Raw genomic sequence first — 57671 nt, forward strand, 5'->3', positions numbered from 1 at the left:
TCGCCGCGCGCCACCATGGCGTGAAGTTCATGGTCGTCGCACCGTCGTCCACGGTGGACATGGCTACGGCGTCGGGCGAAGACATCGAGATCGAATTGCGCGACCCGGCCGAACTGCTGGCCGTGGCCGGCCGCCGTACCGTCGTGGACGGCGCGCAGGCCTGGAACCCGGTGTTCGACGTCACGCCGGCGTCGCTCATCGATGCCATCGTCACCGAGCGTGGCGTGATCGAACACCCGACCACCCTGGCCATGCAGGCGCTGTTCGGCTGATGGGGGTGCGCCGACAGTTCCTGCTGTTCGGCGTCGGCGGCGCCATTGGCCTGGTGGTCGACGCCGGTGTGGTGCAGGCGCTGGTGAGCTGGGGGCACTGGAACCCCTACCTGGCGCGTGTGGTGTCCTTCCTTTCGGCGGCGACGGCCACCTGGCTGTGGAACCGTCGCTATACCTTCGCGCACCGCCATAGCGGGCGCTCGCTGCGTGCCGAATGGCTGCAGTGGATTGCACTGATGAGCGTAGGGGCAGTGGTCAATTACGCCGCCTACGCCGTGATTCTGATGTTCTATCCATGGCTGCATCGCTGGCCTGCCGTGGCTGTCGCGGCAAGCTCCGCGGCCGCGGCGCTGGTTAATTTTTCGACAGCCCGCGGCGTGCTTTTCAAGCGAGCCAAAACTTCCGTTTAAGCCATTGATTCACAAAGAAAAAATACTGTGAATTTGGCGTCAAACGTGTTACACTCCATAGGTTGTTTCCAGGTCGCTCGCCCACGCACGGAGGGTGCGTGCGCCGCGACCCTTTTCATCCTCAGGGAAGCCGATTGATGGCAGAACTCGCCAAAGAAGTCATCCGCGTCAACATCGAAGACGAGATGCGCCAGAGCTACCTCGATTACGCCATGAGCGTGATCGTGGGACGCGCCCTCCCGGATGTCCGCGACGGCCTCAAGCCTGTGCACCGCCGCGTCCTGTTCGCCATGAACGAACTGGGCAACGCCTGGAACAAGCCCTACAAGAAATCGGCCCGCGTGGTCGGTGACGTCATCGGTAAATACCACCCGCACGGCGACGCATCGGTCTACGACGCGATCGTGCGCATGGCCCAGCCGTTCTCGCTGCGTTACATGCTGGTCGATGGCCAGGGTAACTTCGGTTCGGTCGACGGCGACAACGCCGCAGCCATGCGATACACCGAGGTGCGCATGTCGCGCCTCACGCAGGAGCTGCTGGCCGACATCGACAAGGACACCGTCGACTTCGGTCCCAACTACGACGAAAGCGAGCAGGAACCGCTGGTCCTGCCGACGCGCGTGCCCAACCTGCTGGTGAACGGTTCGGCCGGTATCGCGGTGGGTATGGCCACCAACGTGCCGCCGCACAACCTCACTGAAGTCGTCTCCGCGACGATCGGCCTGATCGACGATCCGTCGCTGTCGATCGATGACCTGATGCAGTTCATCCCCGGCCCGGACTTCCCGACCGCCGGCATCATCAACGGCTCCTCGGGCATCATCGAGGCTTATCGCACCGGTCGCGGTCGCATCCTGGTGCGTGCTCGCACCGAGATCGAAACCGAGTCGAACGGTCGCGAGACGATCCTTGTCCACGAGCTGCCGTACCAGGTGAACAAGGCCCGCCTGATCGAGAAGATCGCCGAGCTGGTCAAGGAAAAGAAGATCGAGGGCATCAGCGAGCTGCGCGACGAGTCCGACAAGGACGGCATGCGCGTGGTGATCGAGATCCGTCGCGATGCGATGGCCGACGTGGTGCTCAACAACCTGTTCCAGCAGACGCAGCTGCAGGTGACGTTCGGCATCAACATGGTCGCCCTGCTGGACGGCCAGCCGCGCCTGCTGAACCTCAAGGACATCCTCGAGGCGTTCATCCGTCACCGTCGTGAAGTGGTGACGCGCCGTACCATCTTCGAACTGCGCAAGGCCCGTGCCCGCGCGCATATCCTGGAAGGTCTCACGGTCGCGCTCGCCAACATCGACGAGATGATCGAGCTGATCCGCACCTCGGCGTCGCCGCAGGAAGCGCGCGAGCGCATGCTGGCGCGCAAGTGGCAGCCGGGCATGGTGGCCACGTTGCTCGAGGCCGCCGGCGCCGAAGCGTCGCGTCCCGAAGACATGGACCCGCGCGATGGCCTCAAGGCCGAGGGCTACCAGCTTTCCGAAGTGCAGGCCCAGGAAATCCTGGCCATGCGCCTGCATCGCCTCACCGGCCTGGAGCAGGAAAAGCTTTCCGACGAATACCGCCAGGTGCTCGAGACGATTCGTGGCCTGATCGAGATCCTCGAAGATCCGGCCCGCCTGCTCGCGGTGATCCGCGGCGAACTCGAAGCCATCAAGGAAGAGTTCGGCGACAAGCGCCGCACCGAGATCCAGCATTCGCAGGAAGACCTCAACGTCCTCGACCTGATCGCCCCGGAAGACGTGGTCGTCACGCTGTCGCACACCGGTTACGTGAAGCGCCAGCCGGCAAGCACGTATCGCGCACAGCGTCGCGGCGGCAAGGGCCGGTCGGCCTCGGCGCTGAAGGACGAGGATTTCGTCGAGCAGCTGTGGGTGGTGAACACCCACGACACGCTGCTCACCTTCACCAGCACCGGCCGCGTGTACTGGCTCAACGTGTACCAGATGCCGGAGTCGGGCCCGAACGCGCGTGGCAAGCCGATGGTGAACCTGTTGCCGCTGGGCGAGGGCGAGAAGGTGCAGGCCGTGCTGCCGGTGCGCGAGTACGCGGAAGACCGCTTCGTGTTCTTCGCCACCAAGCAGGGCACGGTGAAGAAGACGCCGCTGACCGAGTTCGCGTTCCAGCTGCAGAAGGGCAAGATCGCCATCAACCTCGACGAGGGCGATGCGCTGGTCAACGTGGCGCTGACCGACGGCAACAGCGACGTGCTGCTGTTCGCCTCCAACGGCAAGACGGTGCGCTTCGACGAGTCGGAAGTGCGTTCGATGGGTCGTACCGCGACCGGCGTGCGTGGCATGAAGCTGGCCGACGATGCCGAAGTGGTGTCGCTGATCGTGGCGGCCGAGGGCGACATCCTCACCGCTACCGAACGTGGCTACGGCAAGCGCACCATGCTCGACGAGTTCCCGAAGAAGGGACGCGGCACGCAGGGCGTGATCGGCATCCAGTGCTCCGAGCGCAATGGCGCGCTGGTGGCCGCAACGCAGGCCACCGAGGCGCACGAGATGATGCTGATCTCCGATCAGGGCACGCTGGTGCGTACCCGCGTGGCGGAAGTCTCGCAGCTCAGCCGCAATACCCAGGGCGTGACGCTCATTCGCCTGCCGGCGGACGAGAAGCTGGTCAGCGTGGTTCGTCTCGATGCGGAAGTCGAGAGCGGTGAAGGCGAAGAGGGTGCAGCCCCCGACGTGACCGAAGGTGATCTGCCTGCTGCCGGTGATGACGTTCCCACCGACGCCGAGTGATCCCAGCGCGATGTAAAAAAGAAAACCCCGGCCATGCCGGGGTTTTCTTTTTCTATCCCATCAAGGCTTGAAGCCGACCGATTGCCATAGTGGCGCTGGATCATAGACAGCACCTGCTTCGATGGTCTTGGCGACACGGCGCGTGTTGTGGATGTCGGCCAGCGGATCGCCGTCGAGCAGCACCATGTCGGCGCGCTTGCCGACGGTCAGCGTGCCGACTTCGCCGTCGAGCCCCATCACGCGCGCGGGTACGCTGGTCGCCGCCATCAGCGCTTCCATCGGCGTGAATCCCGCCTGGACGTAGATCTCCAATTCCCGGTGCAGCGAATAGCCGGGAATGGACTGGTCTGTGCCGGCAACGATGGTCAGGCCCTGGCGGTGCAATTCGCGCAACGTGGCGAGCAGATAGTCGTAGCGCTTGGCGCGGTCCGGCTTGACGCCCGGGCTGTCGAGCGCGGCGGCAAGCTCGGGCGCCACGTGCGTGATGCCCGGCTCGATGGCGCTCAATGGCGTGGATTCCGGATGCATCTCTGCTTCGAACAGCGCGATGGTGTCGTCGAAGACGGTGTGATGTTCGCGGAACAGCGCCAGCTGGCGTGTCGCATCCGGCGTGGTGAAGTCCAGCGGCGGAAGCGGCTTGTTGCGTTCCATATGCAGCAGGTCGCGCGCCACGTAATGAATGTGGTTGATGCCGTCGTAACCGTCTTTGACGGCCTGCTCGGTGGTCATGCCTTCGGGGACATGGCCGGTCACGGTCATGCCCACGCGGTGTGCTTCCGCGGTGATTACCGGTACCAGTTCGGGCTTCATGCTGCCGTAGATCTTGATCTGTCGTGCGCCGACGTCCTTGTAGCGCTTGACCCAGGCCTTGGCCTGCTCAGGCGTGTCGGCGACGACCGCACCCAACGTGATCGGGCCGGTGCCATCGATGACGCCTGCGATCAGGATGCGGGGGCCGATGCCGCGCCCCTGGTCGATCGCGTCGCGCACCGCAGTGATGAAATCGAAAATGTTGCCGCAATCGCGCACGGTGGTGATGCCCGAGGCGAGATACACGGGTCCCCATTCGACCTGCTCGTAGTGGGCATGCATGTCCCACAGGCCGGGGATGAGGAACTTGCCGCTGCCATTGATCACTTCGTAGCCTTGAGTCGCCACCTGCTCCTTCGCTGAGGCGATGCGGCTGATGTGTCCATCGTCCATGAACACCGTTACGTCGCCCTGTGCCGGCGCGCCGGTGCCATCGATCAGCGTGGCATGTGTAACGGCCAAGCGTTTGACGACGGGCTGGCGGCCTTTCGCTGCGAGCTGGGCCAGAGAGGTCAGCCCGTCGATCGCGGCGTGCTGCATGAAGGTCGCCAGTTCCGGTTCGTAGTCTTCGCGCACGGCCTCGAAGTGATCGAACTCGGCGTCGCGCGTGACCAGGGCCACCAACTGGTTGTTGTCGTCCATCCAAAGCGCTTCGCTTCCCCAGGCGAGCCCCGACACCTGATAACCGTGCAGGGTGACGTCGTGGCCTGCCGCTTTCACGTGAAGCTCGGCGGTGGGCTGGATGCGAATGTCGTTGCCCGGCGGTGCCGCAATACGCTCCGGTCGTCCTTGCGACAGCCAATACCGCATCAACATCTGCTGCATGGCGACGGGCGAATAGCCGTCCATCAGGAAGGTGTGCCCGGTGGCGGGATACTGTGTCTTCTTGCCATCGCGCAGCAGCGATACCTGCGTGCGCGACGCGTCGATCGAGAAGTCATCGTTCAGATCGCTGGAGCGCGAGGACTGGCCGCGGGTGCTCAGCGACAGCGGATGTGCGTCATCCGTTGCGCGGTAGGTGGTCTTGAGAGGTACCGGCGTGCCGCGATCGGTGAAAAGAAAATCCGACTCGAGCAGTAACTGCCCGTCCTTGCGCTGGAGCGTATAGGTTTCCTTGCCGATCGCACGCGCGAACTTGTGCAGCACGAAGCTGCCTTGTTCGTTCGGCTGGGATGCCTGTGCATGGAGGCTTGATGAAGCGAAGGCGAGGGCTGCTGCGACGACGAACGCACTTGCACACTCCAGCTTCATGGACGGCTCCTTGCGCGGGGTATCAGTGGCGTCTCGACAGCGGCCGGGACGCCGCGACGTTACCCGGCCGGATTCGGGAGCGCCAGTGCGCGTGCCGTGTGCTTCGTCAGCCGGGAGAGACGCTGAACTCGTCCACGCGGGTGGGATAGAACGCCAGGTAGTCCTTGATCGGTGACACCGCGTCGTAGGGGTGCTCGTACGTCCACACGGCGTTTGCCGAACGCTGCCCACCCAGCGGAATGCTGTAGTACGAACAGTCGCCCTTGTACGGGCAGTAGGTCTGGTGGTCGGTGCGTTCGAGCAGCGACATGTCGACGTCCTTGCGCGGGATGTAGTGCACCGGCGGGTAGGACGCTTCGCTCAGCGAGAGCGCGGATCGTGTATCGGCCACGACACGCCCGCCGACGCGAACGACGATGTGGGAGGAATCAGGCCTGACCTCGATCGGATGATCGGGGCCCGGTATCCGCTGCACTCGGCTGTTCATGGCATCAGTCCGGAAGAGGGAGATGCGAGGCTACTCCCCTCCGTGATCAGTCCGCGTGCAGGCGGTGGATCTCAGGCCGTGGCTTCCAGCATCGCTTCGGCCGCGGAGACGCGGAACTCGCCCGGCGCTTCGACCTGCAGCACCTTCACCACGCCATCTTCCGCATACAGCGCGAAACGGCGGGAACGAAGACCCATGCCATAGCCGCTGCCGTCCAGCTCCAGGCCCAGTGCGCGGGTGAAGCTGCCATTGCCGTCGGCCAGCATCAGCAGTCCGTGCGGCACGTTCTGGGAGGCCGCCCAGGCCTGCATCACGTAGGCGTCGTTGACCGCGAGGCACATCACTTCGATGCCACGCGCCTGAAATTCGGCGTAGTGCTGGACATAGCCCGGCAGGTGGCGGTTGGAACAGGTAGGCGTGAAGGCGCCGGGCACGGCGAACATCACCACCTTGCGGCCGGCGAAGAGGGAGCCGGTGTGGGTCTGCTCGATGCTCTCGCCGATGGCGCGGATCTCGACATCGGGCACGGTCTGGCCGATCTGGATGCTCATGAGGGGGCTGCCTTGGCTAGGGAAGAGGAGGCGGATGCTAGCGCCAGGAAGGGTGGGTTGTCGCCTTGAATCACGCCGTTTTAGCACCCATCTCAACCACCATAGAGAGGGTGGCGTTCGACGCCATGCATCACCCAGACGAGTCAGGCGAGTTCGGCCTTGCCGGTCGGTCGGCGGGGAAGCGATATTTCCCGCATGCTGGTTAGGGCGGAACGATCGCCGGGGAGCGGTAGTGGAATTCAAAGATTATTACGACATCCTGGGCGTCAAGCCCGAGGCCAGCGAGGCCGACATCAAGGCGGCTTATCGCAAGCTGGCCAAGAAATACCATCCGGACCGGAACAAGGACGCCGGCGCGGAAGAGAAATTCAAGTCGATCAACGAAGCGAACGAAGTGCTTCGCGACACCGAGAAGCGCCGCGCCTACGACGAGTTGCGCGCCGGTGGCTATCGCGGCGGTGAGCAGTTCCGTCCGCCGCCGGGCTGGGGGCAGAGCCACGGTTTCGATTTCGGTGGCGAAGGCGGCGGTGATTTCAGCGACTTCTTCGAAAGCCTGTTCGGGCGTGGCGGTGGTGCCGGCCCTCGTGCTGCGCCTCGCGCACGACGCGGCGGTGACGTGCATGCACACGTGCAGATCGACCTGCAGACGGCCTTCGATGGTGGTCGCACGCGGCTGGCCCTGCAGGATGGCCATGGCGGCGAGCGAGTGCTGGAAGTGAAGATTCCCGCGGGCATCCAGCCGGGGCAGGTGATTCGCCTGGCCGGGCAGGGGCATGCGGGAAGCGGTGGTGCCGGCAACGGCGACCTGCTGCTCGAGGTCGGCATTCGCGACGATGCCCGTTTCAAGCTGGACGGTCGCAACGTGCTGCATGTGCTGCCGATCACGCCATGGGAAGCCGCGCTGGGCGCTACGGTGCCGGTGCCGACGCTGGCGGGCACGGTGGATCTGCGCATTCCCGCGGGCTCGCAGTCCGGACGCAAGCTCCGGCTCAAGGGGCGTGGCCTGCCGGGAGCGCATCCGGGCGACCAGCTGGTGGAACTGTCGATCCGCGTTCCCGCGGCGGAGAGTGACGAGCAACGCAAGGCCTATGAGGCGTTGCGCGAGCAGTTCGAGGGATACGATCCTCGCCACTGATGGCCGTACGGAAGGCCAAATGAAAAAACGGCGCCACGAGGCGCCGTTTTCTTGTGGAGCATGCCGCAGCCGTCAGGCCGGCAGCAGTTCCTTGAGCGTGGTCACCAGTTCCTCTTCCTTGATCGGCTTGGTGACGTAAGCCTTGGCACCCTGGCGCAGGCCCCACACCTTGTCGGTTTCCTGATCCTTGGTGGTGACCAGCACGACCGGGATGTGCGAGGTGTCCGGGTCCTTGCTGATGGTGCGGGTAGCCTGGAAACCGTTGAGGTTCGGCATCACCACGTCCATCAGAATCAGGTCGGGACGTTCACGCCTGGCCGCTTCCACGCCCGCCGCGCCATCTTCCGCGGTGAGGGCCTCATGCCCGAGCTTTTCGACGATACGCTTGATGCCCAACAGCTGCGACGGCGAGTCGTCGACGATCAGGATGCGTGCCATAAGGTGGGGTTCCCCTTGTTGTTTCGTTTGATTCTAAGGCGCTGTCGCCGCGCTTCCAAGCGGGGCGGTCAGGCGGCGGCGCCCACGCGTACCAGAGTACGCCCGAATGACTCGCCTGCGAGCATGTGGTCGAAAATACCCGGCAACTGCTCCAGCGTCACTTCGCGGGTGGCAATGCGCTCCAGGTGCTGCGGCTTCCAGTCGGTGGCGAGACGCTGCCACACGCGGTCGCGGATGTCCCGGGCCGTACCCGCCGACGCGATGCCCAGCAGGCTGGCGCCACGGATGATGAACGGCATCACGGTACTTTCGAAGCCGATGCCACCGGCATTGCCGCAGATGGCGACGTTGCCGTAGGGCGCGATCAGCGGCAGCAGGCCGGCCAGCATGCTGCCGCCGACGTTGTCCAGCGCGCCGCCGAAGCGTGCCGAGTCCATCGGCTTGCCGCTGAAAGCCAGCTGGTGACGATCGATGCATTCGGCAGCACCGAGATCGCGCAGGAAATCGAAGTGCGTGCTTTTCCCGCTGATGGCGTGCACGGCGTAGCCGGCGCGGGTGAAGATGTCGATGGCCAGCATGCCCACGCCACCGGTGGCACCGGTAACGGCGAGCGGGCCGAGCGCCGGCACCTGCCGGTTGTCTTCCATCCGCAGCAGTGCCAGTGCGGCGGTAAAGCCGGCCGTACCGATGATCATGCTCTCGCGCAGGCTCAGGCCCTTGGGCAGCGGAATAGCCCACGCGGACGGAAGACGGATGTACTCACCGTAGCCACCGTCGCGCACTTCGGAAAGCCCGCTGCCCGTGCACAGCACGGCATCGCCCTCCTTGAATGCGGGATCGGTCGAGGCGACCACGGTGCCGGCCGCGTCGATGCCGCCATTGAGCGGGTACTGGCGAAGAATCTTGCCCTTGCCGGTGCCGGCAAGCGCGTCCTTGTAGTTGACCGAGGAGTAGGCGACCTGCACCAGCACTTCGCCGGGGCTCAAGGCATCGGCGTTGATCGTCTCGATGCCGCCGCGGTAGCCGGTGTCGTCGTTGTGGATGCGGAAGGCGCGAAAGGCGGAGGGGGAACTCATGGGGGATTCCTTTTGCAGCGTGCCGTGCAGCGTGTTGGTCAGGCGTCGACGATGCGCTTGTCGATCAGGCGCGAGGCGCGCTCGCCGCGATAGGTGGGCATCCAGTCGAACAGCGTGGTCATGTCGTCACCAAACCATACACTTTCGTGTTGTCCCGGCGTAATGAAACCTTCGTCGACCATATGGTCGACCATTCCGCGCAGCGCGTTGTAGTAACCGCGCACATTGAGGAAGGCGCAGGGATAACGGTGCAGGCCCAGCTGGGCCCAGGTGAGCATCTCGAACATCTCATCCATGGTGCCGAAGCCGCCGGGCAGGGCGACGAAGGCATCGGACAGCTCGAACATGCGCGTCTTGCGCTGGTGCATGGTGTCGACCACCACCAGTTCGGTGAGGCCGGTGTGCGCCACTTCGCGCTCGACCAGCTGGCGCGGGATCACGCCGATGACCTTGCCGCCGCCGGCCAGCACGGCGTCGGCCACCGTGCCCATCAGGCCCACCTTGCCGCCGCCGTAGACCAGGGCGATGCCACGCCGGGCCATTTCGGCGCCGAAGGCGCGGGCCTGTTCGAGATATTCGGGGTGCTTGCCGCTGCTGGAGCCGCAGTAGACGCAAAGGGCGGTGGGTTGGGACATGTGTGTCAGTACGCAGAAGGAAGTGGTCGTCATTCCGGCGAAAGCCGGAATCCAGCGCCTTCGGCTTCGAAATGCGTGAGTCACTGGATTCCGGCTTTCGCCGGAATGACGGTGAGGTAAAAGCTATACCTCGATCTATGCCATGAAAAGCAAACGGCCCGCTCATGTTGCCACGAGCGGGCCGAAGTGGCCTTGCAGCAGGGCTTAGTTGCCCTTGTGGATCGCGCGCTTGTCGACCGACAGCGCCGCCTCATGCACGGCTTCCGACAGCGTCGGGTGCGCGTGGACGATGCGGGCGAGGTCTTCGGAGGAGCCCTTGAACTCCATCGCGACGACGCACTCGGCGATCAGCTCGGACACGCCCGGGCCGACCATGTGCACGCCCAGGATGCGATCCGTCTCGGCGTGGGCGAGCATCTTCACCTGGCCGATGGCCTCGTTCATGGCCACGGCGCGGCCGATGGCGGCGAACGGGAAGGTGCCGACCTTGTAGGGGACGCCTTCTTCCTTCAGCTGCTTCTCGGTCTTGCCTGCCCAGGCGATTTCCGGCTCGGTGTAGATCACCCACGGCACGGTGTCGAGGTTGATGTGGCCCGCCTTGCCGGCGATCCACTCGGCCACGGCCACGCCTTCCTCGGAACCCTTGTGCGCCAGCATCGGGCCGCGCACGGCGTCGCCGATGGCCCACACGCCGTTCACGCCGGTGTGGTTGTGCTCGTCGACCACGATGCGGCCGCGCTCGTCCAGCTTCACGCCGGTGTCGTCGGCCAGCAGGCCGTCGGAGTAGGCGCGACGGCCCACGGCGACCAGCAGCTTGTCGACCACCAGGTCGTGTGCGCCGTCCTTGTCTTCATAGGTGAGGGCGACTTCGTTGCCCTTCACTTCGGCCTTGGTCAGCTTGGCGCCGAGCTTGATGTTCAAGCCCATCTTGGCGAATTCCTTGGCGGCGATCTTGGCGATGTCCGCGTCGGCGACGCTGAGGAAGTCCGGCAGCGCTTCGAGCACGGTCACGTCCGAACCCAGGCGCTTCCACACGCTGCCCAGCTCCAGGCCGATCACACCAGCGCCGATCACGCCCAGGCGCTTCGGCACTTCGGTGAAGTCCAGGGCGCCGGCGTTGTCGACGATGAACTTGTTGTCGAACTTGGCGAACGGCAGCTCGATCGGCACCGAACCGGAAGCGAGGATCACGTTGGTGGCGCTGATGGTCTGCTTGGCGCCGTCGTTGCCGGTGATTTCGACTTCATTGCCTTTCAGCAGCTTGCCCTTGCCGAAGAACGCAGTGACCTTGTTGGCCTTGAACAGCTGGCCGATGCCGCCGGTGAACTGCTTGACGATCTTGTCCTTGCGGCCGATGAAGGTGCCCAGGTCGACCTTGGCGCCTTCCACCGTGATGCCGTGGACCGGCAGGTTGTGGGCGATGTTGTAGTACTGCTTGGACGAATCCAGCAGTGCCTTGGACGGGATGCAGCCCACGTTGAGGCAGGTGCCGCCGAGGGCCTGCTTGCCGTCCTTGCCGACGAAGGCGTCCACGCAGGCGGTCTTCAGGCCCAGCTGCGCGGCGCGGATCGCGGCCACATAGCCGGCAGGGCCTGCACCGATGACGATGACGTCGAATTTTTCGCTCATGGTTTTTCCTTGCTGAGTGACATGCCTGGGGAGGGCGCGTCACAGGTAAAGCGGGATATGTGTGCGGCGAGCGTGGATGCAATATCTACGCTCACCGCCAGAGCTTCGTGCCTGATTTTGCTTCTTGGTCAGAGACCAAGAAGCATGCGCTGCGGGTTTTCCAGCTGGTTCTTGATGTCGACCAGGAACAGCACCGCGTCCTTGCCGTCGATGATGCGATGGTCGTAGGACAGCGCCAGGTACATCATCGGGGCGGCGATCACCTGGCCGTTCTCGACGATGGGACGCTCCTTGATGGTGTGCATGCCCAGGATGGCGCTCTGCGGCGGGTTCACGATCGGGGTCGACAGCAGCGAACCGAAGGTGCCGCCGTTGGTGATGGTGAAGGTGCCGCCCTGCAGGTCGTCCAGGCCCAGCTTGCCGTCACGCGCCTTCTTGGCGTAGTTGAGGATGCCCTTCTCGACATCGGCGAAGCCCATGTCCTGCACGTCGCGCAGCACCGGCGTCACCAGGCCCTTGTCGGTGGACACGGCGATGGAGATGTCCTGGTAGCCGTGATAGATGACGTCGTTGCCATCGACCGAAGCGTTGACGATCGGGTGACGCTTCAGCGCTTCGGCGGCGGCCTTGACGAAGAAGCTCATGAAGCCAAGCTTCACGCCGTTGGTCTTCTCGAACGACTCGCCCAGCGCCTTGCGCATCTTCACCACTTCGGCCAGGTTCACTTCGTTGAACGAGGTGAGCATGGCGATAGAGTTCTTCGACTGCATCAGGCGCTCGGCGATGCGGGCGCGCATGCGGGTCATCGGCACGCGCTCTTCCGGACGGGCGCCCGGGGTCGGCTTGGCAGCCGGTGCAGCGGCAGCGGCGGGAGCGCCACCCTTGCCGTAATTGACCAGGTCTTCCTTGGTCACGCGGCCGTCGCGGCCGGTGCCGGCAACCTGCGATGCGTCGATGTTCTGCTCGGTGGCCACGCGCAGGCCGGCCGGCGACAGGTCGGCGTTGCCAGCCTTGGCGGCAGCCGGAGCGGCCGGGGCAGCAGCGGCCGGAGCCGGAGCCGCGGCGGGGGCAGCAGCCGGGGCCGGGGCAGCGGCGGCAGCGCCTTCCTCGATCACCGCGATGACCTGCTGGCTGGTCACGGTGTCACCGGACTGGAACTTGATTTCCTTCAGCACGCCGTCCACCGGGGAGGGCACTTCCAGCACGACCTTGTCGGTTTCGAGGTCGACCAGGTTCTCGTCGCGCTTGACCGCTTCGCCGGCCTTCTTGTGCCAGGTGGCGATGGTGGCGTCGGAGACGGATTCGGGCAGGACGGGGACTTTGACTTCGATGGACATAAATGTTCCTTGAGTTAGTGCATCCATCCCTGGACGCTAAAGTCAAAAAGCGGCCATCCGTGGCCGCACTTTTCAGGATGTCTTTATTCGGCCGAGTGGTCGGTGCCGATCGGCGCGACCAGTGCCTGCTCGACGAGTGCCGCCTGCTCAGCGACGTGGGTATTGAGGTGACCCGCCGCCGGGGCCGGCGAACGTGCGCGGCCAGCGTAGGACAGGCTCTGCTTGCTGCTGATGCAGGCCTGCAGGTGATGGCGGATCTGGAACCAGGCGCCCTGGTTCATCGGTTCTTCCTGACACCAGATGACTTCCTTCGCGCCGCTGTACTTCTCGAGCTCCGCGGTGACCTGCGGACGCGGGAACGGATACAGCTGCTCGACGCGCACGATGGCCACGTCGTTGGCGCCACGCTTCTCCGCATCTTCCAGCAGGTCGTAGTAGACCTTGCCCGAGCACAGCACCACGCGCTTGACCTTCTTGGCGGCCAGGTCGCGATGCTCCGGGATTACCAGCTGGAAGCTGCCGGTGGCCAGCTCGTCCAGCGTCGACACGGCCAGCTTGTGGCGCAGCAGCGACTTGGGCGTCATCACGATCAGCGGCTTGCGGGTCGGACGGACCATCTGGCGGCGGATCATGTGGAACGCCTGGGCCGGCGTGGTCGGCACGCAGACCTGCATGTTGTCCAGCGCGCACAGCTGCAGGAAGCGCTCGAGGCGGGCGGAGGAGTGCTCCGGGCCCTGGCCTTCGTAGCCGTGGGGCAGGAACAGCGCCAGGCCGCACAGGCGGTTCCACTTGGATTCGCCCGAGCTGATGAACTGGTCGATCACCACCTGGGCGCCATTGGCGAAGTCGCCGAACTGGCCTTCCCAGATATGCAGGGTGAACGGGTCGGTGGTGGCGCTGCCGTATTCGAACGCCATGACCGCTTCTTCGCTGAGCAGCGAGTCGATGACTTCGACGTCGGCGCCGGAGCGCACGTCGGCCAGCGGCATATAGGTATAGCCGGTCTTCTGGTCATGCAGCACGGCATGACGATGGAAGAACGTACCGCGGCCCACGTCCTGGCCGACCAGGCGCAGGTTGTAGTTTTCGTCGATGAGCGTGGCGTAGGCCAGGTTCTCGGCGAAGCCCCAGTCGCCCGCCTGCTCGCCGGCGGCCATCTTGGCGCGGTCTTCGTAGATCTTGGCCACGCGCGACTGCAGCGTCATGTCCTTGGGCACGACCAGGATCTGGTTGGCCAGTTCGACCAGGCGCTGCTTCGAATAACCGGTATTGGTCTCGGTGGACAGCTTGCCGCCGATGAACTTGTCCCAGTCGACCTCGATGTCCTTGATAAGGGCCGTGGTCAGTTCGGTCATCGGCTCGCCCGCCTCGAGGCGGCTGCGGTAGTCCTCGAACATCTTCTGGCCGTCGCCGTCGGCGATCACGCCCTGCTTGACCAGCTCCTGCGCATACAGGTCGCGGGTGGTCGGGCGCTTGCGGATGATCTGGTACATCACCGGCTGCGTGGCGGACGGCTCGTCGGCCTCGTTGTGGCCGTGGCGGCGGTAGCACACCAAGTCGATCACCACGTCCTTGCGGAACTCCTTGCGGAAGTCATAGGCAAGGCGGGTGGCCTGGATCACCGCTTCCGGGTCGTCGCCGTTCACGTGGAACACCGGCGCATTCACCATCTTGGCGATGTCGGTGCAGTACAGCGTGGAGCGGGTGTCCTGCGGGTTGGAGGTGGTGAAGCCCACCTGGTTGTTCACCACGATGTGCAGGCTGCCGCCGATCTTGAACCCGCGGGCCTGGGACATGTTGAACAATTCCATGTTCACGCCCTGGCCGGCCAGCGCCGAGTCGCCGTGCACGATGACGGCCATCGACTGCTTGCGCTCGGTGTCGCGGCGACGGATCTGGCGCGAATGCACCGAACCGGCCACCACCGGGTTGACGATTTCCAGGTGCGACGGGTTGAACGCCAGCGCGACGTGGGTGCCTCCATTCGGCGTCTTGACGTCGGCGGAGAAGCCCATGTGGTACTTCACGTCGCCGGAGTGGGCCGGGTCATCCGGGTGGTCCCACTTGCCTTCGAACTCGTTGAACAGGGTGCGCGGCGGCTTGCCCAGGATGTTGACCAGCATGTTGAGGCGGCCACGGTGGGCCATGCCGATCACGACTTCCTTGATGCCGTTGTCGCCCGCGGCGCGGACCACGTCGTCCACCATCGGGATCAGGCTGTCGCCGCCTTCCAGCGAGAAGCGCTTCTGGCCCACGTACTTGGTGTGCAGGTAGCGCTCGAGGCCTTCGGCCGCGGTCAGCTCGGCGAGGATGCGCTTCTTGCCCACAGCGTCGAGGCCGGCGCTGCCGTTGGCCTGCTCCATGCGCGTGTAGAGCCAGTTGCGCTGCTCATGGTTGCTGATGTGCATGAACTCGACGCCGAGGGTGTTGGTGTACACCTTCTTCAGTCGAGCCAGCAGGTCGCGCAGCTTCATGCGCTGGCCGCCACCGGCGAAGTTGCCGCAGTCGAACTCGGTATCCAGGTCGGCGTCGGAGAGGCCGTGGAAAGCGGGCTCCAGATCCGGCGCCGGCAGCTTTTCGGCCAGGCCCAGCGGATCCAGGTTGGCGGCCAGGTGGCCGCGCGAACGGTAGGCGGTAAGGATGCGCAGTACGCCGGCTTGCTTGCGGGCGTGGGCGTCGTCCACCGGGCCTGCGGCCACGGCGACGCCGTTGCGACGCTGCTTTTGTGCAGCCTCTATACGCGCAATGGCCGCAGAGTGGGGCACGTCCCCCGACTCGCGGCCTTTGAAAGTCTCGAAGTATTTGCTCCAGGTGGCGTCGACCGACGAAGGGTCCGCCAACCAGGATTCATAGAGCTGTTCAACGTAATCGGCGTTGCCGCCGGCGAGTTGGGAGGATTCGAAAAACTCGCGGATCAGATTAGTGCTCACGTCACCACCGGTGAGGAAGGGAGGCTTGCAGCGGTTCCGGCCGGGGAGGGCCAGTTGGCTGGGAAAAATCCCGTTAATTATAGCCTTGGGGTGCTGCGACGCGGCAACCCAAGAAGCTCACCTGAAATGGGGTTGGTGATCGATATTTCGACCCCGAGGGTACCGACCATCGTCGTAGACCGCGGTTTTCACGGTGAATAACGCGCGTTGGCTCGTCGGGCGATGGGCGCCGCGCCGTTCAGCGAACGGCTAGAGATCGAGCGGCTGCAGGGCCCGTGCGGGCGCCGAACGCTCCCAGACTTCATTGAAGTGTTGCGCCAGAGGCGCCTGGGCGGCCCGGTCGCTACGTGCGGCGCGGGCGTCCGCTCGCCTCGCATCGGGCTGGAACAGGTAGCCGCCCTGGTCGGTCAGCAGGTAAGCGGAGGCGTAGGTCAGGTCGACCTCTTCCAGCGGCGTTCGGATGTGCAGCACGCTCGGCAGGCGCTGGGCCAGGGCGACCAGGCGGTGGCTGTCGCGCAGTGCCGCCTCCGGATCGTGCAGCAGGATGCGGATCTCCGCACCGCGCCCCGAGGTGGCGATGCGCCGGAGTTCGGCCATTTCTCCGAGGCTGGCATAGAGGTCGGTGTCGAGTGCGGGCTGGTAGATGGAGAGCCGGTACCTCGCCTCGGTGAGGAGCTGCAGCCGGCTGGCCGCGATCTCGCTACGGCTTCCGGCGGGAAGCCGGCCGGCATCACGATCCGCAGTGGCCGGGGCGTCATCGTCATCCAGTGCCAGTCGCATGGCCCGATGGAGGATGCCGGCATCCTCGAAGGTGTCGCCGTGCGCGACGAAACCCTCGCGCTCATAGAAGGTCACTGCCGCGACCTGGGCATCCAGCGCGACGTCCGCCCGGCCCTGGGCGCGCGCCCGGGCCACCATCGAGCGCAGCAGACCCAGTCCCACGCCCTGGCCTCGCCAGGGCTGGCGCACGGCCACCCGACCGATCTTCCCGTGGGGCGTCAGGCGGGCGCAGCCGATCGGCTCGCCCCCTTCGCTGCGGGCCAGCAGGTGGAAGGACAGCGGGTCGAGGTCGTCCCATTCGAGCGACTCGGGGACCGACTGCTCCCCCACGAAGACTTCCAGCCGGATCGCCCGCAGCGCGTCGCGGTCACCCGCGCGCGCCCAGTCGGCGTGCTCGACATGGAAGTCCTGCAATTTCACTTCCGGCGGCCCTTGCGCACGACCAGGTGGCCATCATTGACCAGGGCCAGCAACAGGCCGGCTTCGGCCGCCGACAAGTTCTTGCCGGGGGTGAGTTCCCGCTCGCTGCAAAGCTGCAGGGCCGACTCCACCGAGGCGGGGTAGGCGTGGCCGTTGACGAACAGCGTGGCGCCGCGCTTGCCGCGTGCCCACGCCATGCGTGCCCAGGGATGGCGTAGCAGCGAGGCACCGGCGTCCAGTTGCTTGCGCAGGGCGGCCTCGGTCAGCTCCTTCTCCGGCGGCACCGGCATCTGGGCATTGCGATAGCGGGTGATGAAACGCCCGAACCAGTCGGTGAGGGGGGCGTCGTCCAGTCCGGCCGCGAAGGGCAGGGCCAGACGGAGGCGGGCCAGCGCCGCGCGATCGATCTCGCCGACGGCCTTGACCGGGGCCAGGTCGGGGTCGGCGTAGCGCAGTTCGTCGGGCAGGCGTTCGGCGAGGTAGTCCGCCAGGTCGCCGGTCAGCTCGGCCCGGGACGGGGCGCGCATGCCCACCGAGATGGTCATGCAGGGACCGCCGAAGGCCACGCCGTCGTGCGGTACGTCCGGCGGCAGGTAGAGCATGTCGCCCGGCTCGAGCAACCACTCGTGGGTGGGTTCGAAGTGGGCGAGCTGCTTCAGTTCCACGTCCGGGCGGAAATCCTTGGGCGCGGCGGGGTCGGTGCTGATGGCCCAGTGGCGCTGGCCGATGCCCTGCAACAGGAACACGTCGTACTGGTCCACGTGCGCGCCCACGCCGCCACCCGGCTCCGCGTAGGAAATCATGATGTCGTCCAGGCGCCAGCTTGGCAGGAAGCTGAACTGCTCGAGCAGGGCGGCCACGTCGGCGTCCCACTTGTCGACGTCCTGCACCAGCAGGGTCCAGTTGCGGTCGGGCGTGCTGGCGAAGTCCTTCTCGGTCAGCGGGCCGGACTTGATCTTCCAGCGGTCGCGGGCCTCGTCATGGATGATCAGGCGCGACAGGGCGGTTTCTTCCAGCGCCAGGCCGGCCAGGTCGTCCGGCTGGATCGGCGGCTCGAAACCGGGGAAGGCTTGGCGGATCAGCAGGGGGTGCTTCTGCCAGTAGTCGCGCAGGAACTGCGCCGGGCTCATGCCCAGGGGCTGCTTGGCGGAGCCGCGGACTTCGATGGGGAGGGGGAGTGGTGTAGTCATCGGGCCATTCTAAGCCAACCCGGCTCGATGTCCGGTTGATCGTGGTCAGTGCGTGAAGGAAGGCGGCCCGGGCGGCAGGCCGGCGCCTGGCGTGGCTGATCTCCCGGGAAATAAGCCCGAGGACATGTGCATATGCCAACACGTCCTTTCACATGACAAAACGCGATGACTACTTTGGGTGGCCAGATGTATGGACGTCCAAAGGAAGTCGATGTGAATGCGGTCGTTGCGATGGAAAATCGCCTGCCATCGATAGATGCCTCAAGGCTGGCAGCCCTTGAGCGGGTCGCCGATGGACTGGGCTCCGCCGAGCTTTACTGGATCGCCGCGTGGAGCGCCGCCAGGGCGGAGCGCCTGCAACGGGGCGAAGCCAGCGTGTCGGTCGCGAAGGCCCCGGCCGAGCAGCTCACCATTCTCTACGGCAGCCAGACCGGCCAGGCCAGGCGCGTGGCCTCCCAGCTGCATGCGCGTGCCGAAGCCGCGGGCCTTGCCGCGCGGCTGGTCCGCGCTGATGCGTATCCGCAGCGCGATCTGGCCAAGGAAACCCACCTCGTCGTGGTGATCAGCACCCAGGGCGATGCCGAGCCGCCGGATGACGCCCGCGGGCTGGTCGAATTCGTGCTGGGCAAGCGTGCACCGAAGCTGCCCGGCCTGCATTTCGCCGTGCTGGGCCTGGGCGATTCCAGCTACCCGGAGTTCTGCGCCATCGGCCGGCAGCTCGACGAACGGCTGGCGGGACTGGGCGCAACGCGCTTCGCTGCATTCGGCGAGGCCGACGTGGATGTTGATGCCGTGGCCTCGCCCTGGTCGGACAGCACGCTGGAGCAGGCGAAGCAGGCGCTGGGTACAACACAGCCGGCGCGGGTCACCACGTTGCAATCCGTGCCCCATCGCGCGACGCCTACCCGCGAGCGTCCCTTTCTCGCGCCGGTACTGGACAACCAGTCGATCGTGGCGCGCGACGCGGGGCGCGACGTACGCCATGTGGAGCTGTCGCTTGAGGCTTCGGGCCTGAGCTATGAGCCCGGTGATTCGCTGGGCGTGTGGCCGCGTAATCCGTCGGTGCTGGTGGACCAGTGGCTCGCTTCATTGAAGCTGGATGGCGAGCAGGCGGTGGCCCATGACGGTCGCAACCTGCCGCTGCGGCAATGGCTGTCCACCGAGCGCGAACTGACGCGCCTGAGTCGCCCGCTGGTCGCCGTGCTGGCAGATGCCAGTGGCGACGAGGATCTGGCCCGACTGCTGCGTCCGGACCAGTCCGCCACGCTGGCGAAGCTGATGGCGGATCACCAGCCCATCGATCTGTGGCGCCGCTATCACAGCGCATGGTCGGCGGAAGAACTGGTAGCGGCGCTGCGTCCGCTGACGTCGCGCCTGTACTCCATCGCTTCCAGCCAGAAGGCGGTAGGCGAAGAAGTGCATCTCACCGTGGGCGTGGTGGATTACCTCGCGCACGGCGAACGCCATTGGGGCGCGGCTTCGTCATTCCTTGCACAGGCAGGTGACGAGCAGCCGCTGCCGATCTATATCGAACCCAACGAGCGCTTCCGCCTTCCGCAGGACGATGCGCGCGACATCATCATGATCGGCCCTGGCACGGGTGTCGCACCGTTCCGTGCCTTCGTGCAGGAGCGCCGCGAAACCGCAGCGCGAGGACGCAATTGGCTGTTCTTCGGCAATCGCCACTTCACCAGCGAGTTTCTCTACCAGGTGGAATGGCAGGCGGCGCTGCGCGATGGCTCATTGCACCGGCTTGACCTGGCTTTCTCGCGCGACGACGCGGCCAAGGTCTACGTGCAGCAGCGCCTGCGCGAGCAGGGCCGCGAGCTCTATGCGTGGCTGCAGGACGGCGCCCATCTGTATGTCTGCGGCGACGCCAACCACATGGCGAAGGACGTGCACGCGGCACTGATCGACGTGGCCGTCGCGCATGGCGGACATACACCGGAACAGGCGAAGGAATGGCTGTCCGGCCTCCTGCAACAAGGGCGCTATGCCCGCGACGTGTACTGACATGAGCACCGAGCTTTCCGATCTCGAACGCATCAAGGCCGAGAGCCGCCACCTGCGCGGCACCCTGGCCGAAGGTCTGCGCGACCCGGTCACCAACGCCATCAGCGAAGACGACAACAAGTTGCTGAAGTTCCACGGCAGCTACCTGCAGGACGACCGCGACCTGCGCGACGAGCGGCGCCGGCAAAAGCTGGAACCGGCGTATGCGTTCATGCTGCGTGCGCGCCTTCCCTCGGGCGTGCTAACCCCGGCGCAATGGCTTGTTTTCGATCGTCTCGCCCGCGAGTACGCCAATGGCACGCTGCGTATCACCACGCGGCAGACCTTCCAGTGGCACGGCATCATCAAGCGCCACCTCAAGCCCACCATCGCCGCGATCCACGAGGCGCTGGCCACCACGATCGCGGCTTGCGGCGACGTGGTGCGCAACGTGGTGAGCACGCCGAACCCGGTGGAGTCCGAAGCGCACGCGCAGGCCTATCAGTGGGCCACGTATCTGTCCGAAGAGCTGTCGCCGAAGACGCGCGCGTATCACGAGATATGGCTCGACGGCGAGCCGCTGGTGGACGAGCCCAAGCAAGAGGAGCCGCTGTACGGAACCACGTATCTGCCGCGCAAGTTCAAGATCGGCCTGGCGATACCGCCGCTCAACGATATCGACGTGTTTGCGCAGGATCTCGGCCTGATCGCCATTATCGAGGCCGGTGAGTTGAAGGGCTTCAACGTCGCGGTCGGCGGTGGCATGGGTGCCACGCATGGCGACGGCTCGACCTATCCGCGCCTTGCCAGCGTGATGGGATTCGTTACGCCGGATCGCGTGCTGGCCGTGGCCGAAGCCGCGGTGGCCGTCCAGCGCGACTGGGGCAATCGCAGCGAGCGCAAGCATGCGCGCCTGAAGTACACCATCGACAAGCACGGGTTGGCCGCATTCAAGGCGGAAGTGGAAAAGCGCCTCGGCTTTGCACTGTCGCCCGAGCGCGCCTTCCACTTCGATCACAACGGTGACCGTTACGGCTGGGTCGAAGGCAGCGACGGTCGCTGGCACCTCACCTTGCAGATCGAATCCGGCCGCCTGGCCGACGTGGGTGAACGACGCTGGCTGACCGGCCTGCGTGAACTCGCCAACGTGCACCAGGGCGATTTCCGGCTCACCTGCAACCAGAACGTGATCATCGCCAACGTTGCCGTCGACCAGCGCGCGCACATCGATGCCATCGTGGCGGCACACGGCCTGGATGGCTATCGTACGGATAGCGGCATTCGGCGCCACGCTGTGGCCTGCGTGGCCTTGCCGACCTGCGGGCTGGCGATGGCTGAAAGCGAGCGCTATCTCCCGGCGATCCTGCCCAAGCTGGAGGCCTTGCTCGAAAGCCATGGCCTGAGAGACGCGCCGATCCTGTTGCGCCTGTCCGGTTGCCCCAACGGTTGCTCGCGGCCATACCTGGGCGAGATCGCGCTGGTCGGACGCGGACCGGGTCGCTACGACCTGCGACTGGGTGCGGACTTCCGTGGGCAGCGGCTCAACCGGTCCTATCGCGAGAACGTCGACGAAGCAGCGATTCTCGAAGCCCTTGCGCCGCTGTTCGCCGGTTACGCGGCCGAACGTCTGCAGGGCGAGTACTTCGGCGATTTCCTGGTCCGCTCCGGTGTGATTGCCGACCAGGCGAAGCCGGTGGTGGACGAGGTGGCGGCATGAAGCAGGTGCTGCTTGAGGATGCGCAGCACGATCCCAAGGCATCAAGTGAGCTGAACGAGTGGCTGGGTACGCTGAGCGGCGAGCGGCGCGTGGTGTGGGCATTGGCTTATGCGCCGGGTACCCACGTGCTGTCCTCTAGCTTCGGCGCGCAGGCCGCGGTGTCCCTGCACCTGTTGACGCGGCTGCGGCCCGACCTGCCCGTGGTGTTGATCGATACCGGCTACCTGTTTCCCGAGACCTACCAGTTCATTGACGAACTGCGTGGCCGGCTGAGCCTGAATCTGCAGGTCTATAGCGCCACCGAAAGCCCGGCCTGGATGGAGGCGCGCGAAGGGCGGTTGTGGGAGCAGGGCGTGCCGGGCATCGATCGCTACAACCAGTTGCGCAAGGTGGAGCCGATGCAGCGTGCGCTGGCAGAGCTGCAGGCGGGTACCTGGTTTGCTGGCCTCAGGCGCAGCCAGGCACGCACGCGTGCCGCCATCCCCTATGCCGAACACCGCGACGGACGCTGGAAATTCCATCCCATCGCGGACTGGACCGATCGCGACGTAGGCATGTACCTGCGCCGCCACGGCTTGCCTTATCACCCGTTGTGGGACCAGGGCTACATCTCCATCGGCGACGTGCACACCACGCATCGCTGGGAGCCCGGTTCCGATCTCGATACCACACGCTTCTTCGGACTCAAGCGCGAATGCGGCCTGCACGGACTGGCTTGATCGCCACGGCCGCCACAACCAGCCCAGCGCACGACGCTGGCCGATGCCCCGACACGACAAGAAAACACCATGAGCCAGACAGCCCTTGCCAAGACCGATAGCGCCTTTTCCACCGACGAGTTGGTGCCGCCGCATGGCGGCGAACTCAAGGAACTCTACCTGCCGCCCGCCGAGGCGGAACAGCTGAAGCAGCGTAGTGCCGGCTTGCCCGGCGTGGATCTCGACACGCGACAGCTCTGCGACTTGGAGCTGCTGCTCAGCGGTGCCTTCTCGCCACTGGAGGGGTTCCTGACCCAGCGCGACTACGAGCGCGTCGTCGAGGAACTTCGCCTCGCCGACGGCACTTTGTGGCCGATACCGATCACGCTGGATGTCAGCGAAGCGTTTGCCGCCAAGCTCGCACCGGGCAGCGAAGTGGCCCTGCGTGACACGCAGGGCGTGCCGCTGGCGGTGCTGGAAGTGGAGGACATCTATCGCCCCGATCGCGAGCACGAGGCGCTCAAGGTTTTCGGCACCACCGATCGCACGCATCCCGGCGTCGCCGAGCTGCTGGAGCGTTTCCGCCCGGTCTATCTTGGCGGGCGCGTGAAGGGCATCCAGTCGCCGGCGCATTTCGATTTCGCCACCTTGCGCGACACGCCGCGCAGCCTGCGCGCCTGGTTTGCCGATAACGGCTGGCAACGCATCGTCGCCTTCCAGACGCGCAATCCGATGCATCGCGCGCATCGCGAGCTGACCTTGCGCGCCGCGCAACAGGTGGGTGCAAAGCTGCTGGTGCAGCCGTCCGTGGGGCGGACCAAGCCGGGTGACGTCGACCACTACACCCGCGTGCGCTGCTACCAGGCCCTGCTGCCGCAATACCCGGCCCACAGCGCGAAGCTGTCGCTGTTGCCGCTGGCGATGCGCATGGGTGGACCGCGCGAGGCGCTGTGGCACGCGATCATCCGCAAGAACTACGGCGCCAGCCATTTCATCGTCGGGCGCGATCATGCCGGCCCGGGCAAGGACGCCGAAGGCAAGCCGTTCTACGGTCCCTTCGACGCGCAGCACCTGCTGGAGCGCTATCAGCACGAACTTGGCATCCAGGTCGTGCCATTCCCCGCGATGGTCTACGTGGCCAATCGCGACACCTACCTGCCATCCACGGAAGTGCAGCCGGACGACGAGGTACGCGACATCTCCGGCACGCAGCTGCGGCGGCATCTGCATGAAGGCAGCGATATCCCTTCGTGGTTCTCTTTCCCCGAGGTAGTGAAGATCCTGCGCGAGCGTCACCCGGCGCAGGCGCCGCGCGGATTCGCGCTGTTCTTCACGGGACTGTCGGGAGCGGGCAAGTCGACCATCGCGCAGGCGGTAGTGGCGCAGTTGCTGGAGCGGACCAGTCGTTCGATCACGGTGCTGGACGGTGACGAGGTGCGCAAGCATCTCTCGCGTGGCCTGGGTTTCTCGAAGGAGGACCGGCACGCCAACGTGACGCGCATCGGATATGTTGCGAGCGAGATCGTGCGCCATGGCGGCATTGCCGTTTGCGCGCCGATCGCGCCTTACTCGGAGTCGCGTGCTGAGGCGCGTGGGTTGGTCGAGGCGCACGGCGACTTCATCGAGATCCATGTCGCCACCGAACTGGAGGTGTGCGAGGCGCGTGATCGCAAGGGACTTTATGCGCAGGCGCGGGCCGGGACGATTGCCCAGTTCACGGGGATCAGCGATCCCTATGAGGTGCCGGAGCAGCCGGAGTTGCGGGTGGATGGCAATGCGGGTGAGCCGGCAGTTTTGGCGCAGCACATCGTGGAGTTGTTGCAGCAGCGTGGGTTGTTGAAGGTGTGACGGGGGGGCTTCCCGGTCGACGCGTTATTCGACCGTGCTCCCTGTAGGAGCGCACCCTGTGCGCGACCGCTTTGCGCCCCTGTCTCTCCTATCCGTCATTCCCGCGAAAGCGGGAGGCGCTTCACAACAGCGGAGCTGGTCATCCAGTGACTTGGCTCTCTGCTTCCGGGCGTGATGTTCCGGCTAGCTTGCTCGCCTGCCGCGGGCTTCCGCCGGCCTGCCGGCCGCCGGGTCACTTCTCTTTGCATGGCCAAAGAGAAGTAACCCAGAGAAAGGCCACCCCGATGCCGCGCCTTCCGGGCTATCGCCCGGAAGGTCCGCGGGCGGGTTGCGGGGTTTGTCGACAGGGCCTCCTGCCCTGACGACAAACTGGCCGGCGTCCCTGCCGGCCACCCTTCGGGCTGTTCCTCCACCCGCCCGCCGCGACATAGGGGAGGGGAGATCAAGAACCAGAGCGAAGAGCCGACTCCTCTCCCCTGTAGGAGCGCACCCAGTGCGCGACCGCAGCGCGTGGCATGACCTCTGCGGTCGCGCACTGGGTGCGCTCCTACAACGAGATGATGCGATGTGCCGCGCAGCGGCACGAGCCTTTAAACCTCCCCTGTGTGGCGGTGAGGGGCGGACGATCAGGCCCCGCAGGGGTGCCCGACAAGGATGTCGGGCACTTTTCGTCCGGGCAGGAGCCCGGTCGAAAAGCCCGGCCGCCCCTCACGGACTGGTCGGGCGCAGCCCGGCCAGCGCCACGCGGGGTGCTCTTTCTTTTGGTTACTTTTCTTTGAGCAAGCAAAGAAAAGTGACCCGGCCTCCGGCAGGAGGACGGAAGCCCGCGGCAGGCGAGCAAGTTGGCGACAATGCCAGATCAAAAGCCAAAGTCACTGCACTACTCGCAAAGCTCGCCCCTTCGGGGCCGACCTACGGGCGTTCTGTCCGCTTCGCGCTTGTCCTGCCTACGCAGGAGTGACGGATAGGAAGGATCGCGGCGAAAGGCTGTCGCGCACTGGGTGCGCTCCTACAAAGGACGGCCGGGTGGGCCGGCAATGACGCGATAATCAAACTCGCGCCCCAACGACCCGCGTATCACTCCACCTCAACCGCCAACTCCGCCACCTTGTGCGGAACTTTCCGCTCCCGCCAATGCGGCACACCGCTCCACGACGTGCCCGCCGTCCCATTGGCCAACGCGCGACTCACCGCACGACGCTCCAGATGCGGCGCAAACACACTGATGAAATCCAGCGCGTACTCGCGCAGCACACTCTCACGGCGCAGCACGATCCACGTCGTGCACGGCTCGAACAACTGGTCCGCATCCAGCTCGCGCAAATCCGTATCGAGCTCCCGCTGGAACGCCATCTCCGCCAGCACGCCAATGCCGAGACCCTCGCGGACATAAGTCTTGATCAGGTCCGCATCACTCGCCGTCATCGCGATCTGCGGATGCAGGTTGGCGGCATGGAAGGCGCGCGCCAGTGAGGACTCCGGCTTGAGCGAGGAGTCATAGCTGATGATCGGATGTGCCGCCAGTTGCTGCAGCGTGGGCGCCTGTTTCTGCCTGGCCAGCGGATGACTGCCAGGCACCAGTACGATGCGGTTCCAGCGATAGGCGGGCAGGGCGATGCCGCTCGGCGGCGGTGCACCAGCGGCGGTACTGACGATGGCCAGATCCACCTGGCCACCTTCCAGCAGCGACATCACATCCGAATCGCTGACAGGCTGCAGATGCACGCTTACCTGCGGATAGCTCCGGCTCAACGAGGCGACCGAGCTGGGCAGCGCGAAGCGCGCTTGCGTGTGCGTGGTGGCGATGCGCAGCGTTCCGTGCGATTCGTTGCGCAGGTTGGCGGCGATGGAGCGGATATTGGCTGCTTCGGCCAGGATGACGCGCGCGCGCTCGAGCACATGGGTGCCAGCGTTCGTGATCGCGTGCAAGCTGCGCCCCTTGCGATGGAACAGCTGGAAGCCGAGTTCGTCTTCGAGCTGGCGCAGCAACTTGCTGAGGCCCGGCTGGGTGGCGTGCACCCGCTCGGCTGCCAGGGTGATGTTCAGGCCGGCATCAGCGATGGCGACCAGGTAGCGCAGTTGGGTAAGGGTCATGGCTCAGGTTCCGCAGGCAATCGAGGGAGTGGTGGCTCGCAGTCGCGGAACGGATACATCGCGCGGACCTGCCTGATGGCCGGCTGCCGTTGCAGCAGGCCATGTGCGTACCCCTTGGTTTGCGATGGCTATCCATGGGCTCGGGTTCGTGGGATGTCTGGATTTAGACGTCTATACAGTGATTGTTGCGATGCGTCAACACTCGGGGCTGCGCTGCGGACTTATAACCACGGGTGATATTCCGCGCCCGATAAATCATTTGTGCGGCGGCAGGCGGCTACCTAGCGTGATGCGGACCATCCCGTTTCCCCAGCCGGAGTCTGTCGTTCGATGAAGCTGTATCCACTGTTCGCTGATCTCTCCGGTCGCCAGGTGCTGGTGGTCGGCGGCGGCCTGGTGGGCGAGCGCAAGGCTGCGGCGCTGGTGGAGGCGGGCGCCACCGTGATCGTCGGCGCCCCCGAGCTCTCGCCCGCCTTGCAGGCATGGGTGGCGCAGGGGCGCGTGCGGTGGCGCATCGGTCTTTTCGAGGCATCGTGGCTGGAGAACGTGTGGCTGGTGATCGCTGCGACCGATGACGCCACCTTGCATCGGCGCATTCGTGAGTTGGCCGAGGCGCGGCAGCTGTTCGTCAATGTGGTGGACGATGCCGAGCAGTCGAGTTTCCACGTGCCGGCGGTGATTGACCGCTCACCCGTCACCATCGCCATCTCCAGCGGTGGACATGCACCGATGCTGGCGCGCCTGCTGCGTGAGCGCCTGGAAGTGCTGGTCGATCCCGTGGTGGGCCCGCTCGCTGCATTGCTGGCCGATATGCGCGGGCAAATCCGCAAGCACTTGCCGGACGTAGCGCTGCGCAGGCGCTACTACGAGCGCCTGCTGGTCGGTCCCGTACAGAGTCTGCTGCGCCGTGGGCAGCGCGCTTTGGCCGAAGCCTCGGCGGAGCGGTTGCTCGAATCGTTCGATGTGCCGCGAGCCGGTTCGGTCGTTCTGCTCGGCGCGGGTCCGGGCGATCCGGGGCTGCTCACCTTGCGTGGGCTGCGCGCGCTCAACGAAGCCGACGTGATCCTCCACGACCGCCTGGTGAGCCATGACGTACTGGCGCTGGCGCGCCGTGATGCCGAGCGCATCGAGGTGGCCAAGCAGGCCGGCAACCATCACACGACGCAGGCGCAGATCCATGCGTTGATGCTGGAGCACGCCGCTGCCGGCAAACGCGTGGTGCGGTTGAAGGGTGGCGATCCCTTCGTGTTCGGGCGTGGCGGCGAAGAACTCGAGTTCCTTCGCCAACACGGCATTCCCTATGAAGTGGTGCCCGGCATCACTGCTGCGCTGGCCTGCGCGGCGTATGCCGGCGTGCCGCTGACCCATCGCGATCACGCGCAGTCGGTGCGACTGGTGACCGCCCATTGCCGCGACTCCATCGATACCCTGGACTGGCCGGCATTGGCCCAGGAGAAGCAGACGCTGGCCGTCTATATGGGCACCAGCGAATTGCCGGTGATCCAGCAGCGGCTGATCGCCCACGGTCGCTCCAGCCACACGCCGTTTGCGCTGGTGGAGAATGGATCGCGCCCCGAGCAGCGCGTCATCACCGGCACGCTGGACAGCCTGGCGGAGCGCGCCGCGGCCAGCGAAGTACGCTCGCCGGCGCTGCTGATCGTCGGCGAAGTGGCTGCACTCGCGAAGACGCTGGCCTGGTTCGGACGTCCGCCGCTCGACGCTGCGCCACCCTTGGTCGAGGCGGCTTGACACAACCTTAGCCCATGCAGGCGCACCATCGCGTGCGCCGTCCATCCCATCCATGTCGCGCCACGGAGTGACTTCATGATTTACGACAGCATCCTCGACACCATCGGCAATACGCCCATCGTGCGCATCCACCGCCTGGCGCCGAAGCACGTGACGCTGTACGCCAAGGTGGAGGCCTTCAATCCGGCCGGCTCGGTGAAGGATCGTCTGGCCTACGCCATCATCATCGACGCGGAGCAGAAGGGCCTGATCAAGCCCGGGCAGACCGTGGTGGAGGCGACCTCGGGCAATACGGGCGTGGCGCTGGCGGCGGTATGCGCGGCGCGTGGCTATCCCTTCGTGGCGGTGATGACGGAAACCTTCTCGATCGAGCGCCGCAAGCTGATGCGTGCCTATGGCGCCAAGGTGGTGCTGACACCCGCTGCCGAGCGCGGCACCGGCATGGTTCGCAAGGCGAAGGAACTCGCCGAGAAGCACGGCTGGTTCCTGGCACGGCAGTTCGAGAACCCGGCCAACCCGTCTTATCACCGCAACACCACGGCGCCGGAAATCCTGCGGGATTTCGCCGGCAAGCGGCTCGACTACTTCGTCAGCGGCTGGGGCACCGGCGGCACGCTTACCGGCGTGGGCGAGGTGCTCAGGGTGGCTCGCCCCGAGGTGAAGGTGATCGCCACCGAACCGGCGGGCGCCTCGCTGCTGTCGGGCAAGGAGTGGCAGCCGCACAAGATCCAGGGCTGGACCCCGGACTTCGTGCCCGCCGTGCTCAACCGCGAGGTGGCACACCAGATCGTGCCGGTCGATGACGTGGTGGCCCGCGATACCTCGCGTGCGCTGGCGCAGAAGGAAGGCATCTTCGTGGGCATCTCGGCCGGTGCCACGGTGGCTGCCGCGCTACAGGTGGCCAAGGATGCGCCGGAAGGCGCCGTGCTGCTGGCGATGCTGCCGGACACCGGCGAACGCTACCTCTCGACCTTCCTGTTGGAAGGTGTCAACGAAGGCTCGGACGAAATCGAGTGAATCGAGGCATGACATTGCCCTGATTCCCGGTCTTCCTTGTGGGAGCGCACCTTGTGCGCGACAAGCCTACGGAGTGGCGATATCGCGGTTCCGCAGTCGCGCACAGGGTGCGCTCCCACAGGTCACGGCATTCCGGCGCAAGATGCTGATGTCTTGCGGTTTTAGCGCCGATGCGCGGTTTCCCATTCCGCGATCAGTTTCTGGCCCACCGATGCCAAGGCATTGATCGCAGGCAGCAGCTCCCGGCCCAGCGGCGTCAGCGCGTATTCCGCCGACGGTGGCGAGGTATGCAGCACGCGGCGTGTCACCAGTCCCCTCGATTCCAGTTCGCGCAGGCGTGCACTCAGCACGCGCGCCGAGATGCGCGGCAGGTCATGGCGCAGCTCACCGAAGCGTCGCGGTTCACCGCTCAGCGACCACACGACATTGGGTGCCCAAGCGCCACGCAGCAGGCCCAGTACCTCGCTGAGCGGGCAGGTGGGTGGTGGGGCGACTTTGCTCTTGCGGACGGGGAGGCCCATGGCGCTACCGGTAACTGGATGGTTACCGCATTTTAGGCGTAACCATGGGTTAGGTGGTATCCAATAGTAACCATGGGTGGCTAGCATGGCGCTTCCTCCGCGACGGGACGTCGCGACGAAGGTTCCCCACCACTGGAGATATGCCATGAAGCTTTACTACGCCGCCGGCGCCTGCTCGCTTTCCCCGCACATCGTGGCCCTGGAAGCCGGCATTCCGCTGGAGCTGGAGAAGGTGGACACCAAGGAGAAGCGCACTGCGAGCGGCGCCGACTACTGGCAGATCAATCCCAAGGGCTATGTGCCGGCGCTGGTGCTGGACGATGGCGAGCTGCTCACCGAAGGCCCGGCCATCGTGCAGTACCTCGCGGACCAGAAGCCCGACAGCAAGCTCGCGCCGGCCAACGGCACCGCCGCGCGCTATCGCCTGCAGGAGATGTTGGGCTACATCAACTCCGAGCTGCACAAGACCTACACGCCGCTGTTCAAGCCCGATACGCCGGACGCGGTGCGCCAGGAGCGCAAGGACTACCTGCGCAAGCGCTACACCTTGCTTGAGCAGCATCTGGCCAAGCATGACTGGCTGGTGGGCGACCATTTCAGCGTGGCCGATGCCTATCTGTTCACCGTGACCAACTGGGCCAAGCACGTGGCGCTCGACCTTTCGGATTTCCCCGCGCTGCAGGCCTTTCAGAAGCGTGTGAGCGAGCGGCCGAACGTGCAGAAGGCGCTGGAAGTGGAGGGTCTGCTGAAGGCCGCCTGATTCATCGACACAACTCCCCGGAGTCCACCCTGTGCACAGCGGGGCAGCCAATGCCGCGATCAAAGATGTTTCATTCTGTGTCTCGGCAACTGCCCGGCTGCTGCCGGCCGCAGATGTGCTGGATGGCATCGTGTATTGCGGTGCTGCAGGATGCTGAACAGTGCAATCTCTCGATGTTTAGCTGGACAGGGTTTGCGAGGTTACGGACGACGTTGATCCAAGACTAAGACTCACGCGGGAGCGCCTGCAGTCGCTCCCGAAGCATGCGATATATTGCGAGGGATGTTGGCGGCCTACGCCGTCCGCAACCCTCGACAAGGATGGCATGTGTGAATTCTGGACAACGATTCGCGGTTGGCGTGCTTTTGCTATCGATGTTTGTCAGCCATCTGGCTTTATCCGCAGAGCCGGTTGCTGACTGCGAAAAGACGGCCAAGGTGCAACTGGGCATGGCCGAAAAGCAGCTGAAACACCTGCTGGGAAATCCATCGAGTGTTGAACTGGGTGGAGGACAGGTCACCTACCAGTGGGCAAACGATGCAGGAGATTCGGTCCGCGTCCTGTTCATACGTGAGCCCGGTGTTACCTATAAGGACAGCAAGGCCGTCATGGCCTCCGTACGTTGCAAGGGAGCTCGCTCCGATCTTGTCGCTCCGGAATGGTCTGCGCGCGTCGGCATTCAGGCGTTGAGAACCTTGCCGGGCGGACGAGCCTTGCCTCTCCGGCTTCCGTTTGAGGAGGGAGAGTATTTCCTGGCCTATGCGGCACAAGAGCAGGACGGCAGGCGATATTTGGAGTATTTGCCCCAGGGGCAGAATCTCGGGCAATGGAGGGAAATGGTGTCCTCCTACCTGAATCCGCCTGGCGTGACTCCACAGCAGGTTTTCGAGTCGATCGAAACGGGACAGGCAAAGCTTGGGAATCCACATTTCAAGCGGCTTGCAGCGAACGCGGGCCGGATTTGCGCCGGTTACCCCGTATTGGGCAATACCTTCGTCGAGTACTTGACAGTGTGCTGGAAGTCTTTTGGCAACAACGCGTTGGACATGGTCCACTCGATCCGCATTTACAACCCCTCAAGGCAGCAGCGGGAAGACTTCATTGCGGAGCACGAGGCGCAGGCTCAAAGGCGTGCTGACGCGTTGGATGCCATGCGTCAAGTGATTCCCCCGGACTTCAGCAGACAGGCCTCCGTCTATTTCACGACGAATGGCACAGAGGATGGCGACGTATGGGTTCCGGCCGAACGCCCGGCAAACGCGAGCGGCCAGATGGAGAAGTCTGCCGAGTAAGCGTGATGGAAGGGCGTGCCCTGGGTTCGAGCAGCCCGCGAGCCAGCTCGCAATGGGCTGCTTCCCACCCGAATGCATAGGGTGCAAACAGAAAAAGGGCCGCTCGGAAGGGCGGCCCTTTTGCTCATCTGCTGTGAGGTGGATCAGATGTCCTTCGCCAGCGGTTCGGCGAGGCCGATGTAACCGCCCGGCGTCAGGTCAAGCAGGCGCTGCTTTGCATCGGCCGGTAGGTCCAGGCCGGTGATGAAGGTGCGCATCGAGTCCCTGGTGATGCCCTGGCCGCGCGTCAGCGCCTTCAGCTGCTCGTACGGTTCCGGCAGGCCATAGCGGCGCATCACGGTCTGCACGGCTTCGGCCAGTACTTCCCAGCTCGCGTCGAGATCGGCGGCGAGGCGGTCGGCATTGATGGTGAGCTTGCCCAGGCCCTTCTTCAGCGATTCCAGCGCCACCAGGGTGTGGCCGAACGCCGTGCCCAGCGCGCGCAGCACGGTGGAGTCGGTGAGGTCGCGCTGCCAGCGGCTGATCGGCAGCTTCTCGGCAAAGTGGCCGAGCAGGGCGTTGGCGAGGCCGAAGTTGCCTTCGGCATTCTCGAAGTCAATCGGGTTGACCTTGTGTGGCATGGTCGACGAGCCCACTTCGCCCGCCTTCAATGCCTGCTTGAAGTAGCCCAGCGAAATGTAGCCCCAGATGTCGCGCGCCAGGTCGATCAGGATGATGTTGGCGCGGCGGATCACGTCGCAGTATTCGGCGACGCCGTCATGCGGTTCGATCTGCGTGGTGTACGGGTTGTAGTCCAGGCCCAGGCTTTCCACGAAACGCTGCGAGAACGCGCGCCAGTCGAGTTCCGGGTAGGTGATGGCATGGGCGTTGTAGTTGCCCACGGCGCCGTTGATCTTGCCTGGGACTTCCAGCGCGACGAGCTGCTTGCGCTGGCGCTCCAGGCGAGCGACCACGTTGGCCAGCTCCTTGCCCAACGTGCTCGGCGAAGCGGTCTGTCCGTGCGTGCGCGAGAGCATCGGCAGCGCAGCGTTCTCGTGCGCCAGTGCGCGCAGCTTGGCGATGATGCCGTCGATCATCGGCAGCAGCACCTGCTCGCGCGCATCGCGCAGCATCAGCGCGTAGGAAAGATTGTTGATGTCTTCGCTGGTGCAGGCGAAGTGCACGAATTCCTTGGCCTGGGCCAGCGACGCGTCGTTGCCGATGCGTTCCTTGATGAAGTACTCCACCGCCTTGACGTCGTGGTTGGTGGTGGCCTCGATGGTCTTGATGCGCGCGCCGTCATCCACGCTGAAGTCGGCGGCGATGCCCTTGAGCTTGGCGATCTGCTCGGCGGTGAATGCCGGCAGCTCCTCGATGCCCTTGTCCGCGGCCAGCGCCAGCAGCCACTCGATCTCCACATGCACGCGGCGATGCATCAGGCCGAACTCGCTGAAGATCGGGCGCAGCGTTTCGACCTTGCTGGCGTAGCGGCCGTCCAGCGGCGACAGGGCGGTCAGGGCATGGGAGGACATCGGGGGTGTTCCAAGGCGGGAAAGGGGAGATTTTACAACAGGGGAGGAAGGGGGCGTTTTGCGCCCCCGACCAGGGCGTAGCCTTTTCTCCCTCTCCCCGCCGGGGAGAGGGTTGGGGTGAGGGGCCAATCTAGCCTCACGCCCCATGGCAGCGCCCGCACTCCCTTGTAGGAGCGCACCATGTGCGCGACCGCCTTTCGCCCCGGTCTTTATCGCTCATCATCCCAGCGAAGGCTGGACAAGCGCGTAGCGCGCAGAACGCCCGCAGGGCTACTCCGAAGGGGCGAGCGTAGTGAGTCATCCAGTGATTTGGCTCTCTGCTTCCGGGCGTGATGTTCCGGCCAGCTTGCTCGCCTGCCGCGGGCTTCCGCCGGCCTGCCGGCCGCCGGGTTACTTCTCTTTGCGTGGCCAAAGAGAAGTAACCAAGAGAAAGGCCACCCCGATGCCGCGCCTTCCGGGCTATCGCCCGGAAGGTTCGCGGGCGGGTTGCGGGGTTTGTCGACAGGGCGTCCTGCCCTGACGACAAACTGGCCGGCGTCCTTGCCGGCCACCCTTCGGGCTGTTCCTCCACCCGCCCGCCGCGTCATAGGGGAGGGGAGATCAAAAGCCAAAACGAAGAGCCGACTCCTCTCCCTGTAGGAGCGCACCCAGTGCGCGACCGCCTTGCGCCCCGGTCTCGGAGGTCAAAAGCCAAAAGCAAACGCCAAAACCAAAGCTGAGGCTGAGCCGAGGGCAGTGTGAATGCGCGACTCGCAGCAAACATCGGCCACGCACGCGAATGTTTTCCACAGCCCGTGTGGAAGCCCATGGGCGAAGCCTGTGGATAGATGCTCTAAATGCTTGATGCCAAAGCAGGCCGATACGCACTGCTACTTCTTTGCCCACCACGATGTGCCGCGCAGCGGCACGAGCCTGTAAACCTCCCCTGTGTGGCGGTGAGGGGTGGACGAACAGGCCCCGCAGGGGTGCCCGACAAGGATGTCGGGCACTTTTCGTCCGGGCAGGAGCCCGGTCGAAAAGCCCGGCCGCCCCTCACGGACTGGCTGGGCCACAGGCCCGGCCAGCGCCACGCGGGGTGCTCTTTCTTTTGGTTACTTTTCTTTGAGCAAGCAAAGAAAAGTGACCCGGGCCGCGGCAGCGGCTCGGAAGCCCGCGGCAGGCGGGCAAGGTCTCCGCAATGCCAGATCAAAAGCGAAAGTCACTGGATTCCCGCATTCGCGGGAATGACGATGCGGACCGAGTCGACCGGTCTCCTGCCCGGACGAAAAGTGCCCGACGTCGCGAAAGGCGATCGCGCACTGGGTGCGCTCCTACAGGAAGGGGGAGGTGATTGCGCGCCTCCCTTGGCAGCTCTCTAACGCGCCCCGACCTATAGTCCAACCCATCTCCCCGAGGACTCCCAAGGTCATGAGCCAGTTCCGCATCGAACACGACAGCATGGGCGAGCTCAAGGTGCCGGCCAAAGCACTGTATGGCGCGCAGACCCAGCGCGCAGTCGACAACTTCCCGATCTCCGGCATGCACATGCCACGCGACTTCATCCGCGCGCTGGGTCTGATCAAGGCAGCTGCGGCCGATGCGAATTTCCTGCTCGGGCATGTGAAGAAGAACCAGGCGCACGCGATCCGCAAGGCCGCCCTGGCGGTGGCCGAAGGCGAGTACGACGACCAGTTTCCGATCGACGTGTTCCAGACCGGCTCCGGCACCAGCACCAACATGAACGCCAACGAGGTGATCGCCCACGTCGCCAGCCAGGGCAGCCTGAAGGTGCACCCCAACGATCACGTCAATTACGGGCAAAGCTCCAACGATGTGATCCCGACGACCATCCATGTGAGCGCCACGCTCACCACCAGCCAGAGGTTGCTGCCCGCGCTCAAGCATCTCAAGCGCACCATCGACCGGCGCGCGCGTGAATTGCGTAACGTGCCCAAGACTGGTCGCACGCACTTGATGGATGCGATGCCGGTGACGTTCGGTCAGGAGTTGTCGGGTTGGGCCGCGCAGATCGGTTCGGCGATCGAGCGTATCCAGGACAGCCTGATGCGCATGCGGCGCCTGCCGCTGGGTGGTACGGCAGTGGGCACGGGCATCAATGCCGATCCGAAGTTCGGCCTGGCGGTGGCGCGGGAATTGAAGAAGCTCACTGGCGTGAGCTTCGAATCGGCCGGCAATTTCTTCGAGGGCATGGCGGCGCAAGACGCGGCGGTGGAGTTGTCGGGCCAGCTCAAGACGCTGGCGGTGGCGCTCATGAAGATCGCCAACGATCTGCGCTGGATGAACTCCGGACCGCTCGCCGGCCTTGGCGAGATCGAGCTGCCCGCACTCCAGCCGGGTTCGTCGATCATGCCGGGCAAGGTGAATCCGGTGATTCCCGAAGCCACCGCGATGGTGGCGGCGCAGGTGATCGGCAGCGACGCGGCAATCACCATTGCCGGTCAGTCGGGCAACTTCCAGCTCAACGTGATGCTGCCGCTGGTGGCGCATAACCTGCTGCAGTCGATCGGCATCCTGTCCAACGTGAGTGTGCTGCTGGCCGACAAGGCCATCGCCGGTTTCAAGGTGAACACGGCACACGTAAAGGAAGCGCTGGCGAAGAATCCGATCCTGGTGACGGCACTCAATCCGGTGATCGGGTACGAGAAGGGCGCGGCGACGGCCAAGCAGGCTTACAAGGAAAAGCGGCCGATCCTCGACGTGGCGCTGGAGACGACCGGCCTGCCGAAGGCGGATCTGCAGAAGCTGCTCGATCCGATGGCGCTGACCAAGGGAGGCATCCATGGCGGTGGTGGCGGGGGCGGTTGAGCCGACATCAACGCAACAGATCGCTCTACCTGTGGGAGCGCACCCTGTGCGCGACTGCGGAGCCTCATGGTCGCCGCTTCGTAAGGCCGTCGCGCACAGGGTGCGCTCCCACAGTGTTTCTTCGTTTTACTGCGCAGTGTCCTTGCGGCACTTCTCGACATTCGCATCGCCCAGCGCGTGCGCATAGGGCTTGAACGCTTCCAGCTGCGTAGCCAGTTCGTCCTGTGCGGATTTCATGGTCGCCACGTCTTCGCAGATCTTCGCGGCCGCCTGCTTCACGTTCGCCGCGGCTTCCTCGGCCTTGGCACGCACGGCTTCGGCGCCTTCGGCACCGGTGATCTTGTCGGCCGCGGCTGTCACGGCCTGCGTTGCGGTGGAGGCGCCCGCTTTGCCTGTGGCAATGGCATCGGTGCGCATGGTCTGCGCGGCGGCGTTGTAGCTTTGCAGCAGGGTGCGCTGCGCATCGTTTACGGCGACATCATGGCCGTCGATGGCAAGTTGTCCCTGTGCGTTCACCGTTGCATCGGGCACGCCGGACGCCTTGATGGTGACGACCCCGTCATGCAGCGTGATGCGATTGTTGATGAAGTCGGTGCTGCCGCCCAATACATGCACGTCGTCGTCCGAACCGCTGCATGCAGTGGTCAGTGCCGCCAGGATGAGTACGCAGGGCAGGTAGCGGAAAGACATGGCGGGACTCCTTGGCATGAGAGGGCAGCAGCGGAAGTGGCTCCGCCAATGACGCCTGATCGTAGCGGCGCGGGCCGGTATATCGCCTGTCCCTATGGTCATGAACCCACCAGACTGCTCGCCTGAAGAGATGCCCCACCCGCACTCCGCATCCATGCGGAAGGTACGGGCGGGACATGACCGTCAACCTTCGTCGCGCATCCGTCGGAAACCGATGGCAGAGGCGACCGTAACGACCGGCGCAGGCGCCGGATAAATCCTGATCAGTCCGAGAACACGGCAAAGCCCGGCTTGCCGTTCTCGTCAGTGTGCTTGCCGCAATCGTCCACGTCTTTCTGCGTCATCGTCGCGTAGGGCTGGAAGGCCGGCATGGCGGCCGCCAGTTTCTGCTGCGAAGCCATCAGGTCGGGCATGCGCTTGCACAGTTGGATGGCGGCGGCCTCGATCTTGTCCGTCTGCGGCTTGATGTCGCTTTCGATTTCCTTGTCGCTCTTGCCGCTGAGCTTGCCGAAGATCGCCTCCCTGGCGATGCCGAGGCCCATGTTGGCGCTGTTTGCACCGATGTCCATGCCGGCCATGGCGATGCCCAGGATCTGCTGGCGGTAGTCCACCAGCAAGGCGTGCTGTTCGGGCGTGTCCTTTACCGGGCTGCCGTCGATCACCAGGGTGCCTTCCGGAGTGATCACGGCCTTCTCTCGGTGGCCGGTGCTGTGCGAATGGTTGCCGACGTGGACATTGGTGACGTCGATGTCCTTGGTCGGCAGCTCCTGCTTGGCCTTCTCGATGCCTTTCTGGATCTGCGCGCCGATGAACGTCGGGGAGGTTTGCTCCTGCGCCTGTTTTACCGCCTGTGCTACATCGCTGTTGCCCTGGTCGGACTGGCTGCAGGCGGCCAGCGGCAGCAGCAGGGTCAATGCCATGAAGCGGCTGGCGAATGCGTTGGTGCCCATGATGAATTCCCCTTGCGAATGCGTTTGGATGTCAGCTGTCGTCGCGGACCCGGCGATACCAGATGGCACCGGCGATCAGCACCGCACCGGCCAGCACACCCAGCCACAGGTTCGGCGAGGCGAGCAGGGTGTAGGAGTGCATCGGCGACAGCACGCTCAGCGGGTCGTGGGAGTCGCCGAGATCCTCCAGGGCGCTATCGCTGTAGGCGATATTGGAGCCGGGGAACACGCTCAGCAGGGCGCGCTGCACGATGTTCTTCCAGAACCACACGGTCGGCAGGTTGAACAGGCCCATGATGCCGAACCAGCTCACCAGCAGACCCAGCACCGCCGGCACCGCCACCGCCCACAGGAAGGGCTTGCTGCGCGTCCAGGCCGAGCAGAACATCAGCCAGCCCACCGAGGGGATGGCCCACAGTGCGTACAGCGGGATGTTGCTGACCAGCGTGCCGATGGCGCGGAACGGATGGGACAGCGTGATCAGCTGCCAGGCGTTCACGTGGTGCATCGACAGCACCAGGGCAAAGATCACCAGCTGTACGAGGCCGATGATTACGCCCACGACCACGGCGATGACCGGTGCCAGGACCGTCGCGCTAACGACTTTCGACAGCACCGTGCTGGTGTTGGAGATAGGCAGCGATTTCCAGAACAGGATGCTGCGGTCGCGGCGATCGTCGTACAGCGCACCCAGGCAGTAGAACAGCACCACGATGCCCATGACCATGCTGATCAGTCCCATCGAGGACAGCATCGCGATGTCGAGTCCGGTGCCGATCTGCGCCAGGTCGCCCTGGTTGGCCTGCGCGATCATCATCTGCACGTTGTTGCCGCCGATGTTGAAGCCGTGGCGTGCACCGACCACTTCGGCCGTGATGATGGCCATGACGTTCAGGACCAGGAACACCACGCCGGTGACGATCGGGGCCCACAGGAAGCCGCCCCGGTGCTCCCAGAATTCGCGTTTCACGAGCCAGTAGAAGGTTTTCATGCGTAGGTTCCCTTCATGGTGGCAACAAACAGGTCGCTGACGGTGGGCCTGCGTACCTCGCCTATGCTTTCGAGCGTGGCGCGGTCGGCGCCGTCGAACAGGAAGATGCTCTTGCCGAACACCTGGCGCTCGTCCAGCGGCTTCATGCTGCGTGCGGTGGCGGCCTGGTCGGCGCTTACCATCACTTCGGCGAAACGCTCGCCGACGGCTTCCATGTCGGTATCCAGCACGATCTTGCCGTCGCGGATGAACATCAGGTCGGTGAGGATGTGTTCGATCTCTTCCACCTGGTGGGTGGTGACGATGATGGTCTTGTTCTCGTCGAAATAGTCTTCAAGCAGGCTCTGGTAGAACTGCTTGCGGTAGAGGATGTCCAGGCCCAGCGTCGGCTCGTCCAGCACCAGCAGGCGGGCGTCGATCGCCATCACCAGGGCCAGGTGCAGCTGCACGATCATGCCCTTGGACATCTGCTTGACGCGCTGTTCCGGCTGGAGCTTGGTGCGCGCCAGGAAGGCCTCGCACTTGGCCCGGTTGAAGCGGGGGTGCACGTTGGCCACGAAATCGACGGCCTCGCGAACCTTCAGCCAGCGCGGCAGCACCGCCACGTCGGCGATGAAGCACACCTGTTCCATCAGGCGGTCACGCTGGGTGCGCGGGTCGAAGCCCAGCACGTTCAGCTCTCCCTGGAAATCGGTAAGGCCGAGGATGGCCTTGAGCGCCGTGGTCTTGCCGGCTCCGTTCGGGCCGATCAGCCCCACGATGCGGCCCGACTCGATGCGGAAATTCACATGATCCAGCGCCAAGGCATTCTTGTAGCGCTTATTGAGACCGTTGGCGGTCACGACCGCGTTCATGACTGGCTCTCCCCATTGGCCGACGTGTTGTCCGACGCTTCACGCATCAGGGTCTTCAGATCCAGCCCGAGGCGCTGCAGGCGCGCAAACAGCGCCGGCCATTCCTCGCGCAGGAAGCGCTCCCGTTCGGACTTGAGCAGCGCTTCCCTGGCTCCATCGATCACGAACATGCCCAATCCCCTCCTTTTTTCCACCAGTTGATCGTCGACCAGTTCCTGGTACGCCTTCGAGACAGTCAGAGGGTTGATCTGAAAGTCTGCAGCAACCTGGCGTACTGACGGCAGCGGGTCGCCCTCGTTCAAGGCGCCGTCCAGAATCATCGCCACCACGCGTTCGCGGAGCTGGCGGTAAATCGGGACGCTGTCGTTCCAGGTAATGGTCATACGGTTATTCCTTGCTGATACGGCCGAACTGATTGCCAAACGAATAGTAGGGCATGGCCAGCTGTGCCCCGAGCACGCCATGACTGGCGGCGGCTTCCGTACGGAGCAGCGGGGTGGCCAGGGCTGCCACGCCGGCGTCGGAATACAGGGCGGCAGTGCGCAGATCCTCAGCCGTCGGGTGGACCACCACCGGAGCCAGGTCGATGACCTTGACGCCGTTGATCTCAGAAACCGGGAGACTGCGGACGTTGGAGTTGATGGCGGCCAGGCCTACCGTAGTGAACAGGGCAGCGGCGGCCAGTGCTAGCAGGTTATTCGCTTTCATGGCGGGTCTCCTTTAGTGACCTCGTGGACCGGTGTTGTAGTGAACTATAACACCATAATCGAAACGGTCAATAGCTCGGGCTGAAATTCGCAACATGACTGATGGCCTATAAAGCTGAACGAGTGTTCGGGCCAGGCCGGGCCCTCCCGGTGACGCTTAGCTTCCCCCTCGGGGCGTCGGACTGGCAGAAGCGGTCATCAGCCATCGCGGGTGACAGGCATCACCTCGTGTCGCGTGGGGTATCGCCATGGTTCAATGACGCCATCGACCCACAGGAAGGCACTCCATGGATGTCGGTCTGACCGGACGCGTCGTTGTCATCACCGGCGCAAGCAAGGGGATTGGCCTGGCGTGTGCGAAAGCGTTCGCGCGCGAAGGCGCCAAGGTGGTCGGCGTGTCGCGTGACCTTGGCCACCTGCACGCTGCGCAGCGGGAGCTCCAGCAGGAAGGACTGCATCTGGATATCGCGGCGGCGGACCTGCGCGACAGCGTGGCGGCGCAGATGGTCGTCGAGTACATCGAGAACGCATTCGGCCCGATCGACGTGCTGGTCAACTGCGCCGGCGCCGCCAAACGCACGCCCATCCACGAGCTGCATGCGGACGCCATGCAGGCGGCGATGCAGGCGAAGTACTTCACTTATATGCACATCACCGATCCGGTGATCCGCCACATGGCGGCGCGTGGCCGCGGCAGCATCGTCAACGTGGTCGGGCAGGGCGGCAAGCAGGCCAATCCCATCCATATTGGCGGTGGTGCCGCCAATGCCGCCTTGATGCTCGCTTCGGTCGGTTATGCCAATGCCTATGCCGCGAAGGGCGTGCGGGTGAACGTGATCAATCCGGGCATGACGAACACGGGGCGGGTGCAGGAGGGTCTCAGCGCATCGTCACGCGCCAGCGGTCGGTCCTCAGACGAAGTGCTTGCCGAACAACTGGCGGAAATCCCCATGGGACGCATGGCCGAGCCCGAAGAAGTGGCCGACGTCGCCGTGTTCCTTGCATCGCCGCGAGCCAGTTATGTCACGGGCGCGGTGATTCCGATGGATGGTGGAAAATCGAGCGTGATCTGATCTTCGTTGCATGGCATCAAGCCGTACGCGTACGGGGCATCGCGAGCTGACATGTGGGGGCAGGTACTGATGACAGTGCAGTCCGGGCAACACGAGTCGAGCCAGCCAAGCAGTCACGCATTCGCGGACTGCGATTCACGTTTCTTTTATCCCGCTTTTTTAATCGTCTGCCGACAAGTGGCGGTGTCCTGATGCGCGTGCGCGGAAAGGACTTGCGTGCTGGCCCGAGCCACGCCGCCGACAATCTCAATGAAGCCGGGGGAAGTGATGCACCGCACAGCGGATGACTGCAGCACCCACGGAAACTTGATCTTCGAAGGTGTCGCCGACGGTCGTGTCGGGTTCGTCGCAACTGCACGGCAAGGATCATCGAGCACGGGCTCGACGACACGAAGGAGGCACGACGCCGTTTCATCGGCGTGCGTAGAAGTGCGGGGCGTCAAGCTCGCGAAGCCGCGCGAACACTCCGTGGCCCTCCGCTACTGACCCAAGGAAACATTCCATGCGGTTCTCTCCTCATGCTTGTTTGGGTTTCGCTCTCCTGGGCTGGTGCATTGGGCTGGGTGCCCAGGCGTCGCCGCCACAGGACACCACGCGCGAGAGCACGCCCGCGTCGCATGGCACCGAACAGGTTGTACCTGCAGGTTCGATAGCGCCGCCGGCGACCGCCGATGTCATCGCGAGCCAGGGCACGATGGCCGTCCAGTCGCGCGACCTCTCGATGGGCCAGATGGGAGCGTACGGCGGCATCAAGTTGCGCGGCCTCGATCCCACCAGCACCTTGAACGTTTCGGTCCGCAACGACGAGGTGGTGACCGGCGCGAAGCTCAAGCTGACCTATACGTACTCGCCTTCGCTCATCTACGAGCTGTCGCACCTCAAGGTGTACGTCAATGGCGAAGTGGTCGCGACGCTGCCGCTGGACAAGGATTCGGCAGGCCATCCGGTGACACGGGTGGTCGATCTCGACCCGCACCTGTTCACCGATTTCAATCGCGTCAGCGTGCAGATGATCGCGCACTACACGCTGGATCATTGCGAGGACCCTTATCACTCGGCCCTGTGGACCGACATCAGTCCCGACACCGTGCTGACGCTGACGACGTCGCGCATCGGTCTCCCCAACAGTCTCGCCTTGCTGCCGGCGCCGTTCTTCGATCGCCGTGACAATCGTCGCCTCACGCTTCCCTTCGTGCTTCCCGCGCAGGCGGATGCCGCCACGCTGCGTGCTGCGGGCGTGGTGTCGTCCTGGTTCGGTGCGCTGGCGGGCTGGCGTGGTGCGCGTTTCCCGGTGGCCTCCGCTCCGCCGCAGGATGCCAATGCAATCGCGTTCGCCCTGCCCAATGCGCATCCGGAAGGACTGATGCTGGGCGAGATCAAGGGACCCACCGTGATGGTGGTGCCCAACCCTGCCAGCCCGCCGGAATCGGGTCGCAAGCTGCTGGTCATCGCCGGGCGCGATACCAAGGAACTGCAGCTGGCTGCCGAAGCGCTGGTGCTGGGGCAGGTCGGCATGTCGGGCGACCAGGCGCTCGTGAAGTCCGTGGACCTGGGACCGGAACGCAAGCCCTATGACGCGCCCAACTGGGCGCCGGTGGATCGCCCCGTGGGTTTCAAGGAGCTGGTCACCGATCCGCAGCAGCTCGAAACCTCGGGGTTCAATCCGCAGCCGATCCGGGTGGATGTGCGGCTGCCGCCCGACCTGTTCGCCTGGGCACGGCACAGCGTGCCGCTGGACGTTCGCTATCGCTACACCGCGCCGTCCAGCTACAACGATTCGGTGATCAACATCGGCGTCAACGATCAGCTGCTGCGTTCGGTGCGCCTGCGTCCGGCCGATCCCTCGGGTGTCGAGCGACAGCTCAACGTGCCGTTGCTGTCCGGATCCGAAGCGCGCGGCACGGAAGAAGTCCGCGTGCCGGCGTTGGTCATCGGCGCCAACAACCAGTTCCAGTTCCAGTTCCACATGGATTCGCAGAAGACGGGCTTGTGCGTCTCGACCGCCACCAACAGTGCGCGTGCTGCAATCGATCCCGATTCCAGCATCGACTTCAGCCAGTTCGTGCACTACACGGCGATGCCAAACCTCGCGTTCTTCGCCGCCAGCGGTTTCCCGTTCACCCGCATGGCCGACCTCGCGGATACGGCGGTGGTGATGCCCGACAAGCCGGACGCCAATGAAGTGGAAGCGATGCTCACCATGCTGGGACAGATGGGGCGATGGAGCGGGCTGCCAGCCTTGCGCGTGTCGGTCGTACCCGCGGGAGCCGCGGACAGCGTGCGGGATCGCGACCTGCTGGTGATCGGCACGGGGTCGGCCTCGGATCTGCTGGCGAAATGGGGCAAGGGCCTGCCCATGCTGATCGAGCGCAGCCAGAACGAACTCGCGCTGCGCGAGCGTTTCGGCGATCGCAGCCAGTCCGCGGGCGGTCCGATCGGCCGTGCAGCGATGAGCGTCAACGGGCCCACGGCTGCTTTCGTGGGTTTCCAGTCGCCTTACGCCAAGGGCAAGAGCGTGGTGGCGTTGTCGGCCAGTGGCTCGACGCAGCTTGGCGACCTGCTCGACATGCTGGCCGACGATGCCCGTGTGGGCGAGATACGGGGCGACCTGGCCGTGGTGCGGCAGAAATCCATCGTCTCGCTCTCGGTGGGCGATACCTATTACGTGGGCCACCTGCCGTGGTACGCGTGGCTTTGGGTGCGGATTTCGCAGCATCCGGGGCTGATGGCGCTTGCGGGCATCCTGGCGGGCCTGTTCGTTGCACTCACCGTGTTCTGGGCGCTGGGACGCATCGCCGCCCGCCGCCTCGAAAGGTGACCCGTGGCCCGCACTCCGATGCCCCTGCTACGCATGCTGTTGACCGCCGTTACGGTGCTGGCGTCCGGCGCCGCATCGGCGGGCACCTGCGCGTGGCCGGACTGGGACACGTTCAAGCAAGCCACGATGAGCCCGGACGGCCGCGTCATCGACCACAGTTCGCCGCAGCAGATCACGGTATCGGAAGGGCAGGCCTATGCCTTGTTCTTCGCGCTCGTGGCCAATGACCGCAAGACTTTCGACCGCGTGCTGAACTGGACGCAGAACAACCTGGCGCAGGGCGACCTCACGGCGCATCTGCCCGCGTGGATCTGGGGCCAGCATGAAGCGGGGAGTACGTCGGCTGAAGCCAAGGGCAAGACGCCTGCAGGCTGGGGCGTGCTCGACACCAATTCGGCATCGGATGCGGACCTTTGGATCGCCTATACCCTGATCGAGGCTGGTCGGCTCTGGCACGAGCGCAGCTACACGGCGCTCGGCACCGTGCTCGCTCGAACCATCCTGGCGAAGGAAACCGAAACCCTGCCAGGGTTGGGACGTACCGTGCTGCCCGGGCCCGTCGGCTTCCGGCCGCAGGAGGGCGCGTGGCGGCTCAACCCTAGCTATGTTCCGCTGCAGGTGATGCAGCGCCTTGCCACGGCCTTGCCCGAGCAAAGCGAATGGACGGCCATACGCGACAGCTCGATCAAGGTCGTCACGGACACGGCGCCGCACGGTTTCTCTCCCGACTGGGTGATCTATCGCCGCGACAAGGGCTTCGGCCCGGATGAGCCGTCGAAGGCCGAGAGCGCATACAACGCGATCCGCGTGTACCTGTGGGCGGGCACGATGGCTGCGGATGCGCCATCGCGTGGCGCCGCGCTCGACGCCTTCCGTCCGTTGGCGGAGTTCGTGCAGGCGCATGGTTTTCCGCCGGAGCGCGTCGATACGCAGACCGGCGTCGCGGGTGCCAACGCCGGCAACGCCGGCTTCTCCGCCGCGGTGGCGCCCTATCTCGCAGCGTTGGGCCGCAACGATCTGGCGCAGGCACAAGAGCAGCGCGTGCGTTCGCTCACCGCGAAGGAGCCGCTGGGCTATTACAGCAGCGTGCTGGTGCTGTTCGGCCTTGGCTATCTTGATGGCCAGTATCGCTTCGATGCGAGCGGCGCCGTCATTCCCGCCTGGACGTCGACATGTCCCGCGGCCCATTGATGGGGTGGCTCACACCGCTCGGTGTGTTGCTGATGATCGGCGGCGCGCCCGCGATCGTGCTCGCGCAGGATGCCGCGCCCAGCCCGCAGGTAAAGCAGCTGCTGGATTCGGCGCGGACCTGGCAGGCCAAGAGCCGCCCCGACATGGCGCGCGGCATCGTCGAGAAGATCCTGCTGATCGACCCCACGCAACCCGATGCGCTCGGGCTGCTGGGCCAGATCGAGCTGACGTCGAACCGGCCCGCGGAAGCTGGCAAGGTGCTGCAGCAGCTGCAGAAGAGTCATCCGAACCATCCGGCCACGCTGGAGCTGGCCGATGCGTACCGTCTTGCCACTACCGACAAGATGGCATTGGCCCAGGCGCGCCTGCTGGCACGCTCAGGCAAGTCGGACGAAGCGTGGCAGCGCATGCAGGCACTGTTTCCCCGCGGCGCACCCAGCGGTGCGGTGGCGCAGGACTACTACCGCATCATGGCCGGCGCGACCGGCGGCCGTGATCGTGCGCTGGCCGAGTTGCGCCAGCGCATGGCACAGCATCCTGACGATCTCGGCCTCGCACTGACACTGGCCGACCTGCTTACCGATCGCGCCGGCACGCGCATCGAAGGACTGCAGATCATCTATCGGGTCTACCAGCGGCCCGACAGCAATCGCGCACAGGCACTCGAGCTGTGGCGGCGGGCGCTCAACAGTGCAGGGCAGGACGATCCGGCGTACTACGTCTGGTACCAGCGCTATCTCAAGGAAGTGCCGGATGACAGCAGCGCCAAGGAAGCCTTGGCGGCACTGGCCAAGAAGGGCGGTGCAACCTATGTCGCACCGCCTCCTGGTTCCGCCGCGGTGGCAGGAGAAGGTGGAGGCGCTCGCGCATCTTCCGAGTCCTCGGCATCGGCGCGACAGGGGGCGGCGCTGGGTGAGCAGGGTCTTGCACGCTTGCGCGAAGGCAAGCACGACGAGGCGCGCGCACTGTTCGCGCGTGCGTTGAAGCTCGATCCGGACAACGCTTCCAAATGGCGTGGCCTGATGGCGACGGCCACCTTCTGGGGCACGCTGTCGAAAGCGCGGACGGCCAACGCGCAGGGACACCCGGAGCAGGGCGAAGCACTTGCACGCGATGCGCTGCGCCAGCAGCCACACCAGGCCGATGCGAGCAAGGTGCTTGCCAGTGCGCTGATCGCGCAGAAGAAGTGGCCCGAGGCCGAAGCCGTGCTGCGTCCGATGGTGGAGGCGCCCAAGCCCGACGTCGATGCACTGGAGCTGCTGGTCAAGGTACTGATCGAAACGCATCGCACCGACGAAGTCGCGCCCCTGATCGACCAGGTCGCACAACGCTACCAGGGCTCGGGTCCGCAGATGGACGCGCTGCGGGCCCACCTGCTGTCGATCCAGGCCGACCAGTTGATCGCGGAAGAGAAGCGCGGCCCCGCCGTGCTCAAGCTCGAGCAGGCGGTGGGCCTCACGCCCAAAGATGCGTGGCTGCGTTACACGCTGGCGCGGCAGTACCGCGAGCTCGGCCTGCCTGCGCTGGGACGCGGCGTGATGGAAGACGGCCTGAAGGCCGCACCGTCGCCGGACATGCGCTACGCGAGCGCGCTCTATCTCAATTCGCTGGACGACATCGACACGGCAAGCGCCGTGTTGGCCCAGGTGCCCGAAGCGGATCGCTCCGACGGCATGCGCTCGCTCGCGCGCAATCTCAAAGCCCAGCAGGATCTGCGCGATGCGCGGCAGCTTGCGGCACAGGGACGCCGTGCGGAGGCCGCGCAACGTCTGGATCGCATCGCCACCGAGGTGCAGGACGATCCGCAGATGCTGGCAAGCGTGGGTCGTGAATGGATCGCGCTCGGCGAACCGGACAAGGGCCTCAAGCTGGTGCGCGACTGGCTCGATGCGCATCCCGGCGATCCGGCCATCGGCGTTCGCCTCCGCTATGGCGAACTGCTGGCGGCCGCCAACCGCGATGACCAGTTGCCTGCGTGGATTGCCGATGCGCGTGCGCGTCCGGGCGTGACCGCCGAACAGCAGGCCCAGTTCGACGACCAACTGTTGCGCCTTTCGTTGCGCAAGGCGGGCCGCCAGATTGACGCCGGTGATCTCGCCGGAGCGACGAACACGCTTGATGCGGTGCCCGCAGCCGGCAAGGAGGACCGTCGCTGGCTGCTGGCGCAGGCGGACCTGCGAGAGGCAAAGCGTGATTATCGCGGCGCGATGGATTCGGCCCGCGAAGTACTGGTGAAGCATCCCGGCGATCTCGACGCGCGCCTCACCATCGCCCGCATGCAGGAACGACTCGGACAACGCAAGGAAGCCGCGGAGACAGTGCGCCAGGTGCTGGCGGATACGCCACCCGACGACATCAGCACGCGGCTGGCGATCGCGCGCCGCTATACGGCGCAGGGACGCTCGAACGATGCGCTGGTGGTGGTCGATCCGCTTCACCAGCAATACCCGGACCGTTCCGATGTCACTCTGCAGCGCGGCCGCATCGCGCAGGCGCAGGGAGATTTCAACGACGCGGCCGACTACTACCGCACCGCCCAGACGCAGGAGCAGGGCGAGGGCGAATCGCCGAGTCCGGAGGACGGCCTCACCTCGGCCGGGCGTGCGATGCAGGGCCTGGAGGATCGCCGCCAGGGGCAGGTGGCCACGGCGGTGATCCAGTCCAACGAATCGGGCAGCGATGGCATGTCGCGCCTTTACGCCACGGAGATACCGGTTTACGTGCGCATACCGGACGGCTATACCGGGCACTACTTCTTCCATGCCGATTCCGTGCTGCTCGATGCCGGGCGCCTGCCGGCGGATCAGTTCGATCCGGCGTACAAGTTCGGAAAGATCGCGGCGCTGGGCAATAGTGGCCTGGCGCCGACAACCCAGGACGATAAAGGCGTGGCGCTGGCGGCCGGTTACGACTTCAACGGCGTCGACAATACCTGGCGAGCGGACATCGGCACCTCGCCGCAGGGGTTCACCGTCACCAATGTGCTCGGCGGATTTTTCTACCGGCACGATTTCTACAGTTCATCGCTCTCGGCAGACGTCTCGCGCCGTCCGGTGACCAGCAGTCTGGTGTCCTACGCCGGCGTCAGGGATCCAGTCACCGGCGAAACCTGGGGCGGCGTGGTGCGAACCGGCGTCAACGTGCGCGGTGCGCAGGACGTGGGGCGCGTCACGCTGTTCGCATCCGTGGGATACGGCGCGTTGACCGGCCACAATGTGGAGACCAACCACGACTTCAAGATACGCACGGGCGTCGACTGGCCGGTGATGGTTCAACCCGACCAGCGCTTCAGCAGCGGCCTGGTCGTCAATTACTGGCGTTACGACAACAACCAGCATTTCTACACGTTTGGTAACGGCGGCTATTACAGCCCCCAGAAATACGTCTCCATCTCCATCCCGCTGGACTGGACCGGCCGCCGCGGACGTTGGGCGTGGGAGCTGGAAGGTTCGGTGGGCAAGTCGTTCACGCGCGAAGACGAAGCGCCATTCTTCCCCACGCGCCCCGACCTGCAGCAGGCGGCCGTGGCACGCATGGATGCGGCCGATCTCGGCTCGCCGTACTTCGGCACCGGCACGGGCGGCGGCTTCAGCTACACCGTGGCTGGCGCATTGGAGTATCGCCTCACTTCGCACTGGGTGGCGGGCACGCGCTTCAAGCTCGACCGTTCACATGACTACGCCCCCAACCTTGGCACGATCTACCTGCGCTACTTCTTTGACGATCAGCGCATGCCAGTGCCTTATCCGCCCAACCCGGTCCAGCCGTATTCGGCCTACTGAACCGCAGCCACTGGAAACCATCGTCGCGATGAACACTGTCCAGCAAGGTTCCGAACTGCCGCAGCAAGGGCTGTCGCGGGCTCGGTTGCGCCTGAACCAGTCGCTCGCCATCGACGGCCTGCCGCCGTCGCTCGCCGCGCTGGCGACGGGGCAGGTGTACGCGGTGTACGCGAGCCGTTCGGCGGCGCGCGATGCACTGTTCTGGAAGACGGCCGCCAACGCCTTGCCGACGCCGGTCACCGTGATGTCCACGCGCTCCTCCGAAGACATCGCGCTGGCACTGAAACAGCACGGACTGGACATCGACCAGCCGGGCGCGGTGCATCCCCGCTCGAACGTGTGCGCGCTGCGCCTGCCGCCCGACCGCGATGGCTGCGATGTGCTGATCGAGGCGTTGCAGGCACTGTCCGAGCAGTGCGCCGCGCCGGCCACGTCCTTCCTGATCGAGGGCACGGCGGCATGCTTCGCCTGGCACGATCGCACCGCGCTGACCCGCCAGGGTGCGGCGCTCGCCGGCTGGTGTGCGCAGAGTCGCCACACGGTACTGCTGGTCATGCTGCCGCCGCTGGTGGAGCAGGGCGATGGCTTCCTGCCGCTCTCCGACTTCCAGGTTCGCTTTGGCGGCGCCGCGCAACTGGTGCAGGTGCAGGGCGAATTTCGCTGGGAGGTGGCGTTCTGGCGCGACGCCAACAACACGCTCGCAGCCAGCGAATCGATTCCCTTGCGTTTCTCGCCGACTGATCATCGCCTGGTGGCCGTCAGCGACGCGATGAGGGAGCGTACCGAACGTACCGGCCTGATCGCACCCGACGAGATGGTGGTCATGGTGTCACGCCATGCCGTGCAGCATGAGCGCTCGGTGCCCAAGGACTGGCGGGTGCTGGCCGACAATGACGATCTGGTGGCGGAGGCCAGCCACGCGGTGGCGGCCACGGTGATCCTCCATTACGGCATCAAGGGCAACCTCGCCAGGCTCGCCAAGCAGGTGAACCTGCTGAGGCGGACCTGTGGCAAGGCGCTCAAGATCCTCATCCGCGAGGACAACGTAAGCATCCGCTATGAACTCTTGATGCTGAACCTCGGCGCCAACGCGATCATTCCGCGCAGCACGTCGATCGCCCAGGTGGAGATCGCCGTCGACAGCGTGCAAGGCCAGCTGTTCTCGCGTGCCGTGCCCGAGGATTATCGCGCCGCGATCGCCGCCGCGATGCGCGATTCCACCACCGGCTACGTGCCCGCACAGCAATTCGTGAAACTGGTGCGCGAAGCGGTGGAGCGCAGTCGCACCATCCGCCTGCCGAACGTGCTGCTGCGGTTGCTGCTGGAGGCGGACGAGTCCAGTCTCGATGCGCTGCAGGCGTGCAAGGTCCGGCGCACCGGCGACATGTGCACCGCCAGTGGCGACAGCCTGTACCTGTTCTTCTTCGCCTGCCACGTGGATGACGCGAGCAAGGCCACGGCGAAAGTGTTCAACCGACCGCTCGCCGACATGTTCCGTGGCGAGCTGCGTTGCGGCGACCCCGAAACCATCTACGGCATGCTCAACACGCTCGAGGATGAAATCACCGAATTGCCGCCGCCCGATTATTCCAGCCTGGTGGAGGTCGTCGCGCCTGCCGTGTCACCTGCGAAAGAGGGATCGGAGCCGGAGGGAGCAGGGGCTGCGACGGGTGCGGGAGCGAGCGCCCCCGAAGCTGCCAAACCGACGGATGTGCCGCTGTGGGGGCTGTCGGAACTGGATGCCCGGGGGGAAGACGGGACCGCGCTCACCCGCCGGCCGCCACGCCCCGCCTCGCTGCCCATGAAGGCGCGGGGATAACCCGATGGACAATCTCTTCTTCGGCTATTTCATCTGGGGCCTGCTGCTGGCGGCACCGCTGTGGTGGATCGCATGGCGATTCAACATCGTGTCCTGGCTGCCGCGGTTGCGTTCGCTGCTGCGCCGGCGCGTGGTGCAGTTGCCGCCGCAGATCGAGCCGCTGGTCATTCTCGGCAAGCGTCAGCACGGCGGCGAGGGGAGGAAAGCGTGAGGACCATCGCCGTCATTTCTTCGGTAGGTGGCGCGGGGCGCACGATGCTCACAGCCGCGCTGGCAGGGCTGTTGACGAACCGCAGGCACGCGGTGCTCGCCGTTGAATGCGATCCGCGCAATACGCTGGCGTTGTACTGCGGCCTGCACGATCCCGCGCGCGCAGGTCTCGTGTCGCACATGCTCGCGCCGAGCGGCGACGTGGGTGCGGCTGCACTGGAAAGCGAGGACGGCGTGCTGTGGCTGCCATGGGGCGGTGCGCGCGACGACAGCAGCACACTGGACGCCGTGCAAGCGGCAAAAGTCTCCGCCACCTTGCATGGGCAGCATTCCTGGTTGCGGCAGCTGCTGGCGCGCGTGGACCTGCCCGGGCACGGTGTCGTCCTGATCGATGCGGCGACCTGGCCCTCGGTGCACGCCGCGCAGGCGATCGACGCGGCGGACCTGGTGCTCGTCGTGGTGCCTCCGCAACCGCTGGCCTGCATCACCTTGCCGCGATTGCGCGGCGAACTGAAGGCGCTTGGCAAGGCCACCCTCTACGTCGCCAACGCGGTATCGCCGGCGGCGCAGCTGCACACGGACATTCTCACCTTGCTGCGCAACCTGCTCGGGACGGAACTGTCCCCGTACCGCATCCATGCGGACACGGGCATTCCCGAAGCCTTGGCGCGCAACGAGAATTTCTGCATCAGCCAACCGCATTCACAGGCAGCCCATGACCTGCAGGGCCTGGCGACGTGGCTGTCCACCTGGACCCGCCAGTCCGCTCGTGCTTCCGCTTCGTCGGCAGGAGGCGCGACGTGAGCGAAGCCGCCGCCAGCCCGCGCATGACCACGCGTCTCAAGCTGCTGTTGGCGAGGCAGATCGGTGTCGAGGCCGATGCGGCAGCGCGCGTGTGGGCGGTTCGTCTGCTGTTCCGCGAACCGAGGGAGGGTAAGCGCGACTGGGCACTGCATGGCGCCAATGCGCTGTCGAACCAGTTGCGTGACGAGCTGGCGGTGGGTAAGGACGATGGCTTCCGTACCTGGTGTACCCGACTCTTCTTCAGGCCTCGCCGTCGTCGCGGACGGCTGGCAATGGATCTTCGCCGCGCGCGCCACCTTCGCGCGAAACAGCGTCGCTCGATGTTGCTGGGCCGCATCGGCGAGTGGCTCAAGCCCGTGAACGGCGTGTTCATACGCACCGGCCATGCCGTCAGCTCGCGCCTGCCGTCCATCCCGTGGATGAAGGTCAGCGAGCGGGTGCATCAGTCGTCGGAAACCATGGACCGCGTGCCTTATCTCAAGCCGCTGATCCTGCTGCTTGCGCTGGCGGTCACGCTGGCGTTCTGGACGACACCGCTGGCCATCGCCGACCAGTTCCGCCTGTTCATCCTGGTATGCGTGGTGATGTTCATCGCGAGGCGCATTCCGGGGCGCTGGCCCACCATGTTGATGGTGTCGCTGTCGATCCTGATGACCGGGCGCTACATCTGGTGGCGCACCACGCAGACGCTGAACTTCGCGTCGACGATAGAAGCCATCTTCGGCTACATCCTGTTCATGGCCGAGATCTACACCTGGATCGTGCTGTTCTTCGGCTATATCCAGACGGTGTGGCCGCTCAATCGCCAGCCTCAGCCCTTGCCGGATGATCCGGCCGAGTGGCCGACGGTCGACATCTACATTCCCACCTACAACGAACCCTTGTCGGTGGTGAGCCCCACCGTGCTCGCCGCCAAGAGCATGGACTGGCCGCGCGACAAGCTGCGCGTCTACCTGCTCGACGACGGCACCCGCGAAGAGTTCCATCGCTTCGCCACCGAAGTGGGGGTGGGCTATATCACCCGCGAAGAACATCGTTACGCCAAGGCGGGCAATATCAACCATGCGTTGAAGCTCACCAGTGGCGAATTCGTCGCCATCTTCGATTGCGACCATATCCCGACGCGCTCGTTCCTGCAGACCACCATGGGCGAGTTCATCGTCGATCCGAAGTGCGCGCTGGTGCAGACGCCACATCACTTCTTCTCGCCGGACCCGTTCGAGCGCAACTTCGACACCTTCATGCGGATCCCCAACGAGGGCAGCCTGTTCTATGGATTGATCCAGGACGGCAACGATTTCTGGAATGCGGCGTTCTTCTGCGGCTCCTGCGCGGTAATCCGGCGCGGACCGCTGGAGGAGGTGGGTGGCATCGCAGTGGAAACCGTCACCGAGGATGCGCACACCGCCCTCAAGTTGCACCGGCGCGGCTACCGTTCTGCCTATCTGCGCATCGTGCAGGCCGCGGGCCTGGCAACCGAAAGCCTGTCCGGCCACATCGGCCAGCGCATCCGCTGGGCGCGCGGCATGGCGCAGATTTTCCGCGTGGACAATCCCTGGCTGGGCAAGGGCCTCAGCTTCTTCCAGCGCATCTGCTACAGCAACGCGATGCTGCATTTCTTCTATGGCATCCCGCGCCTGACCTTCATGCTGATGCCTAGCGCTTACATGTTCTTCGGTCTGCATGTGTTTGGCGCGGACGCGGTTTCCGTGATGGCCTATGTGCTGCCTTATCTGTTCGTGTCAGGACTGGCCAACTCGCGCATCCAGGGCCAGTACCGCCATTCGTTCTGGGCGGAGGTCTACGAGTCGGTACTGGCTTGGTACACCGTGCTGCCCACCACCGTCGCCTTCATCAATCCCAAGAAGGGCAAGTTCAACGTCACGGCCAAGGGCGGCCTGATCGAGCAGGAGTACCTCGACTGGGCCACCTCCAAGCCGTATGTGTGGCTGCTGGCGATCAACCTGGCGGCGCTGGTGGCGGGCATCGTGCGGCTGTTCACGGCCGACCGCGACGAGCCGGTCTCGGTGCTGATGAACATGGTGTGGGGCCTGTTCAACGTGGCGATGCTCGGTGCCGCCGTCGGCGTGGCGCGCGAGACGCGGCAGGTGCGCGTTTCGCATCACATCCCGCTGAAGGTGCCGGCCACGCTGATTCTTGCCGATGGCAAGACCGTCGCCTGCCATACCGAGAACTATTCGACCGGCGGCCTGGGCATCGTGTTGCCGAAGACGATGGGCCTGAAGCGGGGCGACCCCATCGGCGTGAGCTTGTCGCGCGGCGCAATGGACTATTACTTCTCCGCCGTGGTCGCGCGCTCTTCCGAAACACACCTGGGACTGAAGTTCGAAGACTGGTCCCACGAGAAGGAGACGCAGCTGATCCAGTGCACCTTCGGCCGTGCCGACGCGTGGGCGAACTGGGAGAAGGAACTGGTCACCGACGCGCCGCTGCACAGTTTTGTCGAAGTGATCGAGATGGGTTTCCAGGGTGTGTTGCGCCTGTTCGACGCCGGCCTGGATGCCGTCGAAGCGGTGGCGCTCCGCCGGCCTCGTCGGTCTGAATAACGGGATAGCTCATGGGATTCTGGAATCTCTATTTCATCGCCAAGATCTACCTGGCCTCCATCGGTTCGCTGAAGCCGAACTGGTGGCTCAACCTGCTGTTCGCGGTGTGCCTGATCGTGCCGCTGCGCCAGCGGTGGCAGCGCACGCTGCGGCTGGTGCTGGCGATCCTGGTGGGCATCGCGTTGCTCTACCACGAGTCGAACTTGCCTCCCTTCGGCTACCTGCTGAAGCAGCTGCCGGGCCTGGCCTCGTTCTCGCCGACCTATCTGCTGGAATTGGCGCGGCGCGCGTTCACCCCGGCGATGGTCTACATCCCCATCCTGGCAATCGCGATTTACGCCGCGGTCAATCGCTGGGTGCGTGTCACCACGTTCGTGCTGCTGGCGCTGATCGCGCTGCCGATATGGCAGGGCATCGGCACGCTGGTCGCGCAGTCTGCCGCGCCCTCCGGCCTTGCCGCCAATCCGCGTGCCGACGCCAACCTCGCCAACGCGGGCGCCGATGGGCAGACGGGAAGCTACGACGAGCAGCTCGCCGCGTTCCATCACGCCGAGAAGAATCGCCGAGTGGCGTTCACGCCAGCAAGCGCCGACCCGGCGTCGCAGTTCGACGTCATCGTGATCCACATCTGCTCGCTGTCATGGGATGACATCGACGTCTCCAACATGACCGACGCGCCGCTGCTCAGCCGCTTCGACTACGTCTTCAAGAACTTCAGCAGCGCGGCCAGCTACAGTGGTCCCGCCGCGATACGCCTGTTGCGCGCCTCGTGCGGGCAGGAGGCACACCAGGAGCTCTACGGCGAAACCTCGCCGGACTGCCACATCTTCGCTGACCTCGCCGCGGCCGGTTACGACGTGCAGTTCCTGATGAACCACAACGGCCGCTTCGACGACTTTCTCGGCGTGATCCAGCGTGAAATCGGCGTACCAGGCCTGCAGCCGCAGTCCACCGAAGGTCTGCCCACCGTCATGCGCGAATTCGAGGGTTCGCCTCTGGTCGGCGACTACGACGCTCTGGCGAAGTGGTACCAGGGGCGCGTGGCCAAGGGCGGCGGTCCGGTGGCGTTGTACTACAACACGGTCTCGCTGCATGACGGCAATCGCCTGCCGAACAGCAACCTCAGCAGCCTGCAGTCCTATCCCATCCGCCTGAAGAAGCTGATGGACGACATCGACCGGCTGATCGATGTGATCAGCCACTCGGGCCGCAAGGCCGTACTGGTCTTCGTGCCCGAACATGGGGCCGCGCTGCGCGGTGACGCCGGACAGATTTCGGGCCTGCGTGAAATTCCCACGCCGCGCATCATTCGCGTACCGGTGGGCGTCAAGCTGATCGGCCTGCCGGCGGACAAGGAGCCCCAGGGCAAGGGCGTGGTCATCGACAAACCCACCAGTTACCTGGCCCTCGCGCAGCTGATGTCCAACCTGATGTCGCACAGTCCGTTCGCCTCGGATGCGCCGGCGCTGCAGCAGTACGCCAACGATCTGCCACAGACGCGCCTGGTCGGCGAGAACGAAAACACCGTCACCATGGGCACTGCCGACGGTTATGTGATCCACACGCCGGAGGGTGTGTGGGTGGAGGGCAAGTAATGGCGACGCCAAAGGACGAACACGTCAATCTTCTGCCCAACGACATCGATGCGTACGCGCACTCGGTCGAAGGTATTGATCCTGCCCGCTACTTCGACAGCCAGGCGCAGGAAGTCTGGCTGGCAGCCCGAAAGCGGTGGCCGTTGCTGGCATCGGCCTTGTATCCCGAGGCGGATCATTCGGACGATCACGCATAAGCCGGGCCGACCCGGCGCGCGCAAGATGACTCAGGCCGCCGTTTCGAACTCGATGCGGTCGCGGCCATTCTCCTTGGCCTGGTAGAGCAGGGCATCCGCGCGGCGAACCAGTTCGTCCAGGCGGGCGTTTTCACCACGCCGCGCGAGGGCAATGCCGAAGCTGGCGGTCATATGGAAAACCTCGCCGCCCACGGCAACGATGCTTTCCTCGTGCAGTTTCGTGCGGATGCGTTCGGCCAGTTCGTTGGCCTGGTCGAGACTGTCGACGCCGAGCAGCACGGTGAATTCCTCGCCGCCGATGCGGGCGACGATATCGTCCGCGCGCAGGGCGTCGCGGCACAGCGCGGCAAGCTTCACCAGTGCGCGGTCGCCGGTTTCGTGGCCGTAGCTGTCGTTGATCCGCTTGAAGTGGTCGATATCGAGCATCACCAGTGCGAGATAGCGCGAGCCGGTGCGCTGGTCCGACAACTGCTGCGTGGCCTTGGCTTCGAAGGCGCGGCGATTGAGCAGGCCGGTGAGTGCGTCGGTGTCGGCCATGGTGCGCAGCTCGCCAATCAGGCGCTTGCGCTCCTGTTCCAGCCGCAGGCGTTCGATGCTGTGCTGCTTCAGCACGTTCAACGCACCGAACATGTCCTTGATCTCGCCGCTGTAGCCGGCAGCGGGAACGGTGGCAGTGAGGTCACCGGAGGCCATGGCGAGGATGAGCCGGCGCGCCTCCACAAATGGGCGCACGATCTTTTCGCGGAAGCGCCAGGTCACCAGCAGCAACACGCCGGTGAGTGCCGACGCGAGCATACCCGAGCCGATCACCAATGCCCTGTGTCGCTTCAGGCTGGAAAGAATGGTGCTGTGGGCGAGACCAAGCGCGTCGTCACGAAAGCGGTCGATCGACGCTACCGCAGGTCCGTATCGCGCGGCCAGTTCGGCGGGCGTGACCGCGGCGCCACCGGGCTTCGACGCTGAATCGCGCAGCTGGTCGATATAGGTCAGTGCGTCGGCGAAAAACGTTTGGGAGAGTTTTTCGAAGTCGGTGTGCAGCGGCGGTGGAAGTCCGCGCAGGCTGGGCGTGAGCAGGAAGCGCAGCTGATCGATCTTGCCCAGCGTCTGCCCGATCGTGAACTGCTCGTCGGGCGAGAGTTCGCGATGGCCCGCCAGGGGCGCAATGAGTTGCGACGCGAGCTTTCCCGACTGCTCGCGCAGCAGCGCCGCGAGTCGCGCGGCAGTGAGGTAGGTCTGCACGTCCGCGTTCTCGCGGATCACGCCCATCGCCGTCACATCGCCGATGGAGGCGAGCATGGGTATCGCCGTCGTCAAA

The 57671-nt window shown here is 65.1% G+C and carries 44 protein-coding genes (2 of these 44 running past the window's edge); 23 read left to right on the top strand and 21 right to left on the bottom strand.

Annotated elements, in window-relative coordinates; all coding sequences use genetic code 11:
• The 3 genes from mtnA to gyrA form a co-directional block, all read left to right on the top strand.
• Nucleotides 1-272 carry the 3' end of an S-methyl-5-thioribose-1-phosphate isomerase gene (mtnA, locus tag EPB08_RS18475; protein ID WP_130620554.1) on the top strand. Its footprint begins 739 nt before the window's first position, so only the last 272 of its 1011 coding nucleotides appear in the window; the start codon falls outside the window, past its left edge; the stop codon is at nt 270-272.
• Nucleotides 272-682 (top strand): GtrA family protein, encoded by a 411-nt coding sequence (locus EPB08_RS18480; protein ID WP_130620555.1) that lies wholly within the window; start codon nt 272-274, stop codon nt 680-682. Before mtnA ends, EPB08_RS18480 begins: the two co-directional genes overlap by 1 nt.
• A gap of 137 nt (nt 683-819) precedes the next feature.
• Nucleotides 820-3435 (top strand): DNA gyrase subunit A, encoded by a 2616-nt coding sequence (gene gyrA, locus EPB08_RS18485; protein WP_130620556.1) that lies wholly within the window; start codon nt 820-822, stop codon nt 3433-3435.
• Nucleotides 3436-3495: 60 nt separating this feature from the next.
• Here gyrA and EPB08_RS18490 read toward each other — a convergent pair whose 3' ends face one another.
• The 3 genes from EPB08_RS18490 to EPB08_RS18500 form a co-directional block, all read right to left on the bottom strand.
• On the bottom strand, nt 3496-5496 hold the full coding sequence (locus EPB08_RS18490) for an amidohydrolase family protein (protein ID WP_130620557.1): 2001 nt from the start codon (nt 5494-5496) through the stop codon (nt 3496-3498).
• A gap of 106 nt (nt 5497-5602) precedes the next feature.
• Nucleotides 5603-5983: a DUF427 domain-containing protein gene (locus tag EPB08_RS18495; RefSeq protein WP_130620558.1), complete on the bottom strand. Its 381-nt coding sequence runs from the start codon at nt 5981-5983 to the stop codon at nt 5603-5605.
• A gap of 71 nt (nt 5984-6054) precedes the next feature.
• Nucleotides 6055-6534 carry a peroxiredoxin gene (locus EPB08_RS18500; RefSeq protein WP_130620559.1) on the bottom strand — a complete coding sequence of 160 codons (480 nt, stop codon included), beginning with the start codon at nt 6532-6534 and terminating at the stop codon, nt 6055-6057.
• 232 nt (nt 6535-6766) lie between these two features.
• Here EPB08_RS18500 and EPB08_RS18505 point away from each other — a divergent pair, with 232 nt between their 5' ends.
• The gene (locus tag EPB08_RS18505) at nt 6767-7669 is read left to right on the top strand and encodes a DnaJ C-terminal domain-containing protein (protein WP_130620560.1); all 903 of its coding nucleotides are present in this window, start codon (nt 6767-6769) and stop codon (nt 7667-7669) included.
• A 72-nt stretch (nt 7670-7741) separates the two neighbouring features.
• Here EPB08_RS18505 and pilH read toward each other — a convergent pair whose 3' ends face one another.
• The 8 genes from pilH to EPB08_RS18545 form a co-directional block, all read right to left on the bottom strand.
• Nucleotides 7742-8107 carry a twitching motility response regulator PilH gene (pilH, locus tag EPB08_RS18510; protein ID WP_038616934.1) on the bottom strand — a complete coding sequence of 122 codons (366 nt, stop codon included), beginning with the start codon at nt 8105-8107 and terminating at the stop codon, nt 7742-7744.
• A 68-nt stretch (nt 8108-8175) separates the two neighbouring features.
• Nucleotides 8176-9183 carry an oxidoreductase gene (locus EPB08_RS18515; RefSeq protein ID WP_130620561.1) on the bottom strand — a complete coding sequence of 336 codons (1008 nt, stop codon included), beginning with the start codon at nt 9181-9183 and terminating at the stop codon, nt 8176-8178.
• Between the two features lie 38 nt (nt 9184-9221).
• Nucleotides 9222-9818 carry an LOG family protein gene (locus EPB08_RS18520; RefSeq protein WP_130620562.1) on the bottom strand — a complete coding sequence of 199 codons (597 nt, stop codon included), beginning with the start codon at nt 9816-9818 and terminating at the stop codon, nt 9222-9224.
• Between the two features lie 204 nt (nt 9819-10022).
• Nucleotides 10023-11447 carry a dihydrolipoyl dehydrogenase gene (lpdA, locus tag EPB08_RS18525; RefSeq protein ID WP_130620563.1) on the bottom strand — a complete coding sequence of 475 codons (1425 nt, stop codon included), beginning with the start codon at nt 11445-11447 and terminating at the stop codon, nt 10023-10025.
• A gap of 128 nt (nt 11448-11575) precedes the next feature.
• On the bottom strand, nt 11576-12784 hold the full coding sequence (odhB, locus tag EPB08_RS18530; protein WP_130620564.1) for a 2-oxoglutarate dehydrogenase complex dihydrolipoyllysine-residue succinyltransferase: 1209 nt from the start codon (nt 12782-12784) through the stop codon (nt 11576-11578).
• Nucleotides 12785-12867: 83 nt separating this feature from the next.
• Nucleotides 12868-15714 (bottom strand): 2-oxoglutarate dehydrogenase E1 component, encoded by a 2847-nt coding sequence (locus tag EPB08_RS18535; RefSeq protein ID WP_130620565.1) that lies wholly within the window; start codon nt 15712-15714, stop codon nt 12868-12870.
• 249 nt (nt 15715-15963) lie between these two features.
• Nucleotides 15964-16914: a GNAT family N-acetyltransferase gene (locus EPB08_RS18540; protein WP_130620566.1), complete on the bottom strand. Its 951-nt coding sequence runs from the start codon at nt 16912-16914 to the stop codon at nt 15964-15966.
• Nucleotides 16911-18104, bottom strand: coding sequence for a cupin domain-containing protein (locus EPB08_RS18545; RefSeq protein ID WP_130620567.1), 1194 nt, complete (start codon nt 18102-18104; stop codon nt 16911-16913). Before EPB08_RS18545 ends, EPB08_RS18540 begins: the two co-directional genes overlap by 4 nt.
• A 231-nt stretch (nt 18105-18335) precedes the next feature.
• Here EPB08_RS18545 and EPB08_RS18550 point away from each other — a divergent pair, with 231 nt between their 5' ends.
• The 4 genes from EPB08_RS18550 to EPB08_RS18565 all read left to right on the top strand — a co-directional run bounded on the left by EPB08_RS18550 (nt 18336) and on the right by EPB08_RS18565 (nt 24359).
• On the top strand, nt 18336-20117 hold the full coding sequence (locus EPB08_RS18550) for an assimilatory sulfite reductase (NADPH) flavoprotein subunit (protein WP_205746400.1): 1782 nt from the start codon (nt 18336-18338) through the stop codon (nt 20115-20117).
• A gap of 1 nt (nt 20118) precedes the next feature.
• A complete protein-coding gene (cysI, locus tag EPB08_RS18555) occupies nt 20119-21813 on the top strand; it encodes an assimilatory sulfite reductase (NADPH) hemoprotein subunit (protein WP_130620569.1) in 1695 nt (564 codons plus the stop codon).
• Nucleotides 21810-22532 (top strand): phosphoadenylyl-sulfate reductase, encoded by a 723-nt coding sequence (locus EPB08_RS18560; protein ID WP_130620570.1) that lies wholly within the window; start codon nt 21810-21812, stop codon nt 22530-22532. Before cysI ends, EPB08_RS18560 begins: the two co-directional genes overlap by 4 nt.
• Nucleotides 22533-22601: 69 nt before the next feature.
• Nucleotides 22602-24359: a bifunctional sulfate adenylyltransferase/adenylylsulfate kinase gene (locus EPB08_RS18565; RefSeq protein WP_130620571.1), complete on the top strand. Its 1758-nt coding sequence runs from the start codon at nt 22602-22604 to the stop codon at nt 24357-24359.
• Between the two features lie 1077 nt (nt 24360-25436).
• On the opposite strand, the gene EPB08_RS18570 is transcribed toward EPB08_RS18565, so the two are convergent.
• Nucleotides 25437-26453: a LysR substrate-binding domain-containing protein gene (locus EPB08_RS18570; protein ID WP_130620572.1), complete on the bottom strand. Its 1017-nt coding sequence runs from the start codon at nt 26451-26453 to the stop codon at nt 25437-25439.
• A gap of 330 nt (nt 26454-26783) precedes the next feature.
• Between EPB08_RS18570 and cysG the strand changes: the two genes are divergently transcribed.
• Together cysG and cysK are read left to right on the top strand one after the other, a co-directional pair.
• On the top strand, nt 26784-28202 hold the full coding sequence (gene cysG, locus EPB08_RS18575) for a siroheme synthase CysG (RefSeq protein WP_130620573.1): 1419 nt from the start codon (nt 26784-26786) through the stop codon (nt 28200-28202).
• Between the two features lie 75 nt (nt 28203-28277).
• Entirely contained in the window at nt 28278-29219 is a 942-nt protein-coding gene (cysK, locus tag EPB08_RS18580) for a cysteine synthase A (RefSeq protein WP_130620574.1), read from the top strand.
• A gap of 161 nt (nt 29220-29380) precedes the next feature.
• Here cysK and EPB08_RS18585 read toward each other — a convergent pair whose 3' ends face one another.
• On the bottom strand, nt 29381-29740 hold the full coding sequence (locus tag EPB08_RS18585; protein WP_130620575.1) for a winged helix-turn-helix transcriptional regulator: 360 nt from the start codon (nt 29738-29740) through the stop codon (nt 29381-29383).
• 145 nt (nt 29741-29885) lie between these two features.
• On the opposite strand from EPB08_RS18585, the gene gstA reads away from it, so the two are divergent.
• Together gstA and EPB08_RS18595 are read left to right on the top strand one after the other, a co-directional pair.
• Nucleotides 29886-30500, top strand: a complete 615-nt coding sequence (gene gstA / locus EPB08_RS18590; protein WP_130620576.1) for a glutathione transferase GstA — start codon at nt 29886-29888, stop codon at nt 30498-30500.
• A 329-nt stretch (nt 30501-30829) separates the two neighbouring features.
• Entirely contained in the window at nt 30830-31792 is a 963-nt protein-coding gene (locus EPB08_RS18595) for a hypothetical protein (RefSeq protein WP_130620577.1), read from the top strand.
• 143 nt (nt 31793-31935) lie between these two features.
• On the opposite strand, the gene purB is transcribed toward EPB08_RS18595, so the two are convergent.
• The gene (gene purB, locus EPB08_RS18600; protein ID WP_130620578.1) at nt 31936-33303 is read right to left on the bottom strand and encodes an adenylosuccinate lyase; all 1368 of its coding nucleotides are present in this window, start codon (nt 33301-33303) and stop codon (nt 31936-31938) included.
• 1407 nt (nt 33304-34710) lie between these two features.
• Between purB and EPB08_RS18605 the strand changes: the two genes are divergently transcribed.
• Complete coding sequence (locus EPB08_RS18605) at nt 34711-36108, top strand: class II fumarate hydratase (RefSeq protein ID WP_130620579.1); 1398 nt, start codon at nt 34711-34713, stop codon at nt 36106-36108.
• A 126-nt stretch (nt 36109-36234) separates the two neighbouring features.
• Here the strand turns inward: EPB08_RS18605 and EPB08_RS18610 are convergent, their stop codons facing one another.
• The 6 genes from EPB08_RS18610 to EPB08_RS18635 form a co-directional block, all read right to left on the bottom strand.
• Complete coding sequence (locus EPB08_RS18610; protein ID WP_165418537.1) at nt 36235-36798, bottom strand: DUF2884 family protein; 564 nt, start codon at nt 36796-36798, stop codon at nt 36235-36237.
• 263 nt (nt 36799-37061) lie between these two features.
• Complete coding sequence (locus tag EPB08_RS18615; protein ID WP_130620581.1) at nt 37062-37748, bottom strand: YggN family protein; 687 nt, start codon at nt 37746-37748, stop codon at nt 37062-37064.
• Nucleotides 37749-37779: 31 nt separating this feature from the next.
• Nucleotides 37780-38739, bottom strand: coding sequence for a hypothetical protein (locus EPB08_RS18620; protein WP_130620582.1), 960 nt, complete (start codon nt 38737-38739; stop codon nt 37780-37782).
• Nucleotides 38736-39593 carry an ABC transporter ATP-binding protein gene (locus EPB08_RS18625; RefSeq protein ID WP_130620583.1) on the bottom strand — a complete coding sequence of 286 codons (858 nt, stop codon included), beginning with the start codon at nt 39591-39593 and terminating at the stop codon, nt 38736-38738. The genes EPB08_RS18620 and EPB08_RS18625 overlap by 4 nt, the downstream gene beginning before the upstream one ends.
• Nucleotides 39590-39976, bottom strand: a complete 387-nt coding sequence (locus tag EPB08_RS18630; protein ID WP_130620584.1) for a GntR family transcriptional regulator — start codon at nt 39974-39976, stop codon at nt 39590-39592. The genes EPB08_RS18625 and EPB08_RS18630 overlap by 4 nt, the downstream gene beginning before the upstream one ends.
• 4 nt (nt 39977-39980) lie before the next feature.
• Nucleotides 39981-40301 (bottom strand): hypothetical protein, encoded by a 321-nt coding sequence (locus EPB08_RS18635; RefSeq protein ID WP_130620585.1) that lies wholly within the window; start codon nt 40299-40301, stop codon nt 39981-39983.
• A gap of 286 nt (nt 40302-40587) precedes the next feature.
• On the opposite strand from EPB08_RS18635, the gene EPB08_RS18640 reads away from it, so the two are divergent.
• The 10 genes from EPB08_RS18640 (at nt 40588) to EPB08_RS18685 (ending at nt 56356) form a co-directional block, all read left to right on the top strand.
• Nucleotides 40588-41373, top strand: a complete 786-nt coding sequence (locus EPB08_RS18640) for an SDR family NAD(P)-dependent oxidoreductase (protein ID WP_130620586.1) — start codon at nt 40588-40590, stop codon at nt 41371-41373.
• Between the two features lie 502 nt (nt 41374-41875).
• Nucleotides 41876-44191: a cellulose biosynthesis cyclic di-GMP-binding regulatory protein BcsB gene (bcsB, locus tag EPB08_RS18645; protein WP_165418538.1), complete on the top strand. Its 2316-nt coding sequence runs from the start codon at nt 41876-41878 to the stop codon at nt 44189-44191.
• Nucleotides 44192-44194: 3 nt separating this feature from the next.
• Complete coding sequence (gene bcsZ, locus EPB08_RS18650; RefSeq protein WP_229238405.1) at nt 44195-45382, top strand: cellulose synthase complex periplasmic endoglucanase BcsZ; 1188 nt, start codon at nt 44195-44197, stop codon at nt 45380-45382.
• Nucleotides 45364-49164 (top strand): cellulose biosynthesis protein BcsC, encoded by a 3801-nt coding sequence (locus EPB08_RS18655; protein ID WP_130620587.1) that lies wholly within the window; start codon nt 45364-45366, stop codon nt 49162-49164. The genes bcsZ and EPB08_RS18655 overlap by 19 nt, the downstream gene beginning before the upstream one ends.
• Before the next feature lie 28 nt (nt 49165-49192).
• A complete protein-coding gene (gene bcsE / locus EPB08_RS18660) occupies nt 49193-50983 on the top strand; it encodes a cellulose biosynthesis protein BcsE (protein ID WP_165418539.1) in 1791 nt (596 codons plus the stop codon).
• Between the two features lie 4 nt (nt 50984-50987).
• Nucleotides 50988-51194, top strand: coding sequence for a hypothetical protein (locus tag EPB08_RS18665; RefSeq protein ID WP_130620589.1), 207 nt, complete (start codon nt 50988-50990; stop codon nt 51192-51194).
• Nucleotides 51191-51997, top strand: coding sequence for a cellulose biosynthesis protein BcsQ (gene bcsQ, locus EPB08_RS18670; RefSeq protein ID WP_130620590.1), 807 nt, complete (start codon nt 51191-51193; stop codon nt 51995-51997). Before EPB08_RS18665 ends, bcsQ begins: the two co-directional genes overlap by 4 nt.
• A 419-nt stretch (nt 51998-52416) precedes the next feature.
• Nucleotides 52417-54564 carry a UDP-forming cellulose synthase catalytic subunit gene (gene bcsA / locus EPB08_RS18675; RefSeq protein ID WP_425598267.1) on the top strand — a complete coding sequence of 716 codons (2148 nt, stop codon included), beginning with the start codon at nt 52417-52419 and terminating at the stop codon, nt 54562-54564.
• A gap of 11 nt (nt 54565-54575) precedes the next feature.
• Nucleotides 54576-56159, top strand: a complete 1584-nt coding sequence (gene bcsG, locus EPB08_RS18680; RefSeq protein WP_130620591.1) for a cellulose biosynthesis protein BcsG — start codon at nt 54576-54578, stop codon at nt 56157-56159.
• A complete protein-coding gene (locus EPB08_RS18685; RefSeq protein ID WP_130620592.1) occupies nt 56159-56356 on the top strand; it encodes a hypothetical protein in 198 nt (65 codons plus the stop codon). The genes bcsG and EPB08_RS18685 overlap by 1 nt, the downstream gene beginning before the upstream one ends.
• Nucleotides 56357-56386: 30 nt before the next feature.
• Here EPB08_RS18685 and EPB08_RS18690 read toward each other — a convergent pair whose 3' ends face one another.
• Nucleotides 56387-57671: the 3' portion of a GGDEF domain-containing protein gene (locus tag EPB08_RS18690; RefSeq protein ID WP_165418540.1), read on the bottom strand. 473 nt of this gene lie beyond the right edge of the window; only the last 1285 of its 1758 coding nucleotides appear in the window; its start codon lies beyond the right edge, outside the window; the stop codon is at nt 56387-56389.

It is taken from the genome of Dyella amyloliquefaciens (genome assembly GCF_004296575.1).
Lineage (GTDB): Bacteria > Pseudomonadota > Gammaproteobacteria > Xanthomonadales > Rhodanobacteraceae > Dyella > Dyella amyloliquefaciens.

Bases quoted from the DNA above. Each gene is read 5' to 3' on its own strand.
- EPB08_RS18480 (WP_130620555.1), top strand. From the start codon at position 272: ATGGGGGTGCGCCGACAGTTCCTGCTGTTCGGCGTCGGCGGCGCCATT.
- gyrA (WP_130620556.1), top strand. From the start codon at position 820: ATGGCAGAACTCGCCAAAGAAGTCATCCGCGTCAACATCGAAGACGAG.
- EPB08_RS18490 (WP_130620557.1), bottom strand. From the start codon at position 5,496: ATGAAGCTGGAGTGTGCAAGTGCGTTCGTCGTCGCAGCAGCCCTCGCC.
- EPB08_RS18495 (WP_130620558.1), bottom strand. From the start codon at position 5,983: ATGAACAGCCGAGTGCAGCGGATACCGGGCCCCGATCATCCGATCGAG.
- EPB08_RS18500 (WP_130620559.1), bottom strand. From the start codon at position 6,534: ATGAGCATCCAGATCGGCCAGACCGTGCCCGATGTCGAGATCCGCGCC.
- pilH (WP_038616934.1), bottom strand. From the start codon at position 8,107: ATGGCACGCATCCTGATCGTCGACGACTCGCCGTCGCAGCTGTTGGGC.
- EPB08_RS18515 (WP_130620561.1), bottom strand. From the start codon at position 9,183: ATGAGTTCCCCCTCCGCCTTTCGCGCCTTCCGCATCCACAACGACGAC.
- EPB08_RS18520 (WP_130620562.1), bottom strand. From the start codon at position 9,818: ATGTCCCAACCCACCGCCCTTTGCGTCTACTGCGGCTCCAGCAGCGGC.
- lpdA (WP_130620563.1), bottom strand. From the start codon at position 11,447: ATGAGCGAAAAATTCGACGTCATCGTCATCGGTGCAGGCCCTGCCGGC.
- odhB (WP_130620564.1), bottom strand. From the start codon at position 12,784: ATGTCCATCGAAGTCAAAGTCCCCGTCCTGCCCGAATCCGTCTCCGAC.
- EPB08_RS18545 (WP_130620567.1), bottom strand. From the start codon at position 18,104: ATGACTACACCACTCCCCCTCCCCATCGAAGTCCGCGGCTCCGCCAAG.
- EPB08_RS18550 (WP_205746400.1), top strand. From the start codon at position 18,336: ATGGAAAATCGCCTGCCATCGATAGATGCCTCAAGGCTGGCAGCCCTT.
- cysI (WP_130620569.1), top strand. From the start codon at position 20,119: ATGAGCACCGAGCTTTCCGATCTCGAACGCATCAAGGCCGAGAGCCGC.
- EPB08_RS18560 (WP_130620570.1), top strand. From the start codon at position 21,810: ATGAAGCAGGTGCTGCTTGAGGATGCGCAGCACGATCCCAAGGCATCA.
- EPB08_RS18565 (WP_130620571.1), top strand. From the start codon at position 22,602: ATGAGCCAGACAGCCCTTGCCAAGACCGATAGCGCCTTTTCCACCGAC.
- EPB08_RS18570 (WP_130620572.1), bottom strand. From the start codon at position 26,453: ATGACCCTTACCCAACTGCGCTACCTGGTCGCCATCGCTGATGCCGGC.
- cysG (WP_130620573.1), top strand. From the start codon at position 26,784: ATGAAGCTGTATCCACTGTTCGCTGATCTCTCCGGTCGCCAGGTGCTG.
- cysK (WP_130620574.1), top strand. From the start codon at position 28,278: ATGATTTACGACAGCATCCTCGACACCATCGGCAATACGCCCATCGTG.
- EPB08_RS18585 (WP_130620575.1), bottom strand. From the start codon at position 29,740: ATGGGCCTCCCCGTCCGCAAGAGCAAAGTCGCCCCACCACCCACCTGC.
- gstA (WP_130620576.1), top strand. From the start codon at position 29,886: ATGAAGCTTTACTACGCCGCCGGCGCCTGCTCGCTTTCCCCGCACATC.
- purB (WP_130620578.1), bottom strand. From the start codon at position 33,303: ATGTCCTCCCATGCCCTGACCGCCCTGTCGCCGCTGGACGGCCGCTAC.
- EPB08_RS18605 (WP_130620579.1), top strand. From the start codon at position 34,711: ATGAGCCAGTTCCGCATCGAACACGACAGCATGGGCGAGCTCAAGGTG.
- EPB08_RS18610 (WP_165418537.1), bottom strand. From the start codon at position 36,798: ATGTCTTTCCGCTACCTGCCCTGCGTACTCATCCTGGCGGCACTGACC.
- EPB08_RS18615 (WP_130620581.1), bottom strand. From the start codon at position 37,748: ATGGGCACCAACGCATTCGCCAGCCGCTTCATGGCATTGACCCTGCTG.
- EPB08_RS18620 (WP_130620582.1), bottom strand. From the start codon at position 38,739: ATGAAAACCTTCTACTGGCTCGTGAAACGCGAATTCTGGGAGCACCGG.
- EPB08_RS18625 (WP_130620583.1), bottom strand. From the start codon at position 39,593: ATGAACGCGGTCGTGACCGCCAACGGTCTCAATAAGCGCTACAAGAAT.
- EPB08_RS18630 (WP_130620584.1), bottom strand. From the start codon at position 39,976: ATGACCATTACCTGGAACGACAGCGTCCCGATTTACCGCCAGCTCCGC.
- EPB08_RS18635 (WP_130620585.1), bottom strand. From the start codon at position 40,301: ATGAAAGCGAATAACCTGCTAGCACTGGCCGCCGCTGCCCTGTTCACT.
- EPB08_RS18640 (WP_130620586.1), top strand. From the start codon at position 40,588: ATGGATGTCGGTCTGACCGGACGCGTCGTTGTCATCACCGGCGCAAGC.
- bcsB (WP_165418538.1), top strand. From the start codon at position 41,876: ATGCGGTTCTCTCCTCATGCTTGTTTGGGTTTCGCTCTCCTGGGCTGG.
- EPB08_RS18655 (WP_130620587.1), top strand. From the start codon at position 45,364: ATGTCCCGCGGCCCATTGATGGGGTGGCTCACACCGCTCGGTGTGTTG.
- bcsE (WP_165418539.1), top strand. From the start codon at position 49,193: ATGAACACTGTCCAGCAAGGTTCCGAACTGCCGCAGCAAGGGCTGTCG.
- EPB08_RS18665 (WP_130620589.1), top strand. From the start codon at position 50,988: ATGGACAATCTCTTCTTCGGCTATTTCATCTGGGGCCTGCTGCTGGCG.
- bcsA (WP_425598267.1), top strand. From the start codon at position 52,417: ATGAAGGTCAGCGAGCGGGTGCATCAGTCGTCGGAAACCATGGACCGC.
- bcsG (WP_130620591.1), top strand. From the start codon at position 54,576: ATGGGATTCTGGAATCTCTATTTCATCGCCAAGATCTACCTGGCCTCC.
- EPB08_RS18685 (WP_130620592.1), top strand. From the start codon at position 56,159: ATGGCGACGCCAAAGGACGAACACGTCAATCTTCTGCCCAACGACATC.